This is a genomic window from Pedobacter miscanthi, assembly GCF_032678605.1.
Classification (GTDB): domain Bacteria; phylum Bacteroidota; class Bacteroidia; order Sphingobacteriales; family Sphingobacteriaceae; genus Pedobacter; species Pedobacter miscanthi_A.
In genome coordinates, this window is sequence record NZ_JAVTSU010000002.1 from 173,015 (window position 1) to 230,685 (window position 57,671).

At 38.4% G+C, this 57,671-nt stretch carries 52 protein-coding genes (2 of these 52 running past the window's edge); 22 read left to right on the forward strand and 30 right to left on the reverse strand.

The features are described from left to right. Window positions 1–204, reverse strand: partial view of a hypothetical protein gene (locus tag R2R28_RS03565; RefSeq protein WP_316824331.1) — the 5' portion only. The gene continues 153 nt to the left of window position 1, outside the view; 204 of the gene's 357 nt are visible here — the first part of the coding sequence; its start codon is at window positions 202–204; its stop codon lies off the left edge, out of view. 133 nt (window positions 205–337) lie between these two features. Then, entirely contained in the window at window positions 338–1,735 is a 1,398-nt protein-coding gene (gene fumC / locus R2R28_RS03570; protein WP_316824332.1) for a class II fumarate hydratase, read from the reverse strand. Between the two features lie 197 nt (window positions 1,736–1,932). Here fumC and rsgA point away from each other — a divergent pair, with 197 nt between their 5' ends. Both rsgA and R2R28_RS03580 read left to right on the forward strand, forming a co-directional pair. Then, a complete protein-coding gene (gene rsgA / locus R2R28_RS03575) occupies window positions 1,933–2,853 on the forward strand; it encodes a ribosome small subunit-dependent GTPase A (protein ID WP_316824333.1) in 921 nt (306 codons plus the stop codon). A 116-nt stretch (window positions 2,854–2,969) separates the two neighbouring features. Further along, complete coding sequence (locus R2R28_RS03580; protein WP_316824334.1) at window positions 2,970–3,923, forward strand: Smr/MutS family protein; 954 nt, start codon at window positions 2,970–2,972, stop codon at window positions 3,921–3,923. 500 nt (window positions 3,924–4,423) lie between these two features. Here R2R28_RS03580 and R2R28_RS03585 read toward each other — a convergent pair whose 3' ends face one another. From R2R28_RS03585 to R2R28_RS03595, 3 genes are all read right to left on the reverse strand, one after another. Then, window positions 4,424–5,122, reverse strand: a complete 699-nt coding sequence (locus R2R28_RS03585; RefSeq protein WP_316824335.1) for a hypothetical protein — start codon at window positions 5,120–5,122, stop codon at window positions 4,424–4,426. Between the two features lies 1 nt (window position 5,123). Further along, a complete protein-coding gene (locus R2R28_RS03590; protein WP_316824336.1) occupies window positions 5,124–5,630 on the reverse strand; it encodes a hypothetical protein in 507 nt (168 codons plus the stop codon). Window positions 5,631–5,700: 70 nt separating this feature from the next. After that, complete coding sequence (locus R2R28_RS03595; RefSeq protein WP_316824337.1) at window positions 5,701–6,432, reverse strand: intradiol ring-cleavage dioxygenase; 732 nt, start codon at window positions 6,430–6,432, stop codon at window positions 5,701–5,703. A 454-nt stretch (window positions 6,433–6,886) separates the two neighbouring features. Between R2R28_RS03595 and R2R28_RS03600 the strand changes: the two genes are divergently transcribed. The 11 genes from R2R28_RS03600 (at window position 6,887) to R2R28_RS03650 (ending at window position 21,482) form a co-directional block, all read left to right on the forward strand. After that, a complete protein-coding gene (locus R2R28_RS03600; protein WP_316824338.1) occupies window positions 6,887–7,186 on the forward strand; it encodes a hypothetical protein in 300 nt (99 codons plus the stop codon). A 140-nt stretch (window positions 7,187–7,326) separates the two neighbouring features. After that, a complete protein-coding gene (locus R2R28_RS03605) occupies window positions 7,327–10,803 on the forward strand; it encodes a preprotein translocase subunit SecA (RefSeq protein WP_316824339.1) in 3,477 nt (1,158 codons plus the stop codon). A gap of 282 nt (window positions 10,804–11,085) precedes the next feature. Beyond that, window positions 11,086–11,463 (forward strand): PEGA domain-containing protein, encoded by a 378-nt coding sequence (locus R2R28_RS03610; RefSeq protein WP_316824340.1) that lies wholly within the window; start codon window positions 11,086–11,088, stop codon window positions 11,461–11,463. Window positions 11,464–11,849: 386 nt separating this feature from the next. Continuing rightward, complete coding sequence (locus R2R28_RS03615; RefSeq protein WP_316824341.1) at window positions 11,850–12,293, forward strand: SPOR domain-containing protein; 444 nt, start codon at window positions 11,850–11,852, stop codon at window positions 12,291–12,293. Next, window positions 12,280–13,464, forward strand: coding sequence for a M20 family metallopeptidase (locus R2R28_RS03620; protein ID WP_316824342.1), 1,185 nt, complete (start codon window positions 12,280–12,282; stop codon window positions 13,462–13,464). Before R2R28_RS03615 ends, R2R28_RS03620 begins: the two co-directional genes overlap by 14 nt. A gap of 107 nt (window positions 13,465–13,571) precedes the next feature. After that, a complete protein-coding gene (locus R2R28_RS03625; RefSeq protein ID WP_316824343.1) occupies window positions 13,572–14,513 on the forward strand; it encodes a hypothetical protein in 942 nt (313 codons plus the stop codon). Window positions 14,514–14,572: 59 nt separating this feature from the next. Further along, complete coding sequence (locus R2R28_RS03630; protein WP_316824344.1) at window positions 14,573–16,141, forward strand: serine hydrolase; 1,569 nt, start codon at window positions 14,573–14,575, stop codon at window positions 16,139–16,141. Between the two features lie 18 nt (window positions 16,142–16,159). Then, a complete protein-coding gene (locus tag R2R28_RS03635) occupies window positions 16,160–16,819 on the forward strand; it encodes an SGNH/GDSL hydrolase family protein (RefSeq protein WP_316824345.1) in 660 nt (219 codons plus the stop codon). Window positions 16,820–17,823: 1,004 nt separating this feature from the next. Further along, a complete protein-coding gene (gene dnaG, locus R2R28_RS03640; RefSeq protein WP_316824346.1) occupies window positions 17,824–19,806 on the forward strand; it encodes a DNA primase in 1,983 nt (660 codons plus the stop codon). A 247-nt stretch (window positions 19,807–20,053) separates the two neighbouring features. Next, window positions 20,054–20,419, forward strand: a complete 366-nt coding sequence (locus R2R28_RS03645; protein WP_316824347.1) for a YraN family protein — start codon at window positions 20,054–20,056, stop codon at window positions 20,417–20,419. Next, window positions 20,397–21,482, forward strand: a complete 1,086-nt coding sequence (locus tag R2R28_RS03650; RefSeq protein WP_316824348.1) for a glutaminyl-peptide cyclotransferase — start codon at window positions 20,397–20,399, stop codon at window positions 21,480–21,482. Before R2R28_RS03645 ends, R2R28_RS03650 begins: the two co-directional genes overlap by 23 nt. 490 nt (window positions 21,483–21,972) lie before the next feature. On the opposite strand, the gene R2R28_RS03655 is transcribed toward R2R28_RS03650, so the two are convergent. The 3 genes from R2R28_RS03655 to R2R28_RS03665 form a co-directional block, all read right to left on the reverse strand. After that, window positions 21,973–22,503: a DUF4251 domain-containing protein gene (locus tag R2R28_RS03655; RefSeq protein ID WP_316824349.1), complete on the reverse strand. Its 531-nt coding sequence runs from the start codon at window positions 22,501–22,503 to the stop codon at window positions 21,973–21,975. A gap of 108 nt (window positions 22,504–22,611) precedes the next feature. Beyond that, window positions 22,612–23,223 (reverse strand): hypothetical protein, encoded by a 612-nt coding sequence (locus R2R28_RS03660; protein WP_316824350.1) that lies wholly within the window; start codon window positions 23,221–23,223, stop codon window positions 22,612–22,614. Window positions 23,224–23,310: 87 nt separating this feature from the next. Beyond that, the gene (locus tag R2R28_RS03665; protein ID WP_316824351.1) at window positions 23,311–23,652 is read right to left on the reverse strand and encodes a TfoX/Sxy family protein; all 342 of its coding nucleotides are present in this window, start codon (window positions 23,650–23,652) and stop codon (window positions 23,311–23,313) included. Window positions 23,653–23,734: 82 nt separating this feature from the next. On the opposite strand from R2R28_RS03665, the gene R2R28_RS03670 reads away from it, so the two are divergent. Together R2R28_RS03670 and R2R28_RS03675 are read left to right on the forward strand one after the other, a co-directional pair. Then, the gene (locus R2R28_RS03670; protein WP_316824352.1) at window positions 23,735–24,343 is read left to right on the forward strand and encodes a ribonuclease HII; all 609 of its coding nucleotides are present in this window, start codon (window positions 23,735–23,737) and stop codon (window positions 24,341–24,343) included. A 22-nt stretch (window positions 24,344–24,365) separates the two neighbouring features. Further along, entirely contained in the window at window positions 24,366–25,571 is a 1,206-nt protein-coding gene (locus R2R28_RS03675; RefSeq protein ID WP_316824353.1) for a glycosyltransferase family 4 protein, read from the forward strand. Window positions 25,572–25,603: 32 nt separating this feature from the next. On the opposite strand, the gene R2R28_RS03680 is transcribed toward R2R28_RS03675, so the two are convergent. Beyond that, entirely contained in the window at window positions 25,604–26,905 is a 1,302-nt protein-coding gene (locus R2R28_RS03680; RefSeq protein ID WP_316824354.1) for a Fic family protein, read from the reverse strand. Window positions 26,906–27,257: 352 nt separating this feature from the next. On the opposite strand from R2R28_RS03680, the gene gcvT reads away from it, so the two are divergent. Beyond that, window positions 27,258–28,337 carry a glycine cleavage system aminomethyltransferase GcvT gene (gene gcvT, locus R2R28_RS03685; RefSeq protein ID WP_316824355.1) on the forward strand — a complete coding sequence of 360 codons (1,080 nt, stop codon included), beginning with the start codon at window positions 27,258–27,260 and terminating at the stop codon, window positions 28,335–28,337. Window positions 28,338–28,460: 123 nt separating this feature from the next. After that, entirely contained in the window at window positions 28,461–29,180 is a 720-nt protein-coding gene (locus R2R28_RS03690; protein ID WP_316824356.1) for a 2-phosphosulfolactate phosphatase, read from the forward strand. Between the two features lie 130 nt (window positions 29,181–29,310). On the opposite strand, the gene R2R28_RS03695 is transcribed toward R2R28_RS03690, so the two are convergent. The 4 genes from R2R28_RS03695 to gldB all read right to left on the reverse strand — a co-directional run bounded on the left by R2R28_RS03695 (window position 29,311) and on the right by gldB (window position 33,261). Then, the gene (locus tag R2R28_RS03695) at window positions 29,311–30,225 is read right to left on the reverse strand and encodes a hypothetical protein (RefSeq protein WP_316824357.1); all 915 of its coding nucleotides are present in this window, start codon (window positions 30,223–30,225) and stop codon (window positions 29,311–29,313) included. Window positions 30,226–30,299: 74 nt separating this feature from the next. Beyond that, window positions 30,300–31,094, reverse strand: coding sequence for a M12 family metallopeptidase (locus R2R28_RS03700; protein WP_316824358.1), 795 nt, complete (start codon window positions 31,092–31,094; stop codon window positions 30,300–30,302). A gap of 296 nt (window positions 31,095–31,390) precedes the next feature. Continuing rightward, entirely contained in the window at window positions 31,391–32,164 is a 774-nt protein-coding gene (locus R2R28_RS03705; protein WP_316824359.1) for a patatin-like phospholipase family protein, read from the reverse strand. Window positions 32,165–32,226: 62 nt separating this feature from the next. Continuing rightward, window positions 32,227–33,261, reverse strand: a complete 1,035-nt coding sequence (gene gldB, locus R2R28_RS03710) for a gliding motility lipoprotein GldB (RefSeq protein ID WP_316824360.1) — start codon at window positions 33,259–33,261, stop codon at window positions 32,227–32,229. A gap of 30 nt (window positions 33,262–33,291) precedes the next feature. On the opposite strand from gldB, the gene R2R28_RS03715 reads away from it, so the two are divergent. Continuing rightward, window positions 33,292–33,966: a porin family protein gene (locus tag R2R28_RS03715; RefSeq protein WP_316824361.1), complete on the forward strand. Its 675-nt coding sequence runs from the start codon at window positions 33,292–33,294 to the stop codon at window positions 33,964–33,966. Window positions 33,967–34,132: 166 nt separating this feature from the next. Continuing rightward, window positions 34,133–35,773 carry an NAD+ synthase gene (locus tag R2R28_RS03720; RefSeq protein WP_316824362.1) on the forward strand — a complete coding sequence of 547 codons (1,641 nt, stop codon included), beginning with the start codon at window positions 34,133–34,135 and terminating at the stop codon, window positions 35,771–35,773. A 172-nt stretch (window positions 35,774–35,945) separates the two neighbouring features. Here the strand turns inward: R2R28_RS03720 and R2R28_RS03725 are convergent, their stop codons facing one another. The 5 genes from R2R28_RS03725 to rsmI all read right to left on the reverse strand — a co-directional run bounded on the left by R2R28_RS03725 (window position 35,946) and on the right by rsmI (window position 40,166). Further along, window positions 35,946–36,362 carry an OsmC family protein gene (locus tag R2R28_RS03725; protein ID WP_316824363.1) on the reverse strand — a complete coding sequence of 139 codons (417 nt, stop codon included), beginning with the start codon at window positions 36,360–36,362 and terminating at the stop codon, window positions 35,946–35,948. A 96-nt stretch (window positions 36,363–36,458) separates the two neighbouring features. Further along, window positions 36,459–36,980 carry a signal peptidase II gene (gene lspA, locus R2R28_RS03730; protein ID WP_316824364.1) on the reverse strand — a complete coding sequence of 174 codons (522 nt, stop codon included), beginning with the start codon at window positions 36,978–36,980 and terminating at the stop codon, window positions 36,459–36,461. 34 nt (window positions 36,981–37,014) lie between these two features. Then, window positions 37,015–38,631 (reverse strand): apolipoprotein N-acyltransferase, encoded by a 1,617-nt coding sequence (lnt, locus tag R2R28_RS03735; RefSeq protein WP_316824365.1) that lies wholly within the window; start codon window positions 38,629–38,631, stop codon window positions 37,015–37,017. Window positions 38,632–38,758: 127 nt separating this feature from the next. Continuing rightward, the gene (locus R2R28_RS03740; protein WP_316824366.1) at window positions 38,759–39,412 is read right to left on the reverse strand and encodes a PH domain-containing protein; all 654 of its coding nucleotides are present in this window, start codon (window positions 39,410–39,412) and stop codon (window positions 38,759–38,761) included. A 40-nt stretch (window positions 39,413–39,452) separates the two neighbouring features. Continuing rightward, a complete protein-coding gene (gene rsmI, locus R2R28_RS03745; protein WP_316824367.1) occupies window positions 39,453–40,166 on the reverse strand; it encodes a 16S rRNA (cytidine(1402)-2'-O)-methyltransferase in 714 nt (237 codons plus the stop codon). 118 nt (window positions 40,167–40,284) lie between these two features. Between rsmI and serS the strand changes: the two genes are divergently transcribed. After that, window positions 40,285–41,556 (forward strand): serine--tRNA ligase, encoded by a 1,272-nt coding sequence (serS, locus tag R2R28_RS03750; protein ID WP_316824368.1) that lies wholly within the window; start codon window positions 40,285–40,287, stop codon window positions 41,554–41,556. Window positions 41,557–41,752: 196 nt separating this feature from the next. Here the strand turns inward: serS and R2R28_RS03755 are convergent, their stop codons facing one another. From R2R28_RS03755 to fabV, 5 genes are all read right to left on the reverse strand, one after another. After that, a complete protein-coding gene (locus R2R28_RS03755; protein ID WP_316824369.1) occupies window positions 41,753–42,067 on the reverse strand; it encodes a hypothetical protein in 315 nt (104 codons plus the stop codon). 97 nt (window positions 42,068–42,164) lie between these two features. Next, entirely contained in the window at window positions 42,165–42,851 is a 687-nt protein-coding gene (locus tag R2R28_RS03760; RefSeq protein WP_316824370.1) for an SIMPL domain-containing protein, read from the reverse strand. A 589-nt stretch (window positions 42,852–43,440) separates the two neighbouring features. Further along, entirely contained in the window at window positions 43,441–43,893 is a 453-nt protein-coding gene (locus R2R28_RS03765) for a cold shock domain-containing protein (protein WP_316824371.1), read from the reverse strand. A gap of 358 nt (window positions 43,894–44,251) precedes the next feature. Beyond that, entirely contained in the window at window positions 44,252–44,773 is a 522-nt protein-coding gene (locus tag R2R28_RS03770; RefSeq protein WP_316824372.1) for a GNAT family N-acetyltransferase, read from the reverse strand. Between the two features lie 122 nt (window positions 44,774–44,895). Further along, window positions 44,896–46,089 carry an enoyl-ACP reductase FabV gene (fabV, locus tag R2R28_RS03775; RefSeq protein ID WP_316824373.1) on the reverse strand — a complete coding sequence of 398 codons (1,194 nt, stop codon included), beginning with the start codon at window positions 46,087–46,089 and terminating at the stop codon, window positions 44,896–44,898. 658 nt (window positions 46,090–46,747) lie between these two features. On the opposite strand from fabV, the gene R2R28_RS03780 reads away from it, so the two are divergent. Together R2R28_RS03780 and R2R28_RS03785 are read left to right on the forward strand one after the other, a co-directional pair. After that, window positions 46,748–47,455: a DUF2490 domain-containing protein gene (locus R2R28_RS03780; RefSeq protein WP_316824374.1), complete on the forward strand. Its 708-nt coding sequence runs from the start codon at window positions 46,748–46,750 to the stop codon at window positions 47,453–47,455. Between the two features lie 85 nt (window positions 47,456–47,540). Beyond that, window positions 47,541–48,431, forward strand: a complete 891-nt coding sequence (locus R2R28_RS03785) for a hypothetical protein (RefSeq protein ID WP_316824375.1) — start codon at window positions 47,541–47,543, stop codon at window positions 48,429–48,431. A gap of 18 nt (window positions 48,432–48,449) precedes the next feature. Here the strand turns inward: R2R28_RS03785 and R2R28_RS03790 are convergent, their stop codons facing one another. From R2R28_RS03790 to R2R28_RS03820, 7 genes are all read right to left on the reverse strand, one after another. After that, window positions 48,450–48,830 carry a helix-turn-helix transcriptional regulator gene (locus tag R2R28_RS03790; RefSeq protein WP_316824376.1) on the reverse strand — a complete coding sequence of 127 codons (381 nt, stop codon included), beginning with the start codon at window positions 48,828–48,830 and terminating at the stop codon, window positions 48,450–48,452. A 794-nt stretch (window positions 48,831–49,624) separates the two neighbouring features. Next, window positions 49,625–50,077 carry a DinB family protein gene (locus tag R2R28_RS03795; protein WP_316824377.1) on the reverse strand — a complete coding sequence of 151 codons (453 nt, stop codon included), beginning with the start codon at window positions 50,075–50,077 and terminating at the stop codon, window positions 49,625–49,627. 9 nt (window positions 50,078–50,086) lie between these two features. Further along, the gene (locus R2R28_RS03800) at window positions 50,087–50,851 is read right to left on the reverse strand and encodes a hypothetical protein (protein WP_316824378.1); all 765 of its coding nucleotides are present in this window, start codon (window positions 50,849–50,851) and stop codon (window positions 50,087–50,089) included. A 529-nt stretch (window positions 50,852–51,380) separates the two neighbouring features. Further along, window positions 51,381–52,112: a head GIN domain-containing protein gene (locus R2R28_RS03805; protein ID WP_316824379.1), complete on the reverse strand. Its 732-nt coding sequence runs from the start codon at window positions 52,110–52,112 to the stop codon at window positions 51,381–51,383. A 157-nt stretch (window positions 52,113–52,269) separates the two neighbouring features. After that, the gene (locus tag R2R28_RS03810) at window positions 52,270–53,922 is read right to left on the reverse strand and encodes a M1 family metallopeptidase (protein ID WP_316824380.1); all 1,653 of its coding nucleotides are present in this window, start codon (window positions 53,920–53,922) and stop codon (window positions 52,270–52,272) included. A 119-nt stretch (window positions 53,923–54,041) separates the two neighbouring features. Further along, the gene (locus tag R2R28_RS03815; RefSeq protein ID WP_316824381.1) at window positions 54,042–55,907 is read right to left on the reverse strand and encodes a CocE/NonD family hydrolase; all 1,866 of its coding nucleotides are present in this window, start codon (window positions 55,905–55,907) and stop codon (window positions 54,042–54,044) included. 172 nt (window positions 55,908–56,079) lie between these two features. After that, on the reverse strand, window positions 56,080–57,671 hold the 3' portion of the coding sequence (locus tag R2R28_RS03820) for a CocE/NonD family hydrolase (RefSeq protein ID WP_316824382.1). It continues 280 nt past the right edge of the window; the window shows 1,592 of its 1,872 coding nt (coding positions 281–1,872); its start codon lies off the right edge, out of view; the stop codon is at window positions 56,080–56,082.

The window sequence follows — 57,671 nt, forward strand, 5'->3', positions numbered from 1 at the left end:
ATAAGCCAAATGCTGGCTCGATATTAATAAAGGCATTAAAGCACTGTAAAATAACGTTACCAATAAGCCAATGCCGGAGCCGATAGTCATTAAAATAGCTTCAACCGAAGATTTTTTTACTAAAAAATAGCAACTGGTTCCAAATACGATAACCGGTGAAATGATAGAAACCAAACTGAGCAGAGTAGAAAGTATTGAATTCATATTGCTTATTTTTAATTAACCGTATTATTCTAGCTATAATTTTTAAAAGTGACGTCATTCCTTCGTAGGCGGGAATCTTAAAGCGTATGGCATTAAGATTCCCAATCGAGTTGAGCATGACGACTCTCCCAGCTTATTTCAAACTGCCAACCATGTCTTCCGGGCGAACCCACTCATCAAACTGCTCATTGGTTAATAATCCCAACTCTACAGCCGCGGCTTTTAACGTTTTGTTTTCTTTATGTGCTTTCTTGGCAATTTTAGCTGCATTTTCATAACCCACATGTGGATTTAAAGCTGTAACCAACATTAACGAATTCTGTAAATGTTTTTCAATTTCTGGCAAATTAGCCGTAATGCCTTCTGCACATTTATCAGTAAAAGAAACACAGGCATCGCCAATTAAACGTGCCGATTGCAATACATTAGCTGCAATTACTGGTTTAAATACGTTAAGTTCGAAGTGACCACTCATGCCGCCTACTGAAACGGCAACATCATTACCAATAACCTGTGCACAAACCATGGTTAATGCTTCTGGTTGCGTGGGGTTAACTTTGCCTGGCATGATAGAAGATCCCGGTTCATTATCAGGAATTACGATTTCGCCAATACCACAACGTGGGCCAGAGCTTAACATCCTTACATCATTGGCTACTTTCATTAAAGCAACAGCGGTACGTTTTAATGCGCCAGAAAGTTCTACCATTGCATCATGTGCAGCTAGAGCCTCAAATTTATTTGGAGCCGTAACAAATGGCAAGCCTGTTAAATCAGCAATTTTTTTAGCCACTAAAACATCGTATCCCTTTGGGGTATTTAAACCCGTACCAACAGCGGTACCACCCAAAGCCAGTTCGGCAACCATAACCAAAGCATTTTTAATGGCCCTGATGCTGTTATCGATTTGTTGTACATAACCCGAAAATTCTTGCCCTAAGGTAAGTGGGGTTGCATCCATAAAGTGAGTACGTCCGGTTTTAACAATCGAGCCGAATTCTGCTACTTTTTTAGCTAATGTATTTCTAAGTTTCTCTAAACCAGGAATGGTATTTTCTACTGTAAGTTTATAGGCTGCAATGTGCATCGCAGTTGGAAAAGTATCATTTGATGATTGCGATTTGTTTACATCATCATTGGGGTGAAGCACTTTTTTATCGTCAGCCAGTACACCACCATTGATTACATGCGCACGGTTGGCAATTACCTCGTTACCATTCATATTACTTTGTGTACCTGAACCCGTTTGCCAGATCACCAATGGAAACTGATCATCCAGCTGACCGGCAATAATCTCATCACAGGCTTTAGCAATTAATTCAGCTTTTTCTGCGGATAATACACCCAATTCAGTATTGGCAAGTGCAGCTGCTTTTTTCAGGTATCCAAAAGCGTGGATAATTTCTTTTGGCATCGAACCTTCTGGTCCAATTTTGAAGTTATTGCGTGAGCGTTCGGTTTGTGCACCCCAGTATTTGTCGGCTGGTACCTGCACCTCGCCCATGGTATCGTGTTCTATTCTGAAACTCATTATATTTTGATTTTATTGTCGCAAATTTAGGTTTTTTGCCTTTTAATGCGTTGTATTTATGTAAGATATTTGGTAGATAACAAAATATAAGATCAAAATGCCTGCATTCTTTTTTGTTCTTCATTGTTAAGGTACAAACTTTAATCGATGACGGCTACTTCTACCAATGAAATCATATTCATACCTTTACTGCAAATATGCAGGGATTAGTTATAAAATCTACAGGAAGCTGGTATAGTGTTTTAGCCGATAATGGCGAGCGCTACGATTGCCGGATTGTGGGAAAATTCAGGATTAAAGGACTTAAAACCACCAACCCAATTGCGGTAGGCGACCGGGTGAAGTTTGATCTGGAGCGGGATAGCAACCAGGGATTGATTAATGAAATGTTACCCCGTAAAAACTACATCATCCGCAAATCAATCAACCTAAGTAAGCAAGCGCAAATATTGGCAGCCAACTTAGATATGGCCATGTTGGTGGTTACGCTGGCTTCGCCACGTACTTCGCTGGGGTTTATCGATCGTTTTTTGGTTACTGCCGAAGCTTATGATGTGCCTGCGGTACTGGTGTTTAATAAACTCGATCTGTTTAGTAAAGAAGGTTTGGAAATCCTGCAGGATTTTAAAGATATCTATGAAAATATCGGTTATGCCTGTTACGAAGTTTCAGCCTTAAAAGGTATTAATATCCCGGTTATCCAGGAATTGATTACGGATAAAATTACTTTGATATCTGGTCACTCCGGTGTAGGGAAGTCGAGTTTGATTAACGCATTAATGCCCGATCGTGATTTACGGACGGGTGAGGTGTCAGACTGGAGCGATAAAGGACAACATACTACCACTTTTGCTGAGATGTTCGAACTGCCACAGGGTGGATTTATTGTTGATTCGCCCGGAATCAGGGAACTGGGTGTAATTGATATTGAAAAAGAAGAACTGGGGCATTTTTTTAGAGAAATTTTCGAAACCTCACATAATTGTCGTTTTAACAACTGTAAACATGTTAATGAGCCTGGATGTGCGGTTATTGAAGCCGTAAACGAAGGTAAAATCGCCATTTCAAGGTACGAAAGTTACCTGAGCATTTACCATGGTAACGATACGAGACATTAAAACAAGCTGAAAGACCAAAGACTAAAGGAGGAATAGCTTCATTGTACGACGTTTTAATTCAAACTGCTTAAAAATCTTTGTGTACTTTGCGCCTTAGTGGTTAAAAATTTAAAGAAATGAAGTTTAAACTGGGAGATTTTGTGCGTTTTGTTGATGAAAAACGTGAAGGTTATGTCACTAAAATTATCGATACGCAAACTTTAGGCGTTACCGATGAAGATGGTTTCGAAATTCCTGTTGCGGTAAGTAATTTAACATCTGTGCATGGTCATGGTGTGGTTGCAGAAGAATTGGACGCGCCAAAACCGATTCAGGTTAATATTCCCAGCGTTAGTAAAATCGAAAATGGCATTTATGTTGCCGTTGCTACAGATGATAAAGCGGGTAATGTGGTGCATTTTCACTTGCAAAACCAGTCTCCGAATATTTTATTGGTAAGCCTAACTACCGAGCGTAAAGAAAAATATGCAGGTGCTTTTCATGGCGTAATCGAAGCTTATGCTTCAACTTTGGTTTATTCAGCTTCACTGGCTGATTTAGATCTTTGGCCGGAATTTAACTTTCAGGTTTTGGTGTTCAGCAAGGCCGATATTAAACCGATTGATCCATTGGTAATCCGTAAGAAATTCAGGGCAAAAGATTTTAGTACCGAACAAAAAGAATTACCACAATTAAGAAATAAAGGCTGGTTGATCCGCCTGGACGACCTGGTGCCGGTAACCATCGATCCACAGATATTAAAAGAAAGTTTTTTCAAATCCACCGAAGAAAAAAGAACAGTTGCAGCGCCCCAAAAAGAAATCGATCTGCATATCGAAAAACTAAGGGATGATCATCACTTTTTGGAAGCAGATGAAATGTTGCAAATCCAGATTAATCATTTTCAAACGGCGATGGATGCTGCGGTGGTGCATCATTTCGACAAGATCGTTTTTATCCACGGTTCAGGTAATGGAACTTTAAGAGATAAAATCCACAAACTGATCAGTAAAAACCCGCATGTAAAAACTTATATGGATGCCAGGAAAGAAAAATTTGGCTATGGCGCTACGGAAGTGGTGTTTAAATAAAATGTCAGTCCTGAGGAATAATTATTTCATAAAATTAATATAAAAGACAGCGCTTTTTGGCAAAATAATAGGCTGCGCGAGATCGTCATTCCCAACTCGATTGGGAATCGTAATGCAAGCGCTTTAAGATTCCCGCCTGCGCGGGAATGACGGGCGTGCTATAGATTCTGTCTATGGTAGCTTGTCGAAGGATAATCAGGTAATTTATCTTGTTTTAATCATTTTGGCGTTCCCCAATCCCGTGAAAAACAGGAAAAGGGTCGGGCTCAGGGCTCCGCTTTGCTGCGGTACCGATGAAGGATCGGTACTGAACCCTACAATCTCTAACGCAAAACCCAGCGTCTACAGCGCCATGGTTCCTGTCCCCACGAACCATTTTATTCTTGGTTTAAGGTGTTTGTGGTGTAATGTGTTGCCATCTTACACTAAATCACCTTTTTAATATGCATTAAGTCAGATGGTAACATCTGGCTCCACCAAGAATTTAAATCTAAGCCCCTTTAGGGATTCGGGGTCAACTCCAAAACCACCGCAATCGCGTTATTGCTCAAAGCTTCCAGTTCTACCTGCTCAATATCCCAAAGCGCTAAACCGTCTCTTGCATGCATCAACCGACCTTCAATTTCAAAGGCGCCATCTATAATAAAAGTATAAAACTGATGGTTTGGGTTTTGCATTTTATAAATTGTTTCTTCCCGGCCATCAAAAATACCTGCGCTTAATTTAAAAGGTAGTTTTGGGTTGGATATTATTTCGATCAGCTGGTTCTGGTTTTTTTCAAAATCGAAACCGAAAAACATTTCACTGGCCCGCATCAAAAACATATCGGTTTTAATCCCGAACTGTATATAATTGATGATGTCGTTTGGGTAGGGGTTGCTAATTTCCAGCACTTCGCCTTTGCCCATGTTCAACACCTGTACCTGTCCGGTTTCTAAAGCAAATTCTTTTCCATTGGCAACAATATCTATTCCACCTGTAATGGGCATAAAGATCTGAAAGGAATCTTCCTTACTGAGAAAAAAGTTTACCTTTCCACCCACAATAGATTCATCATTGCATAAAAATAAGGCGCCAAAAGGTTCTTTATGCTCGCTATAATACTTTTCAAAATTAATGGTGCTGTACCTTCTAAATACCGAAGTTTCCGTTAATCCGCGTTGATCGGCTAAAAATATTTTTCCGGGGGTAAGGTCCATTTTAGTCAATGTTTTTTATCGAGTGAATGCTTACAAAAGGCTGTAACTGAAAAAGATTGGTGAAAACTTCATCTTCATCTGTTTCTTTAAATTGCGATACCAATAGCAGGTTATCAATAGTATGGTGCCAAACCAATGGTTTTGAAAAAAAATTAATTGCCACCTTATGTTTTTCTGGTTCGTTAATATCAGAATTAATGATTTCGAATTTAAAATTTTCAAAAGTTAAAAAGCGCCTGCCTAAATTATCCAGTATATCGGGGATAATTCCATTTAGCTGTCTTAGGTAGCCCGTAACGGCTGCGCTAACCAAGAAATGCAGTTTCTCAGCTTCTGGCGTATTAACCAACATTTCAGCAAAAGTAGTAAACCGCTGTTCCTGATTGTAGAATTGAGCCTGCATTTTAAACTCTGCAAAACTATCTTCATGTATAAATTTATCCCAGGGACTGACATTGGTCGCGTCAATTATTTTCCGGTAGCACAGCGTGATTACTTTTTTAGACATGGCATAAAATTAAAAAAGACGCTAAGATATCCTAGCGCCTTCATAAAAATAAAACAATTATAAGGATATACTATGCTTTAACATTCACTTTAAAGGTAAGATCGAAACCAGCGGCCAGTGTTCCGCCAACCGTTGCGATCTCTATACCTGTTTTATCATCACTAAAAACATTATCGGCATTGTTATAGGTATAGCCCGATAAACCTTTGGTGTAGCCATTTACTAAAGCCAAAGATGTTCCCGCACCTTCAGGGAAAGCGATTTGTGTTACCATTAACGATGTGCCCGCAGCATTGTAAACATGTACATGGATGTGTGTTGCCCGCCCGCTGTACCAGCCCGGAAAGATGGAAGTAAAAGTCACCAACCCATTTGCATCGGTTGTTTGGCGGCCCCGTAAGAAGTGTACCGATTGATAATTGGTGCTTTGCATACCACTGCCTCCATACTCAGAATAGTTTCCTTCCGCATCACAATGCCAGATATCTACTATTGCACCTGCCAAACCTGCGCAGTTGTTGTTTAAATTGCCAATGGTAATTTTTGCGGTCAATTTGTAGCCCGAACGACCATCGGTAATATCGCTGCGTACGTATGATGCCGGCACTTTTGTAGGGAAGGGTCCTTCCGTTTCAGTAGGTGCTACCGTACAGGTTCCGTTGGTGCCCGTTGTTGTTCCGGCAGTACCCGATCCTGATGTATCCGATCCATCGGTGATGCTGCTTTTTTTGCAGGCCTCAATAATTACAGGAGTTGAGATGGCTCCGATCATTAAACTTCTGATGAAATTTTTTCTTTCCATAGTCAATGCGTTTTGTTTCGTTGAATTAAAATTGCATGAAAAAGGATTAGTTGTAACAAATGTATCGACAGACGCTTGCATTGAAACGTTAAAGGTTTCGAAATTCGTCATTTCGACTGTAGTGGAGAAATCAGTTAAGCAGAATGCATATTGCGGGTGCAATAATATAAAATACGAATGCGATAATATAAAAAGCACATGCAATAATATAGAATGAGCAAGCGATAATATAAAAAGCACATGCAATAATATAGAATGAGTAAGCGACAATATAAAAAGCATATGTAATAATATAGAATGAACAAGCGATATTATAAAATGCCGGGCAACAATATAAAACACGATGGCAATAATATAATTTAGAATGAATAAGTGACTGAAAAAATTGAGGTATGCTTTTTGCTAAGCTGTAATTTCTTTTTATAAAAGATTAAAACTAGCTTTGCCGCTATTAATGAAACACCTGGTTACCATATCGCTTGTATTTTTTAGCTTAACACATTTGGCAAAAGCCGAACGTGTTGAAGGGCTAAGGATATTGAACGAATATTGTAATGAGCATAATATCAGTGTTAACGCCACAGGTAAAGCCTCGGTTCAACTCAATGAAGACCGCAATCCTTATTTGTTATCTTATACGAGGCTAGCTTTAATTGGAACCCAGGCTCCATTAAAAGTTGCAAAATACGTAAGCGTAAATCAAATTATCTCCGATTTAACAATCAGGAAAAAACCAAAAAATAACAGTCCCTAGTTATCTTTTCCTTAAAAGATCTTTTTATAAGATTTTGTGCCCCATTTATACCAGCAACTGCCAAACTGACTTAACAAAGACAATGGCTTGGTTGTTGTAACACTCCATTTTTTAATAATAATTAGATTTAAAATATTATAATGTTAGGATTTTTAGCGAAGGTTTTCGGAAGTAAATCAGAAAGAGATATAAAGGCTATTCAGCCATTGGTTGTTAAAATTAATGAACAATACAGTAAACTATCTGCGTTAAGCAATGATGAGTTACGTGGTAAAACCATAGAGTTTAAAGAGAAAATTTCTGCTTTCCTGACCGAGATTGATGGAAAAATTGCAGCTTTAAAAGCTGATGCAGAAGGTGAAAGTTTAGATCTTCACGAAAAAACGGCTATTTACGATCAGGTTGATGCTTTAGGTAAAGACCGTGACGCAGAATTGGAAAAAGTGCTTTTGGAAATCCTTCCTGAGGCATTTGCTGTAATTAAAGAAACTTCACGCCGATTAAGCGAAAACGATTATTTAGAAGTTACTGCAACGCAGTTCGACAGGGAATATGCAGCCCGTAAAAACAATGTGAAAATTATTGGCGATAAAGCACAATGGGCTAATAAATGGGATGCTGCCGGAACTGAAGTAGCCTGGAACATGGTACATTACGATGTACAGTTAATTGGTGGTATTGTATTACACAGCGGTAAAATTGCCGAAATGGCTACCGGTGAGGGTAAAACCCTGGTAAGTACATTGCCAGCTTATTTAAATGCATTGGCCGGTCAAGGTGTGCACATCGTTACCGTGAATGATTACCTGGCCCGTAGGGATAGTGAGTGGAATGGCCCATTATTCGAATTCCATGGTTTAAGTGTTGATTGTATCGATAAACATGAGCCAAACTCGGAAGAAAGAAGAAAAGCTTATGCCGCAGATATTACCTACGGAACCAATAATGAGTTCGGTTTTGATTACCTGCGTGACAATATGTCGCAAACACCTGATCAATTGGTACAACGCAAGTTGCACTTTGCAATGGTGGATGAGGTCGATTCTGTTTTGATTGATGATGCGCGTACCCCTTTAATCATTTCCGGTCCGATTCCACGTGGAGATGAACACGAGTTTTATGAGTTAAAACCACGTATTGAGCGTTTGGTTAATGCACAAAAAGCTTATGTAACCCAGGCTTTAAACGAAGCTAAAAAATTAATTAATGCCGGTAACAGCGGAACCGAAGAAGGTGAAGGTGGTTTAGCCTTATTACGGGCTTACCGTGGTTTGCCAAAAAACAAAGCTTTAATTAAGTTTTTGAGTGAAAGCGGTGTTCGTGGTTTGTTGTTGAAAACAGAAAACCACTATATGGCTGATCAATCTAAGAATATGCCAAAGGTAGATTCTGAATTGTATTTCTATATCGATGAGAAAAACAACCAGGTAGAATTAACCGAAAAAGGTATCGAACTGATTACTCAATCAGGAGAAGATCCTCATTTCTTCGTATTACCTGATGTAGGTACTGAAGTAGCAGACTTAGAAAAATCTGATACACCTTTAGAAGAAAAAGTTGTATTAAAAGATGCTTTAATGCGCGATTATTCTGTGAAAGCAGAACGTATCCACTCGGTTAACCAATTGTTAAAAGCATATACTTTATTCGAAATTGATGTAGAATACATCATCGATGAAGGAAAAATCAAAATTGTTGATGAGCAGACGGGCCGTATTATGGATGGCCGTCGTTATTCTGATGGTTTACACCAGGCAATTGAGGCTAAAGAAAACGTAAAGGTTGAAGATGCTACCCAAACGTATGCAACCGTAACCTTACAGAACTATTTCCGTATGTACCACAAACTTTGCGGTATGACGGGTACTGCAACAACAGAAGCTGGTGAGTTTTGGTCGATCTATAAATTAGATGTGGTAGAAATTCCTACCAACAGAAATATCTCTAGAAATGATGAGCAGGATTACGTTTACCGTACCGTTCGCGAAAAATATAACGCTGTTGCTGAAGAGATACAATACCTCGTTTTCCCATATTCTCATTACGAAACAGAATATGAAACAGATAAAGAAGGTAATGTAAAACAAAAAGATGGCAAACCCGTAGTTAAATACGATCAAACAGGCAGGCCAGTACCTAAATTAGATGCTAAGGGTGCCTTAATTCCTGCGGTTAACCCTCAAACAGGACAATTGGAGCCACAAGCTGGTCGCCCGGTATTGGTAGGTACAACCTCTGTAGAGATTTCTGAATTGTTAAGTCGTATGCTTAAACTCCGCGGAATTAAACACAATGTACTAAACGCTAAAATGCACCAGAGAGAGGCAGATATTGTTGCCGAAGCTGGTCAGGCCGGAACTGTAACCATTGCAACCAACATGGCTGGTCGTGGTACCGATATTAAATTGGGTGCAGGTGTTAAAGAAGCTGGCGGTTTAGCTATCGTAGGTACTGAGCGTCACGAATCTCGCCGTGTAGATAGGCAGTTACGTGGTCGTGCCGGTCGTCAGGGCGATCCGGGTTCATCACAATTCTTCGTTTCATTAGAAGATAATTTAATGCGTTTATTTGGTTCAGAGCGTATTTCTGGTATCATGGTACGTATGGGGATTGAAGATGGTGAAGTGATTCAACATTCTATGATTACCAAATCTATTGAGCGTGCGCAGAAAAAAGTAGAAGAAAACAACTTTGGTATCCGTAAACGTTTATTGGAGTACGATGATGTGATGAACTCACAACGTACCGTAATTTATGCTAAACGTAAAAACGCTTTATTTGGCGAACGTTTGGATGTGGATATGAACAATATGGTTTTCGATGTTGCCGAAGATATTGTAAGCGAATATAAACAAGAAGGAAATTTCGATGGCTTTAAACTGGAGGTGATCAAAAATTTCTCTTTAGATACCGCCATTACCGAAAAAGAATTTACCTCAACCAGTATTCCTCAGTTAACCGAAAAGTTATTTGAAGAGGCTGAAGCATTTTACGCCCGTAAATCAGAAGCCATTATCCAGCAATCATTACCTGTTTTAACCCAGGTTTATGAAGAACGCGGATCTCATATCGAACAAATTGTAGTACCGTTTACCGATGGTATCCGTGGTATTCAGGTAGCTGTTGATTTAAAGAAAGCCATTGATAATAAAGGGAAAGAAGTGGTTCGTTCATTCGAAAAAACCATTGTTTTAGCTTTGATTGATGATAGCTGGAAAGAGCATTTACGCGAAATGGACGATTTAAAGCAATCAGTACAAAATGCCGTTTACGAACAAAAAGATCCATTGGTAATTTATAAAATGGAAGCTTTCAACTTATTTAAAAACATGCTTAACGCGGTAAATAAAGAAGTAGTAAGTTTCTTATATAAAGGAGGTATCCCGGTTCAGCAAGAGCCGGATCAGGTTAGAGAAGCACCAGCTCCGGTAAAACAGCCAAAGTTACAAACTACTAAACAAGAGTTTGGCAGAGAAGAACCAGGAATCGAATTTGGAGATACAAGAGAAGCCGTTCCACAACAGCCGATACGTAAAGAAGCAACAGTTGGTAGAAATGAACCTTGCCCTTGTGGTAGTGGTAAAAAATTCAAAAACTGCCACGGTGCTAATTTATAATCAGAATAAAAAATAGCAAACTAAGCCCCGACATTTTTTGTCGGGGCTTTTTTATTAACTAAATTTTTAATTATCAAATTAAGTCATATATTTATTGACGTAGATTTTTTAATCTCGATAGTGCTAAAAACATATTTTGTTTAAATCCAATTAGATCAATTCGAAACTGGTAGGCAGTTTCCTGATGATCATTAAAGCTAAAAAATGGAGCCTGGAAACCATAAAAAACGGGGCGTAACTGAAAAGCCATAAGAGTAAGAACACACACAAACACACACACAAATGAAAAAAATTTTTAACCTTGCCGCTGTTTCAGCGACATTGCTGCTATCAAGCTGCGCAACAGTTTTTACCGGAACAAAACAAACCGTTCAAATCAACACCAATCCACCTGCAGCTACTGTCGAAATAGATGGTGTTAAAGCAGGTGTTACTCCGTTGGCTGTAACCCTAAAAAAAGGATTTACCGGGCAAACCATCAGTTTAAAGCTTGATGGTTATGATCCTAAAACTTTCCAGCCCCAAACTACCTTCAATGCTGTATCTGTGGTAAATTTATTATTCTTTCCCGGTTTTATTGTTGATGCCGCTACAGGTGCAATGATGAAATATGACCCGAAAGTTTACGAAATTACTTTAGAACCTAAAAAAGCGAAATAAGAATCTGCTTAATGGTTATAGTTCTAAAAGCCAGGTTTCTAAAGAAATCTGGCTTTTTTATTTAAATAATTGTCTTAATTGGTCGTCCTTTCGATCGGAGCCTGCCGATTTTTCATCGGTAGCGTAATGGAGAAATCTTTAAACTAACATTAGCTTAGTAACTATTTTAAAGGATTTCTCGACTTTGCTGCGCTCCGCTCGAAATGACGATTTATGTTTAAAAAATGCAATCTCTCAAAAGCATCAAAATCCTTCAGATTTTCCTCAAATAACAACGATTTGCTTAACCCATAAAGAATGCCGATTTTTGCAACGATTTCGGCATTCTTGTTGTTAAGAAGAAAAGAGATGATATATCTACTCGCCAAATGCCAATTATTTTGCTGATGAAAACAATATTAACTTTTATATCCTGCCTGTTCCTAACTTTTACTGCTTTTGCCCAAAGAGGAGAAGTAACGGTTATAAAAGACCCTTTAATTGATAGTTTAATTGCCAAACGGCTCGAAGTTTATAAAACCTCGGGCGAGGTAAAGGCTGGTAAACCCATCGTTTCTGCATATGGTTACCGGGTGCAGATTTTTTATGGATCAGACCGGCGGGAAGTTTTTAATGAACAGGCCCGTTTTAAAGGACTTTATCCTCAGTTAAATACTTACCTTACTTATAAAGAACCCAATTATTATGTTCGGGTGGGCGATTTTAGAAGTCGCTTAGAAGCCCAACGGTTAATTAACGAACTCAGACCAGCTTTTCCTACACTTTTTATTTTCAGGGAAAAAATCAATGCACCAACTTTAGATACCACAACAACCAATGATCAAAAATAAAGTACAAGAACTGGCCGCTCACATTTTTAATGATGTAGTAGGCTATCGTCAACATATCCATGCCAATCCCGAATTATCTTTCAAAGAATTTGAAACCTCATTATTTATCAAGGATAAATTAAAAAAATGGGGCATTGAATATACTGATTGTGCCAATACGGGCGTGGTAGGTTTAATTAAGGGTAACAAGCCTTCTGATCAGGTAATAGCCTTACGTGCCGATATGGATGCCTTACCTATCCACGAAGCGAATGATAAACCTTACCGTTCTAAAAACCATGGCGTAATGCATGCTTGCGGTCATGATGTGCACACCTCTTCACTTTTAGGAACCGCTTATATCCTAAACCAGATGAAAGATGATTTCGGCGGAACCATTAAATTAATCTTCCAGCCTGCAGAAGAGTTATTGCCGGGTGGAGCGAGCATCATGATTAAAGAAGGTGTGCTCGAAAATCCAAAACCTCACCATATCGTTGGCCAGCATGTAATGCCTTTAATTGATGCCGGTAAAGTAGGTTTCCGTTCGGGTATTTATATGGCATCGACCGATGAATTATATGTTACCGTAACCGGAAAAGGCGGTCATGGCGCACAGCCGCATCAAAACATAGATCCTGTTGTAATCGCCTCACACATCATTATTGCTTTACAGCAGGTGGTGAGCCGAAATGCCGATCCCCGTATCCCATCTGTTTTATCTTTTGGTAAAGTAATTGCCAACGGGGCAACAAACATCATCCCCAACGAAGTAAAAATCGAAGGAACCTTTAGAACCTTAGATGAAGATTGGAGAGATGAGGCGCATAAACGTATGAAAAAAATGGCCGAGGGCATTGCCGAAAGTATGGGCGGAAGTTGTGATTTCGATATTCACAGGGGCTATCCGTTTTTAATTAACGAAGAAAAATTAACCGCCAATGCAAGGGGCTTTGCAGAAGAATTTTTAGGCAAAGAAAATGTTGTCGATTTAGATATCTGGATGGCAGCTGAGGATTTTTCTTTCTACTCGCAGGTAACAGATGCCTGTTTTTATCGTTTAGGTACTGGTAATGCCGCTAAAGACACGCAATACTCGGTACATACCCCAAGATTTGATGTTGATGAAGATGCCCTGAAAATCTCAACAGGGTTGATGGCCTACATCGCTTTAAAACAACTAGGGAATTAGAGATGTAAAATGTAAATAAGTAAGATGGATGATGGAGTTAAGTTTCCGCCACATGCATCTTACTTTATCCATTTTTCCTCTTACATCTTCCACAATATCTATCTTCTATGAAAAAAATATTTTTTATTTTACTGTTCACCTCATTCTTTCATAAAGGTTTTGCCCAGGAAATCAAACGTTTCAATCCTGATACGATTAAAACCATTACGCTCGATTCGACGGTAAATATTAAGGCTGAAAAATTGAATGTAGAGACTTTTATCAGAAAAGTAATGTACGATACTTCCTTTTATCAGTCATTCAGAGATATGAAACGTTATACTTTCATTGCCGAAAACAGGATTTACAGTTACGATAAAAAGAATAAGGTTGATGGGAAAATATACCGTAAAATTCGCCACAACAATAGCGGTCCTTACAAAATGGAATACCTGGTAAAACAGGATACCGGAAAAATTTATAAAAAGAACGGTAAATATCAGTTATATACAGTAGAAATGTTTGATTACATTTTTATGAATGCCTATAGTACCGATTTTGTACCCAATGCGCCCAAACCCGACGGAAAGGGCGGAACAAACGAAAGTTATAAAGACAAGTTAAAAACGTTGATTTTTAACCCGGGCCGCCCTGTTAAAGTTCCATTTATTGGGAGTAAAACCGAAATATTTTCTGCCAATATGCGCCAGTATTACGATTACGGTTTCACCAGCGGCACCTATTTAGATTCTATCCCGGTGTATCGTTTCAAGGTTTCAGTTAAACCTGATTTAAGCAGCTGGACAAAAGATGGCATCATGATTAAAGAACTGGTAACCATTTTTGATAAACGTAATTTTAATATTCTTGGCCGGTATGTTGATATGAAATACAGTAACATGCTTTTCGATTTCGATGTGCAAATGAATATCGAAATGGGCTATTTTGGTGAAGATAAATTGCCCACAAAAATTACCTATCAAGGTAACTGGGATTATCCTTTCAAAAAAGAAGAACGGGCAAGTTTTTTAATCGTACACAAAGATTATAAACTCGAAAAGGGCAAATAAGGATTCGACTATCGCCTAAAAGATTTATTATCTTTAAACGATTATTTAAACCGATCAATATGCAATTCTTTTCTTCCTTAAAATTTAAAATATCACTTGCTTTATCACTGTTTTTGAATATCAATGCGCATGCACAGGTGCTCACTTCAAAACAGATCGATAGCGTGGTAGAAAAAACATTGAGCACCTTTAATGTTCCCGGTATTGCGGTTGCTGTAATTAAAGATGGCAAAATAATCCATTTAAAAGGTTATGGTGTAAGTTCGATCAAAACCAATAAAAAGGTCGATGAAAATACCCTTTTCGGTGTAGCATCCAACACAAAAGCTTTCACTGCGGCATCTTTAGGGATGCTGGTTGATGAAAAGAAAATTACCTGGGATACAAAAGTAACCGATGTAATCCCCGAGTTTAAAATGTACGATGCCTATGTAACCAGCGAGTTTACCATCCGCGATTTACTCACCCACCGCAGTGGCTTAGGTTTGGGCGCTGGCGATTTAATGATCTGGCCGGATTCATCAACGGTTGATAAAAAGCAGCTGATCCATAACCTCCGTTATTTAAAACCTGTTTCTTCATTCCGTACCAAATACGACTACGATAACCTGATGTACATTGTTGCCGGAGAGGTAGTGGCAAGGGTTTCGGGAATTACTTACGAGGATTTTATTGAAAGCAGGATTATCAAGCCTTTGGGCATGACCAAAACTGCCGCTTCCTGGTACCGCTTAAAAGATAAATCGAACGTAATTGACGGTCATGCACCTTACCAAGGCAAATTGCTTCCGGTAGGTTTAAGTTTTGGTGAAATTGCCAATGCTGCGGGTGGAATTTATTCTAACGTTACCGATATGAGCAAATGGGTAATGGCCATGATCAATGGCGGGAAATATGGTGAAGCATTAGACAAGAAATTGTTCAGTCCAGCAGTTGCAAGAGAACTTTGGACCCCGCAAACCATTATTGCAGGCGGCAATCCAGCGGCTTTTAGCAGTTATGGCCTGGGTTGGTTTTTAAGTAATGTTAACGGTAATTTTCAGGCTACACATACCGGTGGTCTGTCAGGAATCGTAACACAGGTAACCATTATTCCAGAAATGAAATTAGGAATTATCGTATTAACCAATCAGCAGTCTGGCGCTGCTTTTAACGCCGTAACCAATTCAATCAAAGATGGCTATTTAGGTATTAAAGGACAAGACCGCATTAAAACTTATAACGATAACAGGCTTAGGAATGAAAAACAGGCCGATGAAATGGTGAGCAAGGTTTGGAACGATATTGCGGCCCAGCAAAAATTATCGACTACGAAACCTGATGGCAAAAATTACTATGGTACTTTCCATGATTCGTGGTTTGGCGAGGTAACCATTAGTGAGGTGAACGGCAAGATGCATTTTCAGGCTAAAAACGCTCCGAAATTAAAAGGAGATATGACTTACTATAAGGGAAATACCTTTATTGTAAAATGGTACGACAGAAGTTTAGATGCCGATGCCTTTGTTAATTTTAGTTTAGATAATAATGCTTTGGCTGATGGATTTAAAATAGAAGCTATTTCGCCGCTAACAGATTTTAGTTTCGATTTTCAAGACCTTGATTTTAAAAAGACCGGTAAAAAATAACCTAAAAAATAATACACAATGAAAACACTATTGAAAACAAGTATTTTACTAAGCTTTTGCTTAATTGCATTAACATCAATGACATTTAAACCAAAACGGATTATCTTTTTCGGCGATTCGATTACCCAACAAGGTGTTTCTAAAAACGGATATGTAACCCTGATCAAAAAATCACTCGATTCTACTAAATACGACGTAATTGGTGCTGGTATTGGCGGTAACAAAGTGTACGATCTTTACCTGCGTTTAGAAGATGATGTGTTAAACAAGAAACCCGATTTAGTGGTTATTTATGTTGGCATTAACGATGTGTGGCATAAACAATCATCCCACACCGGAACTGATTATGATAAATATTTAAAATTCTACCAGGCTTTGATTAATAAAATTCAGGGTGTTGGCAGCAAAGTAGTATTGGTTACCCCATCTGTGGTTGGTGAGAAAAAAGACGGTACCAACGAGTTGGATGCTGATTTAAATAAATACGCGGAAGGCATCAGAACATTAGCCGCAAAAAACAATCTTCCGGTATGCGATTTAAGAAAAATTTTTACCGAATACGAAGCGAAAAATAATGCAGAAGATAAAGAAAAAGGCGTGTTAACCGTTGATAGGGTACATTTAAACGAAACTGGTAATAAATTGGTGGCCGATCAGTTATTGCCATTGGTGAAATAGAATATATTCGTCATTGCGAACCGAAAAAAAGGATTGTGTGGTGGAGTGAAGCAATCTTTCCAGTAATGAGATAACTGATTAAAAAGTATATAATAGCAAAAAAGATTGCTTCGTCGGCTGAAAAAGCCTCCTCGCAATGACGATTTTGCAGCGTCATTGCGAACTGAAGAAGGGGAATGTGCGATGGAGTGAAGCAATCTTTCCTGCATGGCGTTAACAAATTGAAAATAAAATAATAGTAAAAAAGATTGCTTTGTCGGCGGAAAAGCCTCCTCGCAATGACGATTTTGCAGCGTCATTGCGAACTGAAGAAGGGGAAATGTGCGATGGAGTGAAGCAATCTTTCCAGTAAGGAGATAACTGATTGAAAAGTATATAATAGCATAAAAGATTGCTTCGTCAGCTGAAAAAGCCTCCTCGCAATGACGATTTTGCAGCGTCATTGCGAACTGAAGAAGGGGAAATGTGCGATGGAGTGAAGCAATCTTTCCAGTAAGGAGATAACTGATTGAAAAGTATATAATAGCAAAAAAGATTGCTTCGTCAGCTGAAAAAGCCTCTTCGCAATGACGATTTTGCAGCGTCATTGCGAACTGAAGAAGGTGAATGTGCGATGGAGTGAAGCAATCTTTCCAGTAAGGAGATAACTGATTGAAAAGTATATAATAGCATAAAAGATTGCTTCGTCAGCTGAAAAAGCCTCCTCGCAATGACGATTTTGCAGCGTCATTGCGAACTGAAGAAGGTGAATGTGCGATGGAGTGAAGCAATCTTTCCTGAAAAGAGATAACTGATTGAAAAGTATATAATAGCATAAAAGATTGCTTCGTCGGCTGAAAAAGCCTCCTCGCAATGACGATTTTGCAGCGTCATTGCGAACTGAAGAAGGTGAATGTGCGATGGAGTGAAGCAATCTTTCCAGCAGGTAATAACAGTTCAGAAATAAATAATAACAAAAAAGATTGCTTCGTCGTGCCTCCTCGCAATGACGGACAATAATAAGTATGATAAACCGCGAAACGATAGATAAGATAATGGATACCGCCCGTATAGAGGAGGTAGTTGGGGATTTTGTGCACTTAAAAAAACGCGGAACCAGTTTAATTGGTAATTGCCCTTTTCATGGCGAAAAAACACCTTCCTTTCACGTATCCGTTACCAAAGGCATTTACAAATGTTTTGGTTGTGGCAAAGGGGGCGATTCGGTACGCTTTATTATGGATCATGAAAAATATTCATATCCGGAGGCACTTAAATTTTTAGCCAATAAATACAATATAGAAGTTGAGGAAGCCGAGCTTAGTCCTCAGGATGCTGAAGCACAAAGTGCTAAAGAAAGTCTTTATGTGGTTTCGCAATACGCAAGTGCATTTTTTGTAAAACAGCTATGGGATACCGACGAAGGTAGGGGCATAGGCCTAAGTTATTTTAAAGAGCGTGGCTTTAGGGAAGATATCCTTAAAAAATTCGAAGTAGGTTATTCCCCAGATGTTTGGGATGCATTGACGCAAAGCGCCACGAATGGCGGGCACAAACTAGAATTTTTAGAAGCCACAGGCTTATCCATCAAGAACGATAACGGCAAAATTTACGATCGTTTCCGTGGGCGTGTAATGTTTCCGATCCATAATTTTACGGGTAGAATTATTGGTTTTGGTGGTAGAACGTTAAAAACCGATAAAAACGTTCCGAAATACGTAAACTCGCCCGAAAGTGAAATTTACCATAAATCGAATGTGCTTTATGGTTTATTCCACGCCAAAAAAGCCATCCGCGATCTTGATAATTGTTACCTCGCCGAAGGTTATGCCGATGTACTTTCCGTGCACCAGGCCGGGATAGAAAACGTGGTTGCTTCGTCAGGTACTTCATTAACTGTAGAGCAAATTAAACTGATCGGACGTTTTACCCAGAACATTACCATTCTGTTTGATGGTGATGCCGCGGGTATTAAAGCTTCACTCCGTGGTTTGGACATGATTTTGGAAGAAGGCTTGAACGTGAAAATCGTTTCCTTCCCCGATGGTCATGATCCGGATTCCTATATGCACCACGTCGGTGCCGGAGCTTTTAAAACCTATCTCGAGCAAAACAGAAAAGACTTTATCTTATACAAGGCAAATGTGCTGCTTAAAGATGCCGGCAACGACCCCATCAAACGTGCAGGCATTATCCGCGATATTGTAGAAAGTATAGCGAAGATTCCAGATCAAATTAAAGCCTCTGTTTTTATCCGCGAATGCAGCAGTTTGCTCGAAATTGATGAGCATATTTTATTGGGCGAGTTGAATAAAATGCGCTCGGCTAAGGTTAAGAAAAACTTTGATAACCATCAACGGGCAAATCCATCATCAAGTCCTAAGCCTTATTCTTCTGGTGCACCAGAGCCGCTTGGTCCACCTGATGATTTGTGGGATGATAACGCTGGCCCCAATGGCTACGAGCAAGAGCCTGTTGAAGAAGAAGAGTTTCAGGAGAAGGAAATCATCCGCCTCTTATTGGCTTACGGGCATGAATTTGTAAACTGGGACAAAATTGATGATATGTACATCGGTCCGTTTATCATGCAAAACCTGGCCGATGTGGAATTTGATGATCCGCTTTGTAAACGGATTATCGATTATTACAAGTCCGAAATTGATAACGGCCGCTTACCAACGTCGAACCACTTTGTTAAACACGAAGATAGAACGATCGCCGATTTGGCCATTACACTTTCCACCTCAGAATATGCCTTAAGCGAAAATTGGCTGAACAAACACCTCATCTACGTTAAAGATGAATCGATGAATTTAAAAGCAACCATTTTGGGGGGTATTTTTCACTTGAAAAAGCGTAAAGTCGAAAAAATATTGCTGAATTTATTAAAAGAAATCAAAGAAGAAAAAAACGAAGATAACCAGATGATTTTAATGCAGCGTTATGGCGTAATTAAAGGAGTAGAGCGGGAAATTTCTAAGTTCCTGGGTTCTGTTATAGTTAAATAAGATACAAAACACGCGTCATCTCGACCGGAACACAGTGGAGCGGGGAGATCTATATCGTATGAAAGACCCTGAAACAAGTTCAGGTTGACGATGTACTGGAATAACCATGTCACTGAAGCGTAGCGAAACAAAGGGATTTACAATAGATTTCTAGACTACGCTCGAAATGACGGCTTTTCAGTTGATTATTATGCATAATAAAGAAGCTAGAACAAAAATTAATTATTCTCTAATTCAATAATTAGCTATGGCACTTCATAACGATTTAGGTAAAGAAGGCGAGCGTATTGCCAAAAAATATCTCGAAGATCAGGGATATGAGGTTTTGGATGAAAACTGGACGCATGGCAAAGCCGAGATTGATTTAATTGTTTATAAAAACGGAATCATGGTTTTTGTAGAAGTGAAATCACGGAGTTCTGTTGCTTTTGGTGAACCAGAAGAATTTGTGCAAAAAGCCAAGCAGGTACAGATGGAATTGGCTGCTAATGCTTATATTGACATGATGAACCATCAAAATGATATCCGTTTTGATATTATTGCAATTACATTTACAAAAAATAAAAATTATAATTTAAACCATATAGAAGATGCGTTTTGGCCTGAAGATTAACCCCATTAAAAATTTCATATTGATCGGAACTGTACTTGCTTTTGTAAGTTCCTGTAAAGAAAGTACCACCACAACCTATCGTAGTTTTCTTTCACCAATGACTGGTTTAAACGTGCCATCGGGGAATGAATTTGATGTTAAAGTGCAGTTTGGTGCCGAGCAGAAGGTAGACTCGGTAGTTTATCTGATTGATACGGTTAAAATTACTTCTAAAACCGATACCGCTGGCATAAAACTTAAAACTGCCGGATTAAAATTAGGTAACCATCTGTTAACTGCAAAAATATTTGGCGAAGGTAAATCAGAAGATTTAACTTCTAATATCAATGTGCTGGCAGCCCAGTCTCCAACAGAATATACTTATAAAGTAATTAAAACCTTGCCCCACGATACCGCTTCGTATGTGGAGGGGTTAGAATATCATGATGGCTTTTTCTACGAAAGTGCCGGCGATTACGGTCATTCGAGTTTACGCAAAGTAGATCCATCTACAGGAAAAATCCTTCAGAAAGCAGATTTAGATAAACAGTATTTTGGAGAAGGCATAACCGTTATCGGAAACAAAATTATCCAATTAACCTACCGCGAAAAAGTGGGTTTTGTTTATGATAAAGCCACCTTTAAAAAACTTGGTGAATTTCCGTATACTCATGGAAGACAGGAGGGATGGGGTTTGTTTTTTGACGGACAAAAAGTATTGAACACGGATGGTTCTAACACCATCTTTTTCCTGAATAAAGACACTTATCAAAAAACTGGATCGATTGATGTTTATGATAACAAAGGTGCTATTCAAAACCTCAATGAACTTGAAGTGATAGATGGAAAAATCTATGCAAACGTATATACTACAAATGAAATTCTGATTATTAATGCTGAAACCGGTGCCGTAGAAGGCAAGATCGATTTATCTGGGTTATTACCAGCTGATTACTTTAAAACCGAAGATGCGAAGGCTAATAATGTATTAAATGGAATAGCTTACGATAAAGCAACCAAAAGGCTTTTTGTTGCCGGCAAAAAATGGCCCCATATTTTTCAGATTGAGTTGGTGAAGAAATAAAATACCTTAATTCCTCACAGTAATGTCACGTTGAGCTTGTCGAAACGCCTTCCATAAATTTATAGTAGGTCTTTCGACAAGCTACGATTGACAGAATTAAACTCAGGCGTCATTTCGACTGAAGTGCAGCGAAATGGAGAAATCTATTACATTAGATTTCTCCTCATGCAGCGTTTTTTTTTTTTCACTTGTTTTGTTTTTTTTAATTGTGTTTAAGCTAGCTCTGCTGGTCTTTTTGATGCCAAAAAGATAGAGTCCTTCGGCGGCGGCGAGTCGGGGCAAGGCTGCGCAGCAGGGCAAAAAATCAATTAGCATTTCGGTCGGTGAGACACCGACCAATAGTATAATGGAGAGATCCATTACAAGTAGCAATTCCTAGATAGATTTCTCGACTACGCTACCATTGACAGATCATAAGAAAAGTCGTCATTGCTTCGTCGGCTGAAAAAGCCTTCTCGCAATGACGAAATATGGCGTTTAAATCTTATTATTAATCCTTTTTCTTCGGTTCTGCTAAATAACCATTAAAAAGGATTGGTTGCTTATTGATGCTGCTGGCCGTTAACTGGGCATAACCATTGGTAGAAATATTGATGGTAAACCGGTAATTTTCCCGTTGTACATCTTTCGTATTAATTTGGATGGTATATGCACCCTTTTTACTTTTCGATTCCGTATAAGTAAAGTTTTTAGAGGTAAACTTAATGCCACCCTGGCTCGGATCGATCGGCGCGGAATATGATCTTCCATAATAAGGCAGAAAAGCCACTACACTATCTTTGGTAACCCTCACATCGTATTGTGATCCGCTAAGGTTGATAGCCGAACCACCCTGACTGCCGGGCATCATGGCGAGCACCCTGCTTACATCAATGTTCGACATCGGGATTGCTGTATTGGCAATAAAAGTATAATTCTTATCAGCTACAATTTTAACTGTAGTTTCTTTATCGGTTTGGGCAAATGATCGAACCCCGATGGTAAGAAAAACAAGGCCCAATATTAAATTTAAACGTTTCATAATGTGTGTTTTAAATGTGTAACAATTTAAAGATGCACAGACTTGAAAGATTCCATAATAGTGCCAAAAATGGATTGTAGTATAAATTTAACGAATTTAGAATTGATATTACGGATTTACTTTTGCCGAATAAGCCGATTGATATAGCGCATTGTCTTTTTCATCTTCTGAGGCACCCATTGCCGTAAATTTATACTTCCCGGCAGGAATGTTATTGAACTCAATTTCTCCGTTTTCATTAGTCATCAATGTGATTGAGTTGCTTCCTGGATTTTTGCCCCCCTTAATTACTATGCCACCTATTGGTGAACCTGCCACCCTCGAATTTGGGTTGGTTGAAGGCACAGAAACTACAAATTTATAATTTGCCGTAGCTGGGTTATTAAATTCGATCTCACCATTTTCATTGGTGATCAACGTCATTATTCCTCCGGCGTTTTTGCTTCCCTTTATTATAATGCCTCCAATAGGCTGTCCCGCTGTAAAGTTGATCTCGCCGGTTGCCGCATCCAGTTTCCCTTTAATCGATTTCATAATGCAGGGGAAATGCGATGCAGGATAGCTAAGTTTACAATACTCACAGTAATGCCCTTCAGGTGCTTTGGTTTTTAATGGTATAGTTGATTGTTGAGTTTCTGTTAATGTGGTCGTTTTAACCTGAGCCAGGACAATAAATGAAGTAAACAGCAGGAATGCCGCTATAACAGCTCTTTTTTTCATTGATATTCGATTAGAACTGTAAAATTAATCAAAATATATGGCTCTTACCAGTTTTACAGCTACTAATGGCTTTGATACCTATATTGATTACTTCTTTTTTGAAGCTTTCGCGTAAGGATTAAAATCCAGGGCAAGCTTAACCCAAAAATCGAGTTCATCATTGCGGCCCAATACATCTTCTGAAACTGAAATATAACCCTTCATCGGTCTGCCACCCATTACCATTTGTTCCCAGCCATCCTTATCGGATAAGTTATCGAGATCATTTGGATCAAGCCGCACCATCATGCCCTCTTTAGAAACACCTATGCACATTTTCCCGTTCACCATAAAAACCAATCCGGTAAACATCAGTTTTTCTTCCACATCCGGTATGTGCATTAAACGTTCGGCCACGCGCAGGGCAAGGGTTTCGTTGTAAGTTCTCATATTTATTGACGTATAGTGGTAAACAAAAACAATTTAATCTTTAACTTTCATTCGCAAAAGATAAATTAATTAAATTTGCATCATGTTGTTAAACTGCTATCAGGAAGAATTATTAGAGGCTGGATGTGACGAGGCCGGAAGGGGTTGCCTTGCCGGACCTGTTTTTGCAGCCGCAGTAATTTTGCCGAAAGGTTTCGTGCTCGAAGGCTTAAACGATTCTAAACAGTTATCACATGATCAAAGAGCTTTATTAAGGCCAATTATCGAAAAGGAAGCTTTGGCCTGGGCTGTTGCTTCCTGCGATCATGAAGAAATAGACCGCATTAATATTTTAAATGCTTCGTTTCTGGCCATGCACAGGGCAATTGAAAAATTGCGTACCCAGCCACAATACCTTGTTATTGACGGGAACCGTTTTAAAACCTATCCGCAGATTCCACATAGCTGTATTGTTAAAGGAGATGGTAAATATTTAAATATCGCTGCAGCATCAATATTGGCAAAAACACACCGCGATGAATTCATGACCAATCTGCACATTGATTATCCGCATTATAACTGGCAGCAGAATAAGGGTTATCCAACAACGGCGCATCGTAGAGCCGTGATCGAGATAGGATTATCACCCTTTCACCGCAAAACTTTTAATGTAAGCGACCCACAGTTAGATCTGTTTTCAAAAAACGCCTAAAATTTCGTAATTTCACAACATTGTGAAAATTCTGTTGATTACTAAGCGGATTCCCTTTCCGCCAAATAGTGGTTATCCTATTGTGGTTTATAATACCATAAAAGGTTTGCTGCAGCTTGGCGCAGATATTACTTTGTTTAGCCTCAATCCCACAAAAGGCCGCATCGATATTGAAGATATTTACGATCCTATTTTCGAACAGATTAAATACCATACTTACGATTTAGATACAGAGGTAAATGTGTGGTCGGCATTTTTTAACATTTTTACCAACGAATCCTATAACGTTTCACGCTACTACAGCGAAGATGCCGCAAGACAGTTGGAAAGCCTTCTGCGAGAAAATGCTTTCGATATTATTCAGTTCGAAGGCCTTTTTGTAGTACCCTATTTGGATGTGGTAAAGGCAAATAGCAATGCCAAACTGATTTACAGGGCGCATAATATTGAGTTTACGCTTTGGGAACGCCTTTCGCATTCGGAAAAGTTTCTTATTCGTCGTAAGTACCTTGCTTTTTTGGCACAGCGGCTTAAAGCTTACGAAACAGATCAGATTAACCGTTTTCACCATATTTTTGCCATTAGCGAGCCGGACAGGCAGAGTATATTACGCTTTGGCTGTGAAGTGCCGATGTCGGTTTTTCCGGTGGCCATTGATCTGGAAAAATACAAAGTAGATAAAACCAAAACCAGTTTCCCAACACTTTTTCATTTAGGCGCGATGGATTGGCGGCCTAATCAGGAAGGTTTAGAATGGTTTCTGGATGATATCTGGCCTGATATTGAAAAGTTGAATAAAGACCTTCGTTTTTACATCGCAGGAAAAAATATGCAGAAACATTTCTTCGAATACGATTCAGAAAACTTGATTGTAGAAGGAGAGGTTTTTGATGCTGTAGAGTTTATGAATTCCAAAGCCATTATGATTGTGCCATTAATTTCAGGTACCGGAATGCGGGTTAAAATCATAGAAGGTATGGCCATGAAAAAGTGTATTATTGCCACCACTACTGCTGCTGAGGGGATCAATTGTAAACATGGACATGATATTTTAATAGCCGATTCGGCAGATGAATTCTACCGATCTATTTTGCAGTGTATCATTAATCCTAAACGCTGGATGGAAATAGGGGAAAACGCACGAAAAACAGTAGAAAACGACCATGGTGTTCATCTGATCTCGAGTAAAATGCTGAAAATTTACGAGGAATTGGTCAAGGTATATTAGGTCATTGCTTAAATATTTTGATTAACAAAAAGTTAGTTCAGGTTATACTTGCTTAATACGTGATCAAAGTTTCTAGATTTTATAAAATTCTGTTTTTTCTTATTCACTTTTATGATCTCTACAAAGCCCAAACTAACTAACGTTTTCATATCAGTTCTTGCCGAATAATTTGAAATATTAAATCTGGATTCCATCTCTTTAATATTTAATATCCTGTCGGAATCTTCGTGTAAAATCTTCAATATTTGAGCCATTCGATCATTAACACCCGGAATTTTCATAAATCTAGCTGCCTGGAAAACTTCTCTTTGTTTTTTTCCTATATATTCTTTCAATGCTTCGTAAGCTTTCTCCATTGTTTTAATATGATAGGTTAGAAAATACCCTAAATCATTTTCATCTGTTTCCGAGTAAACATAAGCTTTTTCATATTGTGATTTTGTGTCTTTTATGATTCTGGAGATAGAGAGGTACTCCGTCAACCAATAGCCATTTTTTAGCATAAACCAATAAAATATAGTCCTTGCCGTTCTTCCATTGCCGTCTGTAAAAGGATGTATCCATCCAATCATAAAATGAATAATGCAACCCTTTATAATGGGATGAATAAACTTTTCATTTTCAGTATTAAAAAAACTACATAAATCTGTCATTAATGTTTTTAATTCTGAAGCTGGGGGTGGCGTATGTACAATTTCTCCGTCTAAATGATTAATAACATATATATTATCATTATCTCTCAACGCTCCTTCATCCTTAGAATTATCTAATGTGTTATGCGAAATTAGTTCATGGATATAGAGTATTTTTTCTAGACTAATCTCATCATTTTTGTTTTGTACTATATGTTTCATGGTAATGAAATTGTTCATTATCATTTGTTCTGATTTGTTTTTAGGCCGCTTTTCCTGTTGGATCATTTCCTTTGCCTTTTTTCTGGTGGTATTAGCACCTTCCATCTGACTGCTGGAAATAGCTTCTTCCATAATAGAGCTAATTATGAATTTTGTTTTATCTGTCTCGGCTATTCCAATATTACTGCCCAAAGTGCCTCCTATATGCATATCAAACTGATGTAGAGATTTTTGCATATAATCTGTTATCATGTACTTGAAATTATGATTTCCAAATTTTACATTTTCTCCTCTCAAGTAGCGAAATAATTTGACTGCAGCCCATAGTTCATTTGAGGTACAGTCTTTGGCATAATATTTTACTTTATCCCAATAAAGATAACCATCCTGAATTTTTTTCAATAATCCATTTTCTTGTAGTTTTACCATTAAAGGGATGGTTTCATCTTTTCTATTAAAAATTGGAGGAGTTTCAAGCATGTTAATATACTGTTTACTCAAAAATAATAAAAATAGCGAGATTTTAATATTATCTCGCTATTTTCAATTTTGAATTTCTACAAAATTGAAAATTATAATATGCAGAATATGGTCAAAATTATTGACCCGACGCTGGTAGATTATTGTGGGGGATTAAAAATTTAGGATATAGTTATAGCATCACTTAGTTAAAATCTAATCAAAACTCCTTAAAATTAACCTCAAAATTTTGTCTTTTTCTTAGTAGTTTTGCCCCCTGAAAGAATAAGGCTCAAACCGCCTAATTTACAGCTGAATAAGTTGAGTAAACAGATCGTATTGCTTCATTATCATAAAAAAAATAGATTCACGGATGAAAAACACCGCATTATCAGAAAAACACATCGCTTTAGGCGCTAAAATGGTTCCATTTGCAGGTTACAATATGCCTGTTACTTACGAAGGTATTAACGCCGAACATGCAACTGTTCGTAACGGTGTGGGTGTTTTTGATGTAAGCCACATGGGCGAATTTATCCTGAAGGGTGAAAATGCATTAGACCTTATCCAACGGGTAACCAGTAACGATGCTTCTAAATTATACGATGGAAAAGTTCAGTACTCTTGTCTGCCAAATCAAGATGGTGGAATTGTAGACGATCTTTTAGTTTACAAAATAGACGATAAAACTTACATGTTGGTGGTAAACGCATCAAACATCGAAAAAGACTGGAATTGGATTCAACAGTTTAATACTGCAGGTGTAGAAATGCATAATATTTCTGATCAGACCTCTCTGTTAGCCATTCAGGGGCCTAAAGCTGCAGATGCTTTACAAACACTTACTGATGTTGATTTGGCCTCAATGGAGTATTACACTTTTGTTAAAGGCACCTTCGCTGGTGTTGATAATGTAGTGATTTCTGCAACCGGTTATACCGGAGCGGGTGGTTTTGAGATTTATTTTGAAAACCAGTATGCTGATCAAATCTGGGATGCTATTTTTAAAGCTGGTGCACCATACAACATCCAGCCAATTGGTTTAGGAGCCCGCGATACCTTACGTTTAGAAATGGGTTTCTGCTTATACGGAAACGATATTGATGATACTACTTCGCCAATTGAAGCTGGTTTGGGTTGGATTACCAAGTTTTCTAAAACTTTTACCAATTCGGAAGCATTACTGGCTCAAAAAGAGGCTGGCATTCAAAAGAAACTGGTTGGTTTCGAAATGATCGACCGTGGTATTCCACGTCACGATTATGAAATTGCTGATGCTGAAGGGAATATCATTGGCAAGGTAACTTCTGGCACCCAGGCACCTTCATTGCAAAAAGCAATTGGTATGGGCTATGTAGCTAAAGATTTCACTAAAGAAGGAACAGAAGTTTTTATCTTGATCCGCAATACGCCAATCAAGGCAAAAGTGGTTAAGTTTCCTTTTTATAAATAGATAGAGTAAGGAGTAGCAAGTATCAAGTATCAAGATAAATTTGTCTTGCTACTTGATACTCAATACTCGCTACTTAATACTCGCTACTTAATACTCGCTACTTGATACTTTAATACTCCTCATATGTCAAAAAAAATAGAAGTTTGTTTAACACCTGCACTGATCGGTTTATACGATATCGAGCAGAGCATCGTGGTGGTTATCGATATTTTAAGAGCAACATCATCCATTACTTATGGGATAGATAATGGTGCCGAAGCGATTATTCCGGTTGCCAATGTAGAGGATTGTTTAAATTATCGAGACAGCGGATTTTTATTGGCGGCAGAAAGAAATGGAGAGGTGGTAGTAGGTTACGATTTTGGTAATTCACCTTTCTCTTACACTAAAGAAAAAGTTGGTGGAAAAACAGTCGTTTTAACAACAACCAACGGAACCAAAGCTTTGCACTTGGCGCAAAGCAGGGCTTATCAGGTGGTAATCGGATCATTCCTTAACCTGGATTCGCTTTGCGATTATTTACAAAGCCAGGATAAAAATGTGCTTTTATTATGTGCAGGGTGGAAAGATCAGTTTAATTTAGAAGATACCTTATTTGCAGGAGCGGTAGTAAATAAACTCCGTCAAAATTTCGAACATTTTGATGATTCAAGTGTGGCCGCCGAAGATTTATACCTGTTGGCTAAGGATGACTTGAGAAAATACTTGCACAAATCGTCGCATAGCCACCGCCTGGCGCAATTGAACATTGAAGAAGATGTGGTTTTTTGCTTACAGTTAAATGTTTGCCAGGCCATTCCGGTTTTAGAAGGCGAACGTTTGGTTGCTTTAAAAACTAATTAATAGTCATTGTTTTTAACGAGAATTTCTGAAAAACACATTTATAATGTGCTTTACAAATCATTAAATTTTTATTGGCGATAAAATCGCCATTTTCTTCTGTCCTTGTTACAATCGGGGACAATATTTGTCATTAAAAATCAAACTTTAAACCCAAAAAAACTGCATTTTTTCTAAAACTTGCACCATTAAATTGAGTTTCTTCCGTATTGCGGTTATTGAAATAAGCTTTGTCTACGCCAGAATAGGTATTGATATTATTGATTTTATAATAAGCTTCTACACTTAACGTTTTATTTAACGGTACTGATAGATTAATATCGCCACTTAATGAAAAAGAATTGGCTTTGTGTGTAAAACTGATAGGTTTGGCAAAATCAGGAATTAAATTCCAGTTTGCTTTAGCCGAATACCTGTAAAAGCCAGCTAAAATGGTAGCACTTAGGCTAAATCGTTTAGTATTAAAAACAAATTCGGATCCGAAATCAAAACCTTTATATCTGGCTTCATAAGTAGAATTTAAACCTCTACTGTCGGGATTATTTGCACTTTCTAACAAATAAAATTTCTGTTGATTGTAGGAAATACCAATAATAGGATTGATATTAAATTGCTCAAACGTAAATAACTGGTAACTGAACTGTAAATTGCCGTTATAAAAATAACCTTTGTTTGCATTAAGCAAATCAAAATAAAAAGCACTTTGCCTGTTGTCATCAGCATAATCAGTATCCTCAGCTTCGCCCTTAGAAATGCTGCTGTACTGGTTGCTAACCTTTACTCCAAAACGCTTGGTAATGTTATACTTAATATCCAAACCATAACTTGCTCCTTTAAGATTTTTCCAGATTAATTCTGACAAAATATTAGGATTAGTTCCATTGGCATTGCCTGCAATAGACCAATCAAACCGTGATTGCTGAAAACCGACATAAGGTTTTACATTCCATTTGTGAGGCACATCTTGTGCTGATGCATTGTAAAACAAAATAAGAATGAAGCTGGTTAGGAAGTATTTTAAAAAGGAAGTGCGCAAAGTGATCCGCATATTTAGTTTCGGTTTATACAAGGCAAAATACACATAGTGGCGAATTAAACCACTATGTGTAATGATGTTATTTTTTAAAAGGGATATACTGAAGCGATAAAGGTTTTATCGGTAGGTGATAAAACGGTGTTCCATCCCACTTCATAATCGCCGATGGTTAATTCGTTAGGAACCGAATAGTGCATAATCGATGTTTTATCGTAAGCGCTGTAGTTGGTTTGTGTAGTGCTGTATTTAGCAAAAATATTATTATCGGTTGTTGCCTGATCCCAATAATTTGGCGCAGCAGCATAATATGCATATACAGCTGGTTTATCCCATGGAATGCTAACCAATGGATGCTGATGTTCATGGATCATCCCTAAAGCATGGCCAAATTCGTGGATTACTACACGGCTATATTCCGAATCCGCGGTGTTATTGGTTAACCAACCGTAATTCATGGTTGCACCGCTGGTTGGAGTCGATTTTCCGATGTAAGACCAAGAGCCACCACTTGCAAAAGTTACCCTGATTTTAGCCGTATTATCGTTGGTTACGAAATTAAATTTGATGTTTGCATATTGTTCCCATTGTTTCGCAAACTGAATTACTTTGGCCCTAACGGTTGCAGTACCTCCATTTAAACTTACTTTAATTGTAGAACCATTAGGCCATTTTGTTGATGTGATTACAGCGCCTCTTGGTGTAGTGCCGTCTTCTAAAGATCTTTCTGTACAAATCTTGATGTTGCTAAGCTGACTAGCGCTCATGGCATCTGGTTTTTGCAGATCTGCTGTTTCCGTAGGTTTTTCTTTTTTACAAGAGAATAATATAGTAGTTAAGGCCAATGCTGTAAGCAGGCTTTTATTTAAATTTAAGAATTTCATGTTTTAGGTTTTTAGGTAAAAATTAATGATCTGTTATTTGATGGGAATCAAGTTAGAAGATCGTAAAAAAGGGAATTCTTCTTCGCTGAAAAAGAATAATTAGACTAAAAAACATAGAATGACGTTTAGGTTAATATACCCTGCATTTGCAAAGTATAATCCTAAAGTAAAATAATATTACCTAACCACCAAGATAAATGTAATATTTTTATTGCATAAGTGTACGATTAACACTATTGTATTCTATTTAATAATGTGTATAATTATGTATTATTAATAAGTCTTTATGGAAATAATTATGGTTTAGTGATCAATTCGGAAATGGTTGGGCTATTCTTAATCGTTATCAGCGCTTCTTCGTGCGCCAGCCAATAAATATCTTCTGCACGTTTCATATCAAAAGTGCTAATAGCGCCTAAACCTTTTGGCTCGATTAAAACATTACAGAATTTTGCCTTTCTTTCCATATCATGGTTGATTGACATAATGCCTGCGCGGCCCATTAAATTGGTAATACCTGTAATTTTATCAACAGGTTTAAGGTGGTTACAAGATGAGCCAATAATAAAATCGCAATCTTCCATTAAAGGTTCTACCGGGAAATTATTTAAAATACCGCCATCAACATACATTTGCCCGTCAATCATAATCGGTTTAAAAATACCCGGAATACAACTGGAAGCATGTACTGCCCTGATTAGTGGTCCTTTGGTGAAATAAACCAATCTGCCTTCGCTAAAATTTACGGCGGCAATGGTTAGCGGTATTTTTAATTTTTCAATACTATCTTCCGGGAAATATTCTTTTAAAATGAGGGCCGTATTCTCGATGTTAATTAAACCTAATGATCCTACTGCCGGGCGTACAAAACGCCAAAGTTTTGTTTTAAGGAAAATATTCAACCCTTCTTCAGGATCTATGCCTGCTGCAAAAAATGCCCCGGCTATCGCTCCTGCACTGGTACCACTAATGTGGCTAAAGGTAATACCTAAATTACTAAAGGCTTTTAAAACACCTAAATGGGCTATTCCCCTTATACCTCCGCCTGATAATACAATGCCAACTCTCATAGATTTAATTTAGGATGATTATTCAATAAATTGACTCAGGGCTGTCGACTCCTGACTCAGGACTATTTCTGTTGTTTCGGTTTGTATTTCGACTGATTTAATATTTTCTGCGCATCGTGATCTGCCATTAATTTCTGCAAAGTAACATCAGGATGCGCTGCCATATATTTCCTTACAATCTGCCAACCCATCCACACACCCAATTTTGGTGCCGAATCTCTATTTTCTCCCAAGCCTGGTGTAAAAGGTCCTTCAGATAAGAACACCTGGATTTTTTGGTAATCTGTTTCATACAGGAAATTATTCTCCAAAAAATATGCCCAAATATCACCTTCAAAATTTTGTGCCCAATCTAATTGTTGTTGCGTATAACCTATTTTGGTCGAATCGCTTAAATTTTCAGGTAAAACCTGATCGAGGAAATACAAAATTTTCCCCTGGAAAATCATTTTCGATAAAAGGGTACGGTTTTCATCCGGTTCGGCAAAAAGTTCTTCATGTGCATAGGTTTCAGCTACACGGGGCACAATATATTCAGGGGCAAACCTCCTCGAAAGATATAGAGGTACACTTTGTACAATGGCTTTGTAAAATTTACTGTCTTTACCCAGAAACATGTCCAGGCCAATGCCCAGATAATTATCGCCAACCGGCATCTGGTAAGAAAAACCCGATGCAAAGGAAATGAACCTCGGAATTTTAGTTTTTGGGTAATAATATTTGATGTATTTAAAGGTTTCATTCAAGCCCTCTTCCTGAACTTTTAAGTTAGGGAAAACGCTGTCTACTTCTTTCGTTAAATCGGTATAAGCCTGGTCATGGTATAAATTGACCAGTGATGCGGTATTAGAATATTTGCTATCCAATATCCGGTGGATAAAATCATCATAAAATACACCATATTTCTTGCTAAGCTGTTGATTAACCGCATCAATATTTTTGTTTTTTCCTGCAAATAACTCGTTATCAAATCTTTCAATCTTAATATTTACCTGTATATTACTTACATCGGGCCTGTTGCTTTGCCTGCAAGAAATAAATGTGATGGCAAAAAGAAAAATTAGATAAATTTGCCAGTGTTTTACGTTATATGTCATGTAGAACAAATATATATAATCAGTTATAGCATGAAAAGAATATCGACCATTTTAATTTTGTCTCTTTTAAGTTTCGGCGCATGGGCGCAAAATTCTTCTTTAACCAATTACGGTTTCAGATTAGGTTTAACTGCTACACCAACTTTTGGCTGGATTAAACCTGAGCAGGGAAAAACCAATGGAGTAGCATTAGGCTTTTCTTACGGATTAATCGGTGATTTTAATTTTGCCCCTAATTATAGTTTTGCTACCGCTTTAACCATTACTTCAATAAACGGTAAGAGCACTGAGGTCAATGTATTGCCTTACTATACTGGCAATAGTAGTACAGCGCCCAAAGCTTACGATTTAAAGTATAAATTGCAATATATAGATTTACCGTTAACCGTGAAATTAAAAACAATAAAAGCAGATGGTAAACGTTGGTACGGTCAATTCGGTTTGTCTAACTCATTTAATATCAGCGCTAAACAGGATGCTGTTACAGGTGGAACAGTTGTAGGTGATAATTTAAATGTATCCGATAATATTAAACTTTACCGCGCCGGGCTAATTATAGGCGGTGGTGGCGAATTTGATATCTCCGGAAATACCAGTATAGTGGCCGGTTTAACCTTTAATAATGGCTTTACCAATATTGTAAGCGATAAGGGCAGAAACGTTAAAAACCATTACCTGGCGCTCAATTTTGGCGTATTCTTCTAGCGTCACATTTATCTTGATACTCGATACTTGCATCTTGATACTTGATACTCAATACTTGCATCTTGATACTTGATACTCAATACTTGCATCTTGATACTTGATACTCAATACTTGTATCTTAATACCCACTACTTGATACTCAATACCCCCAAAAACCACTACAAAAATGAAAATAGCGCTGGCGCAACTCAATTATCACATCGGAAACTTTGAGGCCAATACCCAAAAAATAATCGAAAATATTCAATCTGCGAAAGCTAAGGGAGCAGATTTGGTTGTTTTTGCAGAACTGGCTATTTGTGGCTATCCACCAAGGGATTTTTTAGAATTTGATGAATTTATTACGCTTTGTGAAAACGCAGCGCATGCAATAGCCAAACACTGTACAGATATTGCTTGTATAGTTGGCCTGCCAGTTAAAAATGAAATATTACAGGGGAAAGACCTCTTTAATGCTGCTTATTTTATCGAAGAAGGGAAAGTTAAGGCTGTAGTGAAAAAAGCACTCTTGCCTACTTACGATGTCTTTGATGAATACCGATATTTCGAACCTGCTACTGAGTTTAGCTGTATCAATTTTAAAGGAAAAAAGATTGCTTTAACCATTTGCGAGGATCTTTGGAACATCAATGATAACCCGCTGTACGTATCAAACCCGATGGATGAACTGATTAAGGAGCAGCCTGATGTGATGATTAATATTGCTGCATCTCCTTTCTCTTATACACACGATGATGAGCGGATTAAAGTATTGGCCGATAATGCAAAAAAATACCATCTGCCTATATTTTATGTAAACCAGGTGGGCGCGCAGACAGAAATCATTTTCGATGGCGGATCGTTGGTTTTTGATGCAGACGGTGAAATGAAAGCCGAAATGAAATATTTTGAGGAAGATTTGCAGGTTTTTGATTTAGATGAGGTTGAAAATGTGCGTAATAAATACCCTCAATCAGAACGTTTAACGGATATTGAACAGATTCATGATGCCTTGATTTTAGGGATCAAAGATTATTTTGGAAAATCAGGTTTCAGCAAAGCGGTTTTAGGTTTGTCTGGTGGAATTGATTCTGCCGTGGTTTGCGCCTTAGCCTGTCGTGCTTTAGGACCTGAAAACGTAATGGCCGTTTTAATGCCTTCAAAATTTTCATCCGATCATTCGGTTCAGGATGCATTGGATCTGGTTAATAATATTGGTTGTATGCACGAAATTGTGCCGATTAAAGAAGTTGCCGAAGCTTTTGATCATATCCTGGCTCCAGCTTTTAAGGGTTTGCCTTTTAATCTTGCTGAAGAAAATATCCAGGCCCGTATCCGCGGAATTATCAATATGGCCATGAGCAATAAATTTGGTTATATTTTACTCAATACTTCCAATAAAAGCGAATGTGCGGTGGGTTATGGCACCTTATATGGCGATATGTGTGGCGCAATCGGGGTAATTGGTGATGTATATAAAGTGCAGGTTTTCGAACTGGCCAAATATATTAATAAGGAAAGGGAAATCATTCCGATTAATACCATCGTTAAACCACCTTCGGCAGAGTTAAGGCCCGATCAAAAAGATTCTGATTCGTTGCCCGAATACGAAATCCTTGATAAAATATTATACCAGCACATTGAACGGAAACAAGGCTCGAAAGCCATTATAACACAAGGTTTTGATGAAACATTGGTACACCGGATTTTAAAAATGGTTAATATTGCCGAATTTAAACGTTATCAAACACCACCTATTTTAAGAGTCTCACCCAAAGCATTTGGCATGGGAAGAAGAATGCCTATTGTAGGGAAATATTTGGCTTAGATTGTTTTGAGGTTGGGATATTGAACTGGCTAATTTTTTAATTGTTGTGTTGTTCAATTGTTTTTAGCTTATTGTTAACTGCAAATTGCCAACTGAAAACTGTTGTCATGCTGAGGTACGAAGCATCTGCTCAATAGTTTGTAGGTACTTCGTTCCTCAACATAACAGTGTTTTATGCTAAAGTAGCATCAACAGTAATGGTTGTATTTAATAATTTAGAAATCGGGCAGTTTTTCTCTGCATCAGCTACCAGTTCATCAAATTTTTCTTGTGTTAAATCAGGTACCGAAGCGGTTAAAGTTAAATGCGATTCTACAATTTCTCCTTTGGATGGATCAAGGTTGATTTCGCATTTGGTTTCTAATTTAGTGGCTGTAAAACCAGCTTCAGTTAAATTAGCCGATAATTTCATGGTGAAACAACCTGCATGCGCAGCAGCAATTAACTCTTCAGGATTTGTTCCAACGCCTTCAGCAAAACGTGAGTTAAAAGAGTATTGGGTATTGTTTAAAGTAGTGCTTTGAGTAGTAATGTTACCATTACCTTCTTTAATAGAACCTTGCCATACGGCTGTTGCATTTCTTTTCATGATGGGATTTTATTTTTGGTTGTTTAGATTGTTTAACACCTAAAGATAAATATATGTTTGTTTAAAGCCGGTAATTCTTTGTTAAGAAATGGTGTATTAATCCACTTCGGTTTCTGCTGGTTCTTCTTTCTCCACTTTACTTCTCAGTGACTGGAAGAGTAATATCCCAATTCCGATCATGATCGAAATATCGGCGAAGTTGAAAACCCCTGTTTGAAAAAGATAAAAATCCATGTGCATAAAGTCGGTAACCGACCCGTATATAATCCTGTCGTACAAGTTACCAATACCCCCACCGATTAAAAAGCACAGTGCAACCTGCATCGTAACCGGGAGATTCTTTTTAACAAATAGGTAATACAGGCCGTAACACAAAAATAGGAGTGGTAAGCCTGTTAAAATGATCAGTCTAAAAATATAAGGCATTTGATCGCCCAAACTTAAAAAAGCACCTGTATTTTCTACTTTTAGCAAGGTGAAACGATCTTTAATAATGCTGATGTGTTCGTAATCACTTATTTCGCTACGGACAATTTTTTTTGAAATCTGGTCGCAACCGAAATTTAAGGTAAGCATCAGTACCAAAAAAGACCATCTAATATTTTTAACTTGTTGCATGTATTTGTAATTAGAAAATAACTAACGGGTTATTTTATTTTTTTACCCATTTTCTATAAGGAATAATTAAAGCTAAAATTATCGCTAAAACACTGAATATTTTGGCAATAACATCTCCGCTTTTTACATAAAAAGTAATCTCGTCATTAAGATTGATGTTTGCTTTCAAGGCGGTTCTGGTCCACCATTTGGTGCTTTGTGTTACATCGCCGCGTTGATTAATAAAACAGGAGATTCCGGTATTGGCAGAACGTGCTATATCACGGTGGGTTTCAATAGCCCTCAGTTTGGCGTACATCATGTGCTGGTCTTTACCGGTCGTATTTCCCCACCATCCATCATTAGTGATGATGGCAATAAACTGAGCGCCATCTTTTACCTGTTCGCCAATCCAATCGCCCCATAAACTCTCATAACAAACTACAGGGGCAACGCCAATCCCACTTTGAGCATACAGTACACTTGGTTTATCTTGCCAGCCCCATCCGCCAACGGTTCCGCCCAGTTGAGCAAAAACACCGTCTAAAAATGAAAATACCTTTGGAAAAGGCATTTTTTCTACACCTGGAACCAGTTTTGATTTGTGGTAAAACTGAACATTTGCCGAATTTTCTACCTGCATGGCCGTATTGAAATTATCGAAATAAATGCCGCTCTGGTTATCAAATTTTGTGGTTATTGTTTTTTTATCCTGGTAAATTTTTATGCTTTCTATACCTGTAATTAGTGTTCCGTTTTTATACTTTGATAAAAAGCTTTGTAAACTGATAAAGTCAGTGTTGCTTCTGATCCTGTCTTCGTCAGCATAATTTGGAATCGCCGTTTCAGGCCAGATAAAATATTCTGTATTCGGCTGTCCGATGGAATCAGATAAATGGGTTAAAATACGGATTTGTTCTGCAGGAGGAATATTCTCCAGCTTTTGGTAAGGATCAATATTAGGTTGCACCACCACTACATTACTTGGTGTGCCTTTTTGCTCAGCTTTAAAGTATTTTGTTAACGAAATACCGATTGGAATAATTACAACCAATGCCCAGATGGCCAAAGTTCTAAATCTTAAATAACCGGTTTGTGATTTCAGTTTTTTATAGGCTTCGAAAGCTAAAATGTTGCTCACCAAAATCCACAATGAGCCACCGTAAATTCCCGTATGATCATACCATTGTGCCAGTTGGTGCATGCCCGCTAAACCATTACCCAAAGTCATCCATGGGAAAGCCAAATCCCAGGTTTGTTGTAAATATTCTAAAGTAATGTAAAAGGCGATTAAACCGAGATAGGCAATCTTTTTGTTTACATATTTACCCAGTCGGTAATACAACCAAAAGGCAAATGTCATTAAAAGTGCACCTAAACCATAAGGAATTAAAGAAACTGGTACAGCTACTGCCCATCCATTGTAGGCGCTTATCGCATTGTATACCCAATAAATAGACGCGGTGTTCCAAACCAAAAAGGTTAAGCCAGCTGTTAAGAAAATTCTTTTACCCTGTTTTTTAGCGTTATTGCCCGCAATGGCATCAAACGCAATAAAAAGCGGCACCAAACCTATTAATAATAAGGGTGTGGTAAAAGGCATCGGCGGCCAGGCTAACCAAAGTAAAAATGCACTTAAAAGAGCAAGGAGGTAGGTTTGTTTAGATTTCATATAAAATTACTTGTCATTCTGACGCAGGAAGAATCTCTAAGCGACAAAGAACTGACTTTTTTTATGTTAATGTAAGTGCAGTGCAACTATTTCAGGGATGCTTCGTGCCTCAGCATGACAGTATTAATTACAAACTATCTAAAATATCCGCTTTTTTAGCTTCGTATTCTTCTTGCGTAATCAAGTGTTTATCATACAGCGTTTTAAGCTTGCGTAGTTTTAATGTGGTTTCGTCTTCAGGCTCTTCTACTACCTCAGCAATCTGAATAAGTGGTTGTACCGGCTCGGGAGTTGGCTCATATGCCGGAATTTCGGCTAAAGGTTGTGCGTTTAAACTGATCGGAGAAGCTGTAGCGCGGTTTTCTTCCAGTTTCTGCTGACGGAGCATTTCTTTAAACTCTTCCAGCTGTTGGCTGGCCGACTGATGTAGTTTACGGGCCTGTACTTTTGGAATATATTCCGTTACAATATTTTCACCATGCTCTGGTACACATATAAATTTAGAGGTAAAAAAATCTTCCTTGAAAGAAACTTCTTTAATGTTTTTCCACGAAATATCTTTAAAATTCATGGTTAAACCTAAGTTACCTGGTTCGCAATAAAAAATACGTTTGTTAGAAACCGCGATACTATCCGGCATTAAGTTTACCGCAGGTTTTTTCTGTACCGCTAAATATAAAAGCTCTTCGCCGGTGGTTAAAAGATCATTTAATTTTCCAATAACCTTTTCAACCGCTTTAGGGTCTTGTTCGTCACTTAAAAATCTATCTATGCTAGTCATAATGTTTTTAAAATTGATGTGTCGTTTATATTTTTAGATGCTAGTCTTCAGCATCTTCGTATTTGTTTTTGTTCTTAATGTTGGGTTTTCCCGCTATGCAAATTACAAATTCTCCCTTTAAAGTATTGTTTTCAAAATGTGATTTTATTTCTACTAAAGTGCCCCTAACGGTTTCTTCAAACATTTTGGTCAATTCTCTACTTACCGAAGCCTGCCTGTCTTCGCCCAGATATTGTGCAAATTCTTCTAAGGTTTTTAATAAACGGTGCGGACTTTCGTAAAGTATAATGGTGCGGTCTTCTTCGGCTAACTTTTTAAATTTTGTCTGTCTGCCTTTTTTTACCGGCAAAAAACCCTCAAAGCAAAATGCATCGGCAGGTAAACCCGAATTTACCAACGCAGGTACAAAAGCTGTTGCGCCTGGTAAACATTCTACCGCAATATCATTTTTTATGGCTTCGCGAACGAGGAAAAAACCCGGGTCGGAAATGGCTGGTGTACCGGCATCAGATATTAAGGCAATTTTCTGTCCTTCATGTAAAAACTTAATAATTTCTGAAGTTGCTTTATGTTCGTTATGCTGATGGTGCGAGAAAACCCTTTTATCAATGCCAAAATGTTTCAACATCGGGGCGCTTGTACGGGTATCTTCGGCGAGGATTAAATCGCATTCTTTTAATATCCGGATTGCCCTAAAGGTCATATCTTCCAGATTGCCTATGGGCGTTGGTACGAGAAATAGTTTGCCATCCATATTTTTCTGTGTCCATCATTGCGAGGAGGAACGACGAAGCAATCTTTTTATGGAGAGATTGCCGCACTGCGTTCGCAATGACGACTTAATTATTATCTTTGCTTTAAAAAATTAAATAATGCTGCAAGTTAACTATATCCGCGAAAATAGAGAGAAAGTTTTAGAACGTTTAAGTATCCGTAATTTTAAACAGCCAGAACTGGTAGATGAAATCATTAAAATTGATGAAGACCGCCGTTCCACTCAAACTTCGTTGGATAGTATTTCTGCTGAAGCTAATGCGGCTGCCAAACAAATTGGCGATTTAATGCGTACAGGTAAAAAAGAAGAGGCCGAAGCCATTAAAGCACAAACTGCTTCTCATAAAGAAAATATTAAAAACCTGAGCGATAAATTAAACGAACTGGAAATTGCTCAGCATAATTTAATTGTTCAGTTGCCAAACTTACCATACCATTTGGTAAAACAGGGATCTACAGCAGAAGAGAATGAAATTGTTTTAACACATGGCGAACCTGCTCAGTTACCTAGCAAAGCTTTGCCACACTGGGAACTTGCCGCAAAATACGATATCATCGATTTTGAATTGGGCGTAAAAATTACCGGTGCTGGTTTCCCGGTATATAAAGGAAAAGGTGCAAGATTACAACGTGCATTGATCAATTTCTTTTTAGATCATGCTACTGCTGCAGGTTATAAAGAAATGCAGGTACCTCATTTGGTTAATGCAGCTTCGGGTTTTGGTACCGGACAGTTACCCGATAAAGAAGGACAGATGTACCACTCAACGGTTGATGATTTATATTTAATTCCTACGGCCGAAGTTCCGGTAACGAATTTATATCGTGATGTAATTGTTAAGGAAGAAGATTTACCCATTAAAAATACAGCTTATACCCCTTGTTTCCGCAGAGAGGCAGGTTCTTACGGTGCACATGTACGTGGTTTAAACCGTTTGCACCAGTTTGATAAGGTAGAGGTGGTACAAATTACCCATCCAGATCAATCTTACGAGACTTTGGAAGATATGAGCTTATATGTTCAGTCTCTTTTAAAAGCGCTTGGATTACATTACCGTGTATTGCGTTTATGCGGCGGCGATATGGGCTTTACTTCTGCCATGACGTATGATATGGAAGTTTGGAGCGCTGCACAAGAACGTTGGTTAGAGGTTTCTTCTGTATCGAATTTTGAAACTTACCAGAGTAACCGTTTAAAGTTACGTTTTAAAGGAAAAGAAGGCAAAGCACAACTGGCACACTCGCTAAATGGAAGTGCATTGGCATTACCGCGTATTGTGGCTTCTATTTTAGAAAACTACCAAACCGAAGACGGCATTAAAATTCCGGAAGCTTTGGTTAAGTATACGGGGTTTGATATTATTGATTAGTCTTAAATAAATCGTCATTGCGAGGCACGAAGCAATGTTAATGCTGTAGCAAAATGACGGAGGATCAAATTAAGGATATAAAAATATGAGATTGCTTCGTCGTTCCTCCTCGCAATGACGATATTTCTCATAAAAAAAAGCTTTGCAGTAATGCAAAGCTTTTCGTTTTTATAGATAGATGAGTTTTTTGTATCGATTATAAAATCAGGATCAACAATAAGATGATGATGATAATTGCACCAACTGAAAGGTAAACACCTCCAGAAACTGCACGGGCCTGGCCTTTTAATTCTCTTAACTCGCTGCGTAAAGCTTTACGTTCTGCCCTGGTTAAGTTCGATTTATCCATGTCTCTGATTTCTTCAACACGGGTTTTAATTTTTTCCAGTTTCACTGCTTGTTCTGCAGTTAATTCTGTAGGGTTTTTCGCAGGTTTATCAGCAGCCTGTACTGAGTTAAAACTAATGCCTAAAGAGAAAATTAAGGCTAACGTGTAGATGAATTTTTTCATAATATCTAATTTTTTAGTGTTCGACCTCTACTTAACAAAAAACCTACCAAAATGTTCTGGTAGGTTTTAAAAAGCAATAATTTAACTTTTAAAATTTTTATTTGATCTCGAAAATGGCATTTACGGTAAAATTCAGCTTAATTTTTTTGAAATCTATTTCTGGAGCGCCTGCTGCATCAGCCATTTCAGCTTTCATGGCGAAATTTCTGTAAACCGGTTGTATCACATTGTCTCCACCATCTTGTATTTCAATTACGCCACCTAATTTATCGCCTAAAGCCTCTACCATATAAGCTGCTTTCTCTTTTGCGGCTAATAAAGCTTTAATTTTAAGGTCCTTTTTCAAGGTCTCAATTTTAGAATAATCGTAACTTTCGATATTGGTATTGGCAATTCCTTTCGCATCAATTGCTTCTAATATCGCATTGAATTTGTTCAGGTCGCTTACTTTTAAACGATATTGTTTGCTTGCTAAAAAATCAGGATTTTTCTTTTTCTCTGTTTCGTAATTCCAGCTGCTTAAATTGCTAATGGTTAAGTTTTCTTTTGCAATACCTGCTTTTTGTACAGCCGCGTACAATTGTTTTTCGAGGTCGGTAATATCAGTTTTTTTCTTCCCGTTTAAATATTCTTTAAGTGAAATGCCGATGTAAATAATATCTGGGGTAACTTCTGTTTCGGCGGTTCCGCTTACGTTAATTTTTCTGCGTAAGTCTACTTGTTGTGCCATCGCTGTTGATAATCCTAAAATTGCAACCAGTGCAAGTGTTATTAACTTTTTCATAATGTATTTTTCTTTGTGTGTGCTGTAATGATGTAAATACTGCACAAATTCCACACCGGGATTTTAGTTTTTTTATGTTTTTTTGAAAATGAACATCAGTATTTAGTGGCAAAACCTGTCCCGCTATACACTCTAGCCCCGAAGAAAAAACCGGGGGCTGCCGTTGCTATCGGGTTTATTAACAAAGGATTGTGTTGCTATTAAAAATAGCCGGGCAATACAAAATAATCCGTTCAGCAAGTAAGTTTTAACCTGAAAATATTATTCTTTTTTGCAGTAAATATCTTTCGAAGTGTTAATTTTTTTAAAAAAGGGTATTGTTTTAGCCACTTAAACCCGACAGCGCAGATAGCCCGGAATGAAAGCGCAGCGAAAATGAGGACTAAGAGCAATGGCGGGACTGAGGCAGCCGATGCGCATTGAAACCTGGTTTTCTAAAATAAATAAATGAGAATAAAATTATGCGCAAGGTTTTATGCTTAATAGACGGAATTATATATGGTTATAAAACCAAGCGCAGCAGAATTTTCTGCAGAATTTTAATCATGTTTTGCAATTAGGAACTGCAAAAAGAATTGAATTAAGGTAATTAAACCTTTGAAACTTTAACAGCAGTTGGTCCTTTTTGGCCCATTTCTACTTCGAAGGTAACTTTATCGCCCTCTTTAATCTGGGTGATTAAACCGTTTGCATGAACGAAAATACTATCCTGAGTTTCGGTATTTTTAATAAAACCGTAACCTTTGCTGTCGTTAAAGAAAGTAACTGTTCCCTTTTTAACAGGATTTTCATCGATAATGTCTTCTTGTCTTGAAATACCGATCTGAATATCTTCTGTGTTGATTACAACTTTCTTTTTCGGATCTGGTGGGGTAGAGGAGATGTTTCCGTTTTCATCAACGTAAGCCATCATGTCTTCAAGAGATAAGCCTTTTTTAGCATTTGCCTGGCGTTCTTCTTTTTTCTCTTGTTTGTCGTTTTTCTTTTTTAATCGTTTTTTTTCGTTCTCTTTTTTACTGTATGTTGCCTGAGATTTAGCCATATTTTATTTAATTGTTTTGTTTTGAAAGGTGAGTGGAATGGAGAATTATACAAAGATAACAATACTAAAGGATAAATACGATTTTATTCGGTTAAGCTCTTGTCATTGTAAATGTGTAGGTCATGGATTAATAGATTACGCGCATGTGTTTTTAGCTGTCAGCGGGGATTAACGCGGAGCTATGCGCTTATTTATTTTTACCACAGATAAGGCGGTTGCCACAGATGCGTAGATTTATCTCATTACGTCATCTCGACCGGAACGTAGTGGAGCGGAGAGATCTATCTTGAGATAGATTTCTCGACTGCGTTGCACTTCGCTCGAAATGACGGTAACTTAGGGAAGTTATTTAACCTATTCACTTCGCTTTATCGATCTGGTAAACAAAGTTCCATTTTACGGGTTCGCCGTAATAAGCCACTTCCAGTTCAGCAATTTTAACTGCACCTAATTTTTCTGATGCTTTTTGCGAACGGAAATTGGTTGCGCCGATGTGTAAGATTACTTTATCCACAAATTGAAAAGCATAATCGAGCATTAAGGTTTTTAAGGCCCTGTTATGTCCTTTGCCCCAGAACTCGCGTGCAATAAAAGTGTAACCAACCGCAACAGAACGATCAGTTTCATTTAATTCGTAGTACCTGGAGCTGCCCACAATTTTATTGGTTTCTTTTTCGTAAACTATAAAAGCACCCTTCGATTCCATGGCGCCTTTAAAGAAATTTTCGAAAACTTCTCTTTTATAGCGATCTTTATTGGGATGTTGCTCCCAGATCAGCGGATCGGAAGCTACCGCAAAAAGTGCTTCAAAATCGGTCTCTTTTAAGGGAACTACTTTGATTAAGTCGCTTTCTAACGTAGGCTGTAAGTCGAAATTCATTTAATGTAGTATAAAAACGGCCGGCTATAAGGCCAGCCGTTTGTAAATTATGATTAGATTTCTCCATTCCGTTTAATTCCAGTCGAAATGACGATGGAGGCTCAGGGTAACGGATTGAATAATTAGTTTACCAAACCTTCAATTGCTACAACTTCCTGGGCATCTTTTTGGTAATCTACTTTATCGATTTCGAAACCAAATAAGCTTAAGAAATCAGATCTGTAACCTGGTAAATCGCCAAGCGCAGGTAAAGTTTCGGTTGTAGCTTCTTTCCAAAGTTCAGCAACTTTTGCCTGGATATCTTCACGCATTTCCCAATCGTCGATCCTGATTCTTCCTTTTTCATCAACAGGAACAGGATTACCGGTAAATAATCGATCAGCATATAAGCGTTGGATTTGCTCAATGGTACCTTCGTGCACGCCTTCTGCTTTCATTACTTTATACAATAATGAAATATATAATGGAATTACCGGAATAGCAGAACTTGCCTGTGTAACCAAGGCTTTATTAACCGATACGTAAGCTTTGCCATCAATATCTTTTAATTTATCGCCGATTTTGAAAGCTGTTGCTTCTAAATCATCTTTTGCCCTACCAATTGTCCCTTTGCGGTATACCGGTTCGGTTAAAGCCGGGCCGATGTACGAATAAGCTACTGTAGTTGCACCTTCGGCAAGTAAATTTTCTGCTTTAAGGGCATCAATCCACATCGACCAATCTTCGCCACCCATTACGGCAACTGTGTTGGTAATATCCTCTTCGGTAGCTGGTTCGATAGAAATTTCGGTTACATTACCTGTATGGAAATCGACTGTTTTGTTAGTATAGGTGCCACCGATCGGTTTTAAGGTAGAACGGTGCAATACTTCGGTATCAGGGTGTTTTCTTACCGGAGAGGCCAAACTATAAATTACAAGATCAACCTGGCCAAGGTCTGCTTTAATCAGCTCGATGGTTTTTGCTTTGATTTCTTTTGAGAAGGCATCGCCGTTAATGCTTTTTGCGTATAAACCGGCTGCATGTGCTTCTTTTTCAAAAGCGGCAGTGTTATACCAGCCTGGTGAAGCGGTTTTGCCCTCTGAAGGTGCTTTTTCGAAAAATACGCCAATGGTAGCAGCTCCGGATCCGTAAGCAGCAGCAATACGCGAAGCTAAACCGAAACCGGTTGAAGCACCAATGACCAATACTTTTTTCGGACCGTTAATAGCTCCTTTTGATTTTACATATTCAATTTGATTCTTTACGTTCTGTGCGCAGCCATCAGGATGTGCAGTTAAACAGATAAAGCCCCTCATTCTAGGTTCGATAATCATTTTTGTTCTTTTTTACGTTTTGTAATGTTAAAATAAGCGCAATTTTAAGGTTATTGAAAATGCCTTAATGCCCAAATCTTTAACGAAGATATATTTTTAATTGTTTAACGTTAAATGAATTTTGTTTTTAACCACAAAGGGCGCGAAGTTTTTCGCAAAGAATGCGGCGTTACTTGTCAGTCTGAGCGGAGTCGAAGACAACCACAGGGATCGCAGAGTTTTGCACAGAGAAAGGTTTTTATGGGGCAGATTGGACATTGGACTATTTCCATCATCCATCTTACATCATTAACCACCAAGGCACAAAGACACAAAGTTTTTTTTTGAAACCAGGCTTCTGACATCGGTCATCGGACTTTCGGACTATTTCCATCATCCGTCGCAAATTTTCCATCATACATTATTCACCACCAAGGCACGAAGGCACAAAGTTGTTTGTACATCAGGCTTCTGACATCGGACTTTCGGACTATTTCCATCATCCATCGCACATTTTCCATCATACATTATTCACCACCAAGGCACGAAGGCACAAAGTTGTTTTTAAATTATGCTTTGGACTAAGGACTGCCGACTGAAGACTTTGGACTAACTCTTCCTTATTTTACAATATTTCTTCTAATTTAGCGGCACACAGATAAAACCGGTTTATCTTTTTATGAGAAAAATATTATTACTTGCCTCGATGGTGTTCATCATGGCATCAGGAAAGCTATATGCGCAAACCCAATACCACAATTCGGGTTGGTTTATGTTTTTAAACAATACCAAGTTTAATGATAAATGGGGCTTGCAGTTCGATGTTCAGGTTCGTTCTGCAGATGATTGGAAGTATGTGCGAAATACTTTGGTCAGGCCGGCTGTGCAATATTTTATCAATAATAAAAGTAATGTGGCGCTGGGTTATTTATGGCAGACTACTCATACTGAAGTTGCCGGGGCTGCCGACCTTACCCATCACGAGCACCGTATTTTTGAACAGTATATTTATAACCATAAAATCAGTTCGGTATTTGCCAGTCACAGGCTTAGGCTTGAGCAACGTTTTATCGGTAGAACAGGTGAAGATGTGTTTTCGCAAAGGTTTCGTTATTTTTTCAGGTTGATTCAACCATTACAAAAAGCTCAACCCACATTTACAAAGGGTGCTTTTTTGGCATTACAGAACGAATTTTTTTTAAACCTCCAAAATAAAAGCAAAATCAATAATAGTGTTTTTGATCAGAACAGGGCTTATTTTGCTGTGGGATACCGTTTTTCAAAAAAGTTCGATCTGGAGGCAGGATATATGAATCAGGCCACCCATGGCTTAACCAACAATACGATTAATAATATTATTCAGTTGGCCGTTTATACGAGGTTTTAATGATTTAAAGTCATTTTTTGTACAATAAAGCTTACGAAATGTTAAACATGTTGTAATTGATTGGTCTTTTTGCTCAATTTGCCGCGTGAAAAGATTTACCATTCTATTTTTGGCACTCTTGTTTGGCAAGCGGATGCAGGCACAAGAGATTCAAACGGCTACAACAGACCATACTCCAACCTCTAAAAGTTTATTTAACCCTGAGCATAAAAGAAATTTTTCGCGTAAGGGCGATTTCTTTTTTCACTGGGGTTATAACAGCTCGTGGTATGGTAAAAGTGATATCAGGTTTCAGGGGCCGAACTACGATTTTACACTGAAGGATGTAGTTGCACATGATAGGCAATCGAAATTAAGCTGGGCATATTTAAATCCTGGTTTAATCACCGTACCACAGTATAATATCCGCGTGGGTTATTTTATAAAAGATAACTATAGTATCTCTATCGGTTGGGACCACATGAAATATGTAATGGATATTCCACAAACGGTAGCCATTACCGGGCATATCGGTCCCTTTATTTCGCATGATAATGTTGCTACTGGCGCTTTAGCAGGTGATTACAACGGTGAGAGTATTAATGTTAAGGAAAAAATGCTTACCTACGAACATACGGATGGATTTAATTATGCCAATATCGAAGTAGAGCGTTATGATGATATCTGGGTAGCACCTGGTGGAAATACTTCGTTAACTTTAGAAACAGGTTTAGGTGGTGGAATCATGGTTCCGCGTTCTGATGTACGTTTATTTGGAGCAGGCAGAAACAACCACTGGAATATTTCGGGCTATGGCGTTTCGGCTAAAATTGGTCTAAAATTCTATGTTTGGAAAAATGTTTATTTACAAAATACAACCAAGTTTGGCGCAACCAATTTAACCAATGTGCATACCACTGGTTGGGATGATTTGGATAAGGCGAGCCAAAAAATTAACTACATCGAAAATATGTGGTTAATCGGTGTTCAGTTTTAAAATGATATTGAAGGAGGCTTAAGCCTCCTTTTTTGTTTTAGCAGATAATGCTTCTTCTTTCTTTTCTTTAATTATTGCTGCAATTTCTACGATCTGTTTAAAAGGCACATCGGCAATCAGGTTATTGATGCTTTCCTCTACACCGTTCTTTTTAAGCCTGGTTATGGGATGTGTATTGGGTATGTTTTCATCTTTATCAGGCTGCCAGGCAAAAAGATCGCTGGGCTCGCAGATTAAAAGTTTACATAATTTCTCGATATGATCCAGTCTGATTGACCGGGTTTTGCTATGTAAGATAAAATGAGCTGAGTGCGGACTGAAACCCGCTTTAATCAGATAGGTAGAAACATTCTGTATGCCCCTCGCAACAAAAATGGGTACTACATTTAGGTACAACATATTGTAAATCTATTAATTGATGAAAAATAACATTCAATTTATCAGGGACGATTTAACAATATGTATTGCAGTACCTCAAACCACAATGCATAATTGTATGATTTAAATATAATGATAAAAAATATAAAATCCAGTTTCGAGAATAATAAAAGCAGTTGATAAAAAGATAAACTCAGTTTGATAAAACTAAAAGTATGTTCCGATTAATAGAAATGTAATTTGAAAAAGGTTAAATGCAGTTTAAAGAAACTAAAAATACGTTTTAGTTAGTATAAATGCAGTTTTAAGAAAGATAAATGAAGTTTGTATAAATTAAAAGTATAGTTTAATTAGTATAAATGAAGTTGATAAAAACATAATAGTATTTGATAAAAAGTTAAAATACCTTGTGGTTAACATGAACGAAGTTTGAATAAACTTAAATGAAGTAAGTAAAAGCCTGCAATACCGTCGAGAAGTGGACGGCACATTGGAGAAGCATTTAAATCTGCATAATAGATCCTGAAACAAGTTCAGGATGACGACCGCATGGGGAATTGTAGCAAACAAAACGCTATATGCACCTCAAATAATTATTTAAAGATGTAGCGCGAAGTTTTGTTGTATCATTTGTTAAGATATTAAAATGATTAATAATAGACTGCCATCGACAGATTCAAATAAAAGAGGCGTCATCTCGACTGGAACGCAGTGGAATGGAGAGATCTATATCAATACAGATTTCTCGACTTCGCTGCACTCCGCTCGAAATGACGGCAAACTTCGGAAGTTAGATACATGAACTCATTTGTCATTCATACCCCACCATCCAACAACCTCCTATGGTAATTAATCTGCCCTAGGTGGTAAGTTAAATGCGTAGTAAGGTGAACAAGAAAAAATTCAGTCGAAGTTTTTTCTTCAAATACGAATAAAGGGTATTCACTATTCATCTGCTCATTGCTAATCTGATCTAAAGTTTCACGAACAATGGCTGTGGTTTCTTCAATCATTTTGATGAGTTCTTGCTTTGGGATATCTTTCAGCGAAAATTCCAGCTCACGGTTCCGGATATAACCAGTGCCGCCCAGGGTTGCGCCTATGTAGGTGTTCAGGTTACCAATAAGGTGAAGGCATAGGTTACCAGCCGAATTTGCAATACCCCGATCTACCCGCCATAAATTGGCTTCGTTCTGGTAGGCTTCGATTTCTGATTTCAACCTGGTAAGATCGCGGTTAAAAAGCTTTTTTAAGGTTTCGGTAAGCATATGCAGATTTTAAAGGATGATTTTTTTAGCGGGTTGGGATAAAACTTCTGTACCGGCTTTGCTGATCACCAATAATGCCGGAGGCGAATCTTTTTCGCCCATTACAGTAATGAAACAAGTATAGAGGTAATCGCCGCTTTTAAACTGATAATTGTGGTTGCCTCCGCTGCCATCGGGTGTCCACTTGCCATTGTTTAACACCAGTTTAGGTTTATCGCTCATTTTGCTTTTTATCGGCCATGCGGCATAACGGTAATTGTTATTGCCAAGGTCATCGATCCTGATCCGGTATTGCGCAGTTTCGAAAACCAAAACTGGTTGTATAAAGTTACTTAATGAGGGGTGAAGACTGGTTTTTTCAGCGTTAATTAATCTGGCCTGTTCTTTGGCTTCTAACCTCGATTGGTGGTTAACGGCAATGAGTTTGCCATTGGTATCGAGCCATAATTCGCCGTTTAAAAACATAATACCTCGCCAACCTACGGCATCCCAATCGGTATCCAGTTTAGAATTAATAATTTTTTTGGTTAAGTTATCATCAAAAACCTCTTTGTAGCGTTTTACAAATTCCTGTTTGTTTTTAATGGCCGGGATAGGGTAGGCCCTTTTTAATGGGTAGCTGATTTTACTGCTCAGCTTTTCTATATTTCCGCTTTTAATGGCATTGATGAAAGCAGCAACCACAGGGCGATATTTTTTATCAAGTGTCTGATCCTGGCTATACGCGAAATTGATTGTGCTGATCAATAAAACCATTAATGCTATTTTTTTCATGGGTAAGATATAGGTAAACGAAGATAATTGTTTCAAAGCAAAAACCGATCAATATCTTTTCTGTGTGTTAAAGAAACCATTGTTAATAAACCCGGTTGGAATGATTCCGGTTTTTCATCGGATTAATGGAGCGGGGCTGTAGATCGCCAAGAATTACTGAATGCCCGTTTCCATGCCATAAAATAAGTCTGTTTTTTATGGGGAGCGCAGGGGCTGTGCACCATAATAAGTTTCTTCCCGTTTTACGCTTGTACGCTTCGCTGCCTCGTGCCTCGTTGCTGCAGGGTACCGCTTCAACCGGGGCTAACAGGCTGTGACAGTATTCCATTTTTAGGATTTACAGCAAGGTAACCATTGATCATAAACCCGGTTGGAACGATTCCGGTTTTTATCGGATTAATGGAGCAGGACGGACGATAATAGTTGTAATAAACCTAGTTTCCAAATCATGTGTATAAGCTAAAAAAAATATTACAAAAAAACGCCCCGAATTTCTTCGAGGCGTTTTTTGTATAGTATGAATCTGATTTTACATTTTCCTTACCCCGCCAGAACCGATAACGGTTTTATCAACGCTCGGATTGCCAGAATAATTTACGCTTCCTGATCCGCTGATTACTGCCCTGATGCTTTCGCTTACCGCAATGTTTACGGTTCCTGAACCACTGATGGTGCTGTTTAATGTTTTTGTTGAAAAAGATTTACCGGCAAATGTACCTGAGCTGCTGATTACCACTTTAGCATGATCGGCACCGCCAGTAATATTTATTGAACCCGAACCGCTAATTACACCGCTATAATCGTCTACATCGGCCGAGGCTTTGATGTTTCCAGAACCACTTATGGTTGTTGTTAAACTGCCTGTGCTGATTTTTCCATTAACGGTTAGGTTACCAGAGCCGCTTACGGTTAAGCTGGCCAGTTCTTTTGCGGTTACATAAGCCGTAATTTTTTTGCCCTCGTATTTGTTAGACCAGCTTCTGATGCTGGTTTGCGGACGGATAACTAACACGTTGCCTTTTACTTCGGTAACAATCGAAGCTATTGCCTCTGCATCGCCCTCCAGGCGGCAGCTTTCGGTATTGCCTAAGGTTACAATTACATTGATAGGGCCTGCAGAAGCCACGCCGTTAAAATTTTTAACATCGCGGTCATCGTTCTTCTTGCTTGAAACGGTGATTTTTGTACCGTCCTTTGCAATTGCGTTAATGCCAGCGGTTAATGTTAAAGATGCCAATAATATTGCAAATACTTTTTTCATGGTTATAGATTTTTATTTTTTAGATGAATAATGAGCCATTTCTTATAAGACGGTTGTTTTTAAGAAAAGTTGCACAAATGGAAAATTATAGCATCAGGCCGATTTCCGAAGTTAGCCAAGCTGTGGGCCAGGGAAACTTCGGACGTTTGAACGGGGACTATCCTTTCTTAAGGTTAATGTAAAACAATGGATCCTGTTTAAAATTATCAGCGTTTATACTAGCATCAACTTTAACGGTTTTCCAATCGTTTGTGGGTTTAATCAAAGTATAATCGCCTGGCTTTAAGGTTACGCGAACGGGCATATCGAAACCTTTAACATCGGTTACCCAACGGTAAGATAAGTTGCCTTTATCGATTTTATATTCCAGAACCGGTATTTTGGTATAACGTAAATACTGATCGAAAATCTTATCCAGTTTTAAACCGCTCTGTTTGGCAATATAATTTTCGATCTGCGCAGTAGTTACGGTCTGGTGATAAAAGTTTTTGTTCAGTCCGCGGAGGATTTGCCTGAATTTTTCATCATTGTTAACCAATTGGCGAATAATGCTCACCAGGTTTGCTCCTTTAGGATACATATCGCCAGAACCTTCTTTGTTTACACCATAAGGGCCAATTACAGGAATATCGTTGCGGATAATTTTCTGCAATCCGATTACATATTCATCTGCAGCAGCTTTATTCTCGGTACATTCGGTAAATAATACTTCCGAATAATTGGTAAAACCTTCGTGCACCCACATATCGCCGATATCTTTTGAGGTGATGTTATTGCCAAACCATTCGTGCCCACTTTCGTGGATGGTAATGAAATCCCATTTTAAGCCATGCCCGGTGCCACTTAAATCGCGCCCCAAATAGCCCTGTTTAAACTGGTTGCCGTAAGCCACGGCACTTTGGTGTTCCATACCTAAATGTGGCGCCTCAACAAGTTTGTAGCCATCTTTATACCAGGGGTAAGGGCCGAACCAATATTCGAAACATTTTAACATGGGTTTAACATCGGCATCCCAGTGTGGCCGTGCCTTTGCACTGTCGGTTTGTAAGGCCCAGTAATCGACACTTAATTTCCCGTTTTCGCCATCATAACTATCCTGCCAATGAGCATACTTGCCAATATAAAAGGTTACATCGTAATTGTTGATGGGATTGCTTACAAACCAATTATATTGTTTGTAACCATCTGGTTTGTCGACGGTGTTTCTTAACCTGCCGTTAGATATTTCCTGTAAAGTATTTGGAATGCTGATACTGATCAACATGCTGTCTACCTCGTCGCTCTGGTGATCTTTATTTGGCCACCATACACTGGCTCCAAGCCCCTGGCAGGCTACAGAAACAAACGGATTGCCGGCAGCATCTTTTTTGAAGATGAAACCGCCATCCCATGGTGGTGTTTTGGCTACAGTAGGATTGCCGGAATAAAAAACAGTGAATTTATCTTTACTTCCTTTTTTTACAGCTTTAGGAAAGGTTACAAAAACGGCATTATATTCCCTGGTGAAAGGTAAATCAGTGCCCTTATATAATACTTTTTCTACTTTGAGGTTATCGAAAAGATCGAACTGGAGTTTGGTGAAATCCTGAGTGGCAGTGAAGGCAAATTCGTTGCTTCCGATGATGGATTTCTGGTCGATGTCAATTTTTACATCTAAATGGTAATAATTAATGTCGTAACAGGTACGTAAAGGTGTAAGGGTTCCACGCAGGCTATCGGCTCTGGAGTTCACCTGGTTTTTGCCCAGCAACTGTGCCTGTGCTGCTGAAATGCTAAGGGCGGTTGCGAGGATGAATAGTAGTTTTTTCATTTATTTATTTTTTGACCAACGCTTTCGGTTCGTGGGGAAACGAACCGGGGCGAGGGAATTTTTTATGAATCGTTAAAAACGATCGGTTATTTACACACTCGTTAGAAACGAGCGTGAATTTATTTAATTACATCAACTTCGATAAAGCTATCGTTAAAAACCGTTTGTGTAGCTTTAATATAATCTGCTTCGGTTGCTTTATAAGGGTTTTCTACAAACTTTTGTGGGTTACGGGCAAATAACGGAAAGGCTGTGCTTTGTACCTGGATCATGATTCTGTGTCCTTTTTTAAAGGTATGTAATACATCCTGCAATTGGAAGTTTACATCGGTTTTTTGGTTAGCCACCAAAGCCTCAGGTTTTTCAAAGCTATTGCGGAAACGGGCAGGCATTACTTCCGAACGCACCATTTGCCAGTAATTGCTCAGGGTAATGTTCTTATTTGGCATATAAGGATTGTTTGGCTCGTCGGCAGGATATACGTCAATCAGTTTTACAATGAAATCGGCATCGGTACCGGTAGTGGCAATTTTAAGGTGCGACATGATTTCGCCACCCAAAGTAATATCGTTATCCAACACATCGGTTTGATATACCAGTACATCCGGCCTTCTGCCAGCAAAACGCTGATCTTCGCTCATGTAATTGTGTGGCGTAAAACCTAATGTGGTGGTTAAATCTTCGGTATATGGAACGGGTTTTAAAGGATCGCTGATGTAATTTATGGAACCTGCGGCTGATGGGGCTGTCATATTTAATTTACCATCGGCACCTAAATATAATTTTTGTTTGCTCGCTTTTTCCGATGGCCATTTAGTAAAGGTTTCCCATTGTTTTTTACCGGTATCGAACATGTAAGCTTCGGGCAGGCCAGAGTTTTTATCCCCGTTACCTTTTAAGAAATGGTTAAAGAATTTGGCTTCAATTTCTTTCTGGTAAAAAGTAGCAATGCTATCTCCAAAATATACGTTGCTGTGCATGGTATGTCCGGTTTCGCGGCTCCATCTTCCATGTCCGAAAGGCCCCATAACAATCGTATTGTAAGCGTTAGGGTTTTTCTTTTCGATGGTTTTGTAAATGTTTAAAGGGCCAGATAAATCTTCGGCATCGTACCAGCCGCCAACCAGCATTACGGCTGGTTTAATAGTGTTATAATGTTTTAGCAGACCGCGTTTTTGCCAAAACTCATCATAATTTGGATGGTTAACGGTTTCCTGCCAGAAGAAATTATCTTTATAATATTTATCGGCATTGGTTAAAGGGCCAAGATCTAAAGCAAACTGATAACCATCTTTTGTTTTTGGCAAAATCATTTGATTGTTATACCATGGTTTTGAAGTGCTATCGGTTTTCTGCACACCAAATACAGGGAAAGTAAAGAAATAACTTTGTAAAAATGAACCATTGTGGTGGAAATCATCAAAAAAGAAATCAGAAATCGGGGCTTGTGGCGATGATGCTTTTAATGCCGGGTGATTGCTTAATATGCCTGCAGCAGTGTAAAAACCAGGATAAGAAATTCCCCACTGACCAACTTTGCCGTTGTTATTGGCCACATTTTTAACCAGCCAGTCAATAGTATCGTAAGTATCAGAGCCTTCATCTACATCCTTTTTCGATTTTTTATTGTCGATTACGGGTGTCATATTGGTCCAGGTGCCCTGGCTTTTCCAACGTCCACGTACATCCTGCATCACTACAATATAGCCCTCTTTCATCATCAATTCTGACGGGCCTAAACGTGCAGGAAATTTATCTTCTCCATAAGGCGCTACGCTATAACAGGTGCGTTGCATCATCATCGGATATTTTTTATCCTTTGAAGCATCTTTTGGGGTGTAAATAGCGGTAAAAAGTTTGGTGCCATCACGCATGGGGATGTACACTTCTTTTTTGGTATAGTTTGCTTTTGGGTATCCTGCATCGCTTTGCGCAAAAGCCGAAGAGGCGGAAAGCAGGATGATGATGAGTTTAAGGTATTTCATTTTGAATAAATAAGTTAGTTAAGTGCTTGGTTCGTGTTTTCACAAACCAAAGCAATAATTATTTGACATTTGTTTTAAACTCAGTCGTCATTCACGCGCAGGTGGGAATCGTAATGCTTTAAGATTCCCAACCAATTTGGGAATGACGAACCACGAGCTTAAGAACCCAATTTTATTTCAGCACCGAAACAGTTATATACGAGCTGTTATGCACGTCATGATAAATTTTGTGCGTTGCTTTCTGGAAATCCTGCGGTTCGGCCTGGTAGATATCCATAAATTTCTGCGGATTACGATCAGCTAACGGAAACCATGAATTTTGGATCTGGATCATAATCTTATGTCCCTTTTTAAAGGTATGTGCAACATCCGGTAGTGGGTAATTTACTTTAGTAATGGTTCCGGGTACAAAAGCTTCGGGTTTCTCGAAACTGTTACGGTATTTACCACGCATAATTTCACCACGAACTAACATTTCGTAACCGCCCATCATTAAATTTTTTGGGTTTGGTGCCGGGTTAGGAGCATCTTCTGGATAAACATCGATCAATTTTACCACATAATCAGCATCCGTTCCGGTGGTAGAAACCACCAGGTTGGCCAGCACTGGTCCGGTGAGGGTAATATCTTCTGTTAAGGCATCGGTTTGGTAAGTTTTAACATCAGGCCTACGGGCAGCAAAACGTTGATCATCGATCATGTATTCGCGCGTACGTTTGGCCTGGATGCCATCCTGATAAGGAACAGGGTTATTCGGATCGCTTACATATTCATCCCAGCTATCAGTTCTGCCTACCTTTTCAAAAGCCAGTTTTCCGTTTGGTTGTAAATACAGGTTTTTGCTTTCTACTTCTTGTGGCGGCCAGGTATTGAATTTTTTCCATTCGTTACTTCCGGTTACAAAAATATTTGCTTCTGCAGGCTTAAAGTCGCCCTCACCTTTTAAATAATGTTTAAAGAAAGGCAGTTCGTACTGTTGCTGATAATCGATACTGGTGGTTTTGCCAAAGTTAATGTCGCCAAGGTAAGAACCATCACTGCGTACCCAGCCACCATGAAACCATGGACCGGCCACCAGGATATTATTTGCCCCAGGGTTTTGTTTCTCAATGGCTTTGTAAGTGGCAAAAGTACCATAAGCATCTTCTGCATCAAAAAAGCCGCCTACCACCATCACTGCAGGTTTTACGTTGGTTAAATGAGGGGTAATTAAACGTGCTTTCCAAAAGGTATCTAAATCCGGATGTTTAAATAAATCGTTCCAGAATTTAATGCTGTCTGCAAAATAACGGTCTTTAAGATTTTTAACCGATCCCGCTTCTAAATAAAAACGGTAATTATCCTGAATGGGGAACTGAAAACCTTTCGGACCTTTATCTGGTGTAATGGGTTTAGGACGGGGTACGCCAAAACTGCCCATAAAACTGAAGGCATCCATTAAAAATAAGGTGCCACGGTGGTGAAAATCATCACCCATAAACCAGTCGGTAACCGGTGCCTGTGGCGAAACAGCTTTTAACGCCGGGTGTGCATTTGGCAATGAGGTGGTAGAATAAAAACCAGGGTAAGATATACCATAAATTCCGGCATTTCCATTATTGCCTTTTACATTTTTTACCAACCAATCAATGGTATCGTAGGTGTCTGTGCTTTCATCAATAGCTGTTTTACCTTTTTTACCCACCACCTGAGGGCGGATATCGGCAAAGGTACCTTCACTCATCCAGCGGCCACGAACATCCTGATAAACAAATATAAATCCTT

Bases quoted from the DNA above. Each gene is read 5' to 3' on its own strand.
- fumC (WP_316824332.1), bottom strand. From the start codon at position 1,735: ATGAGTTTCAGAATAGAACACGATACCATGGGCGAGGTGCAGGTACCA.
- rsgA (WP_316824333.1), top strand. From the start codon at position 1,933: ATGCAGGGATTAGTTATAAAATCTACAGGAAGCTGGTATAGTGTTTTA.
- R2R28_RS03580 (WP_316824334.1), top strand. From the start codon at position 2,970: ATGAAGTTTAAACTGGGAGATTTTGTGCGTTTTGTTGATGAAAAACGT.
- R2R28_RS03585 (WP_316824335.1), bottom strand. From the start codon at position 5,122: ATGGACCTTACCCCCGGAAAAATATTTTTAGCCGATCAACGCGGATTA.
- R2R28_RS03590 (WP_316824336.1), bottom strand. From the start codon at position 5,630: ATGTCTAAAAAAGTAATCACGCTGTGCTACCGGAAAATAATTGACGCG.
- R2R28_RS03595 (WP_316824337.1), bottom strand. From the start codon at position 6,432: ATGGAAAGAAAAAATTTCATCAGAAGTTTAATGATCGGAGCCATCTCA.
- R2R28_RS03600 (WP_316824338.1), top strand. From the start codon at position 6,887: ATGAAACACCTGGTTACCATATCGCTTGTATTTTTTAGCTTAACACAT.
- R2R28_RS03605 (WP_316824339.1), top strand. From the start codon at position 7,327: ATGTTAGGATTTTTAGCGAAGGTTTTCGGAAGTAAATCAGAAAGAGAT.
- R2R28_RS03610 (WP_316824340.1), top strand. From the start codon at position 11,086: ATGAAAAAAATTTTTAACCTTGCCGCTGTTTCAGCGACATTGCTGCTA.
- R2R28_RS03615 (WP_316824341.1), top strand. From the start codon at position 11,850: ATGAAAACAATATTAACTTTTATATCCTGCCTGTTCCTAACTTTTACT.
- R2R28_RS03620 (WP_316824342.1), top strand. From the start codon at position 12,280: ATGATCAAAAATAAAGTACAAGAACTGGCCGCTCACATTTTTAATGAT.
- R2R28_RS03625 (WP_316824343.1), top strand. From the start codon at position 13,572: ATGAAAAAAATATTTTTTATTTTACTGTTCACCTCATTCTTTCATAAA.
- R2R28_RS03630 (WP_316824344.1), top strand. From the start codon at position 14,573: ATGCAATTCTTTTCTTCCTTAAAATTTAAAATATCACTTGCTTTATCA.
- R2R28_RS03635 (WP_316824345.1), top strand. From the start codon at position 16,160: ATGAAAACACTATTGAAAACAAGTATTTTACTAAGCTTTTGCTTAATT.
- dnaG (WP_316824346.1), top strand. From the start codon at position 17,824: ATGATAAACCGCGAAACGATAGATAAGATAATGGATACCGCCCGTATA.
- R2R28_RS03645 (WP_316824347.1), top strand. From the start codon at position 20,054: ATGGCACTTCATAACGATTTAGGTAAAGAAGGCGAGCGTATTGCCAAA.
- R2R28_RS03650 (WP_316824348.1), top strand. From the start codon at position 20,397: ATGCGTTTTGGCCTGAAGATTAACCCCATTAAAAATTTCATATTGATC.
- R2R28_RS03655 (WP_316824349.1), bottom strand. From the start codon at position 22,503: ATGAAACGTTTAAATTTAATATTGGGCCTTGTTTTTCTTACCATCGGG.
- R2R28_RS03660 (WP_316824350.1), bottom strand. From the start codon at position 23,223: ATGAAAAAAAGAGCTGTTATAGCGGCATTCCTGCTGTTTACTTCATTT.
- R2R28_RS03665 (WP_316824351.1), bottom strand. From the start codon at position 23,652: ATGAGAACTTACAACGAAACCCTTGCCCTGCGCGTGGCCGAACGTTTA.
- R2R28_RS03670 (WP_316824352.1), top strand. From the start codon at position 23,735: ATGTTGTTAAACTGCTATCAGGAAGAATTATTAGAGGCTGGATGTGAC.
- R2R28_RS03680 (WP_316824354.1), bottom strand. From the start codon at position 26,905: ATGCTTGAAACTCCTCCAATTTTTAATAGAAAAGATGAAACCATCCCT.
- gcvT (WP_316824355.1), top strand. From the start codon at position 27,258: ATGAAAAACACCGCATTATCAGAAAAACACATCGCTTTAGGCGCTAAA.
- R2R28_RS03690 (WP_316824356.1), top strand. From the start codon at position 28,461: ATGTCAAAAAAAATAGAAGTTTGTTTAACACCTGCACTGATCGGTTTA.
- R2R28_RS03695 (WP_316824357.1), bottom strand. From the start codon at position 30,225: ATGCGGATCACTTTGCGCACTTCCTTTTTAAAATACTTCCTAACCAGC.
- R2R28_RS03700 (WP_316824358.1), bottom strand. From the start codon at position 31,094: ATGAAATTCTTAAATTTAAATAAAAGCCTGCTTACAGCATTGGCCTTA.
- R2R28_RS03705 (WP_316824359.1), bottom strand. From the start codon at position 32,164: ATGAGAGTTGGCATTGTATTATCAGGCGGAGGTATAAGGGGAATAGCC.
- gldB (WP_316824360.1), bottom strand. From the start codon at position 33,261: ATGACATATAACGTAAAACACTGGCAAATTTATCTAATTTTTCTTTTT.
- R2R28_RS03715 (WP_316824361.1), top strand. From the start codon at position 33,292: ATGAAAAGAATATCGACCATTTTAATTTTGTCTCTTTTAAGTTTCGGC.
- R2R28_RS03720 (WP_316824362.1), top strand. From the start codon at position 34,133: ATGAAAATAGCGCTGGCGCAACTCAATTATCACATCGGAAACTTTGAG.
- R2R28_RS03725 (WP_316824363.1), bottom strand. From the start codon at position 36,362: ATGAAAAGAAATGCAACAGCCGTATGGCAAGGTTCTATTAAAGAAGGT.
- lspA (WP_316824364.1), bottom strand. From the start codon at position 36,980: ATGCAACAAGTTAAAAATATTAGATGGTCTTTTTTGGTACTGATGCTT.
- lnt (WP_316824365.1), bottom strand. From the start codon at position 38,631: ATGAAATCTAAACAAACCTACCTCCTTGCTCTTTTAAGTGCATTTTTA.
- R2R28_RS03740 (WP_316824366.1), bottom strand. From the start codon at position 39,412: ATGACTAGCATAGATAGATTTTTAAGTGACGAACAAGACCCTAAAGCG.
- rsmI (WP_316824367.1), bottom strand. From the start codon at position 40,166: ATGGATGGCAAACTATTTCTCGTACCAACGCCCATAGGCAATCTGGAA.
- serS (WP_316824368.1), top strand. From the start codon at position 40,285: ATGCTGCAAGTTAACTATATCCGCGAAAATAGAGAGAAAGTTTTAGAA.
- R2R28_RS03755 (WP_316824369.1), bottom strand. From the start codon at position 42,067: ATGAAAAAATTCATCTACACGTTAGCCTTAATTTTCTCTTTAGGCATT.
- R2R28_RS03760 (WP_316824370.1), bottom strand. From the start codon at position 42,851: ATGAAAAAGTTAATAACACTTGCACTGGTTGCAATTTTAGGATTATCA.
- R2R28_RS03765 (WP_316824371.1), bottom strand. From the start codon at position 43,893: ATGGCTAAATCTCAGGCAACATACAGTAAAAAAGAGAACGAAAAAAAA.
- R2R28_RS03770 (WP_316824372.1), bottom strand. From the start codon at position 44,773: ATGAATTTCGACTTACAGCCTACGTTAGAAAGCGACTTAATCAAAGTA.
- fabV (WP_316824373.1), bottom strand. From the start codon at position 46,089: ATGATTATCGAACCTAGAATGAGGGGCTTTATCTGTTTAACTGCACAT.
- R2R28_RS03780 (WP_316824374.1), top strand. From the start codon at position 46,748: ATGAGAAAAATATTATTACTTGCCTCGATGGTGTTCATCATGGCATCA.
- R2R28_RS03790 (WP_316824376.1), bottom strand. From the start codon at position 48,830: ATGTTGTACCTAAATGTAGTACCCATTTTTGTTGCGAGGGGCATACAG.
- R2R28_RS03795 (WP_316824377.1), bottom strand. From the start codon at position 50,077: ATGCTTACCGAAACCTTAAAAAAGCTTTTTAACCGCGATCTTACCAGG.
- R2R28_RS03800 (WP_316824378.1), bottom strand. From the start codon at position 50,851: ATGAAAAAAATAGCATTAATGGTTTTATTGATCAGCACAATCAATTTC.
- R2R28_RS03805 (WP_316824379.1), bottom strand. From the start codon at position 52,112: ATGAAAAAAGTATTTGCAATATTATTGGCATCTTTAACATTAACCGCT.
- R2R28_RS03810 (WP_316824380.1), bottom strand. From the start codon at position 53,922: ATGAAAAAACTACTATTCATCCTCGCAACCGCCCTTAGCATTTCAGCA.
- R2R28_RS03815 (WP_316824381.1), bottom strand. From the start codon at position 55,907: ATGAAATACCTTAAACTCATCATCATCCTGCTTTCCGCCTCTTCGGCT.